This is a genomic window from Vibrio sp. J2-4, from assembly GCF_021728155.1.
In the GTDB taxonomy this organism is placed as follows: domain Bacteria; phylum Pseudomonadota; class Gammaproteobacteria; order Enterobacterales; family Vibrionaceae; genus Vibrio; species Vibrio diabolicus.
Window position 1 is genome coordinate 776,920 of sequence record NZ_JAKKCN010000001.1, and the last position, 57,671, is coordinate 834,590.

Annotated in this window: 52 protein-coding genes (2 of these 52 only partly in view); 30 read left to right on the forward strand and 22 right to left on the reverse strand. The window is 44.5% G+C overall.

Annotation, left to right across the window (positions count from 1 at the left end):
* The 8 genes from L3V32_RS03485 to pheT form a co-directional block, all read left to right on the forward strand.
* Window positions 1–37, forward strand: the 3' portion of a protein-coding gene (locus tag L3V32_RS03485) for a heavy metal-binding domain-containing protein (protein ID WP_237283813.1). It extends 281 nt beyond the left edge of the window; 37 of the gene's 318 nt are visible here — the last part of the coding sequence; its start codon lies beyond the left edge, outside the window; its stop codon occupies window positions 35–37.
* A 354-nt stretch (window positions 38–391) separates the two neighbouring features.
* Window positions 392–1,201, forward strand: coding sequence for a helix-turn-helix domain-containing protein (locus L3V32_RS03490; protein WP_046874836.1), 810 nt, complete (start codon window positions 392–394; stop codon window positions 1,199–1,201).
* A gap of 488 nt (window positions 1,202–1,689) precedes the next feature.
* Window positions 1,690–2,478, forward strand: a complete 789-nt coding sequence (locus tag L3V32_RS03495; RefSeq protein ID WP_005395898.1) for a TetR/AcrR family transcriptional regulator — start codon at window positions 1,690–1,692, stop codon at window positions 2,476–2,478.
* A gap of 246 nt (window positions 2,479–2,724) precedes the next feature.
* Window positions 2,725–5,103: an RND family transporter gene (locus L3V32_RS03500; RefSeq protein WP_237283814.1), complete on the forward strand. Its 2,379-nt coding sequence runs from the start codon at window positions 2,725–2,727 to the stop codon at window positions 5,101–5,103.
* An 18-nt stretch (window positions 5,104–5,121) separates the two neighbouring features.
* Complete coding sequence (locus tag L3V32_RS03505) at window positions 5,122–5,913, forward strand: outer membrane lipoprotein-sorting protein (protein ID WP_005395903.1); 792 nt, start codon at window positions 5,122–5,124, stop codon at window positions 5,911–5,913.
* Between the two features lie 10 nt (window positions 5,914–5,923).
* On the forward strand, window positions 5,924–7,099 hold the full coding sequence (locus L3V32_RS03510; RefSeq protein WP_167426676.1) for a hypothetical protein: 1,176 nt from the start codon (window positions 5,924–5,926) through the stop codon (window positions 7,097–7,099).
* Window positions 7,100–7,291: 192 nt separating this feature from the next.
* Window positions 7,292–8,275, forward strand: a complete 984-nt coding sequence (pheS, locus tag L3V32_RS03515; protein WP_005385470.1) for a phenylalanine--tRNA ligase subunit alpha — start codon at window positions 7,292–7,294, stop codon at window positions 8,273–8,275.
* Window positions 8,276–8,293: 18 nt separating this feature from the next.
* Window positions 8,294–10,699 (forward strand): phenylalanine--tRNA ligase subunit beta, encoded by a 2,406-nt coding sequence (gene pheT, locus L3V32_RS03520; RefSeq protein ID WP_237283815.1) that lies wholly within the window; start codon window positions 8,294–8,296, stop codon window positions 10,697–10,699.
* A gap of 217 nt (window positions 10,700–10,916) precedes the next feature.
* Here pheT and L3V32_RS03525 read toward each other — a convergent pair whose 3' ends face one another.
* Window positions 10,917–11,798 carry an AEC family transporter gene (locus L3V32_RS03525; RefSeq protein WP_005395910.1) on the reverse strand — a complete coding sequence of 294 codons (882 nt, stop codon included), beginning with the start codon at window positions 11,796–11,798 and terminating at the stop codon, window positions 10,917–10,919.
* Between the two features lie 533 nt (window positions 11,799–12,331).
* Between L3V32_RS03525 and ihfA the strand changes: the two genes are divergently transcribed.
* The gene (gene ihfA / locus L3V32_RS03530) at window positions 12,332–12,628 is read left to right on the forward strand and encodes an integration host factor subunit alpha (protein WP_005377899.1); all 297 of its coding nucleotides are present in this window, start codon (window positions 12,332–12,334) and stop codon (window positions 12,626–12,628) included.
* A 123-nt stretch (window positions 12,629–12,751) separates the two neighbouring features.
* Here the strand turns inward: ihfA and L3V32_RS03535 are convergent, their stop codons facing one another.
* Window positions 12,752–13,531 (reverse strand): hypothetical protein, encoded by a 780-nt coding sequence (locus L3V32_RS03535; RefSeq protein WP_005395912.1) that lies wholly within the window; start codon window positions 13,529–13,531, stop codon window positions 12,752–12,754.
* A gap of 316 nt (window positions 13,532–13,847) precedes the next feature.
* Between L3V32_RS03535 and L3V32_RS03540 the strand changes: the two genes are divergently transcribed.
* The gene (locus L3V32_RS03540) at window positions 13,848–14,498 is read left to right on the forward strand and encodes a thiopurine S-methyltransferase (RefSeq protein ID WP_237283816.1); all 651 of its coding nucleotides are present in this window, start codon (window positions 13,848–13,850) and stop codon (window positions 14,496–14,498) included.
* 71 nt (window positions 14,499–14,569) lie between these two features.
* On the opposite strand, the gene purT is transcribed toward L3V32_RS03540, so the two are convergent.
* The 7 genes from purT to L3V32_RS03575 form a co-directional block, all read right to left on the reverse strand.
* The gene (gene purT, locus L3V32_RS03545) at window positions 14,570–15,745 is read right to left on the reverse strand and encodes a formate-dependent phosphoribosylglycinamide formyltransferase (protein WP_006741653.1); all 1,176 of its coding nucleotides are present in this window, start codon (window positions 15,743–15,745) and stop codon (window positions 14,570–14,572) included.
* 146 nt (window positions 15,746–15,891) lie between these two features.
* Window positions 15,892–16,779 carry a cytidine deaminase gene (gene cdd, locus L3V32_RS03550; protein WP_005397788.1) on the reverse strand — a complete coding sequence of 296 codons (888 nt, stop codon included), beginning with the start codon at window positions 16,777–16,779 and terminating at the stop codon, window positions 15,892–15,894.
* A gap of 443 nt (window positions 16,780–17,222) precedes the next feature.
* On the reverse strand, window positions 17,223–17,900 hold the full coding sequence (locus L3V32_RS03555) for an LrgB family protein (protein WP_005377888.1): 678 nt from the start codon (window positions 17,898–17,900) through the stop codon (window positions 17,223–17,225).
* Between the two features lies 1 nt (window position 17,901).
* Window positions 17,902–18,276: a CidA/LrgA family protein gene (locus L3V32_RS03560; RefSeq protein ID WP_005397786.1), complete on the reverse strand. Its 375-nt coding sequence runs from the start codon at window positions 18,274–18,276 to the stop codon at window positions 17,902–17,904.
* A gap of 55 nt (window positions 18,277–18,331) precedes the next feature.
* On the reverse strand, window positions 18,332–19,753 hold the full coding sequence (gene sbcB / locus L3V32_RS03565; RefSeq protein WP_237283817.1) for an exodeoxyribonuclease I: 1,422 nt from the start codon (window positions 19,751–19,753) through the stop codon (window positions 18,332–18,334).
* Between the two features lie 156 nt (window positions 19,754–19,909).
* Window positions 19,910–21,283 (reverse strand): L-cystine transporter, encoded by a 1,374-nt coding sequence (locus tag L3V32_RS03570; protein ID WP_005377885.1) that lies wholly within the window; start codon window positions 21,281–21,283, stop codon window positions 19,910–19,912.
* A 200-nt stretch (window positions 21,284–21,483) separates the two neighbouring features.
* Window positions 21,484–22,173 carry an NAD(P)H-binding protein gene (locus L3V32_RS03575; protein ID WP_005397784.1) on the reverse strand — a complete coding sequence of 230 codons (690 nt, stop codon included), beginning with the start codon at window positions 22,171–22,173 and terminating at the stop codon, window positions 21,484–21,486.
* A gap of 247 nt (window positions 22,174–22,420) precedes the next feature.
* On the opposite strand from L3V32_RS03575, the gene cobT reads away from it, so the two are divergent.
* The 8 genes from cobT (at window position 22,421) to btuD (ending at window position 30,486) form a co-directional block, all read left to right on the forward strand.
* Window positions 22,421–23,464 carry a nicotinate-nucleotide--dimethylbenzimidazole phosphoribosyltransferase gene (gene cobT / locus L3V32_RS03580; protein ID WP_048626282.1) on the forward strand — a complete coding sequence of 348 codons (1,044 nt, stop codon included), beginning with the start codon at window positions 22,421–22,423 and terminating at the stop codon, window positions 23,462–23,464.
* Entirely contained in the window at window positions 23,464–24,270 is an 807-nt protein-coding gene (locus L3V32_RS03585) for an adenosylcobinamide-GDP ribazoletransferase (RefSeq protein ID WP_161443143.1), read from the forward strand. The genes cobT and L3V32_RS03585 overlap by 1 nt, the downstream gene beginning before the upstream one ends.
* On the forward strand, window positions 24,267–24,800 hold the full coding sequence (cobU, locus tag L3V32_RS03590) for a bifunctional adenosylcobinamide kinase/adenosylcobinamide-phosphate guanylyltransferase (protein WP_047008664.1): 534 nt from the start codon (window positions 24,267–24,269) through the stop codon (window positions 24,798–24,800). Before L3V32_RS03585 ends, cobU begins: the two co-directional genes overlap by 4 nt.
* Before the next feature lie 11 nt (window positions 24,801–24,811).
* Window positions 24,812–25,426 carry an alpha-ribazole phosphatase gene (cobC, locus tag L3V32_RS03595; protein ID WP_074191208.1) on the forward strand — a complete coding sequence of 205 codons (615 nt, stop codon included), beginning with the start codon at window positions 24,812–24,814 and terminating at the stop codon, window positions 25,424–25,426.
* A gap of 128 nt (window positions 25,427–25,554) precedes the next feature.
* The gene (locus L3V32_RS03600) at window positions 25,555–27,351 is read left to right on the forward strand and encodes a M3 family oligoendopeptidase (RefSeq protein ID WP_047008666.1); all 1,797 of its coding nucleotides are present in this window, start codon (window positions 25,555–25,557) and stop codon (window positions 27,349–27,351) included.
* A gap of 274 nt (window positions 27,352–27,625) precedes the next feature.
* The gene (locus tag L3V32_RS03605; RefSeq protein ID WP_006741645.1) at window positions 27,626–28,654 is read left to right on the forward strand and encodes a succinylglutamate desuccinylase; all 1,029 of its coding nucleotides are present in this window, start codon (window positions 27,626–27,628) and stop codon (window positions 28,652–28,654) included.
* Between the two features lie 82 nt (window positions 28,655–28,736).
* Window positions 28,737–29,732 carry a vitamin B12 ABC transporter permease BtuC gene (gene btuC / locus L3V32_RS03610; protein WP_053807303.1) on the forward strand — a complete coding sequence of 332 codons (996 nt, stop codon included), beginning with the start codon at window positions 28,737–28,739 and terminating at the stop codon, window positions 29,730–29,732.
* Window positions 29,719–30,486 (forward strand): vitamin B12 ABC transporter ATP-binding protein BtuD, encoded by a 768-nt coding sequence (gene btuD / locus L3V32_RS03615; RefSeq protein ID WP_237283818.1) that lies wholly within the window; start codon window positions 29,719–29,721, stop codon window positions 30,484–30,486. The genes btuC and btuD overlap by 14 nt, the downstream gene beginning before the upstream one ends.
* Before the next feature lie 68 nt (window positions 30,487–30,554).
* Here btuD and L3V32_RS03620 read toward each other — a convergent pair whose 3' ends face one another.
* The 3 genes from L3V32_RS03620 to L3V32_RS03630 all read right to left on the reverse strand — a co-directional run bounded on the left by L3V32_RS03620 (window position 30,555) and on the right by L3V32_RS03630 (window position 33,126).
* Window positions 30,555–31,130 carry a nucleoside triphosphate pyrophosphohydrolase family protein gene (locus tag L3V32_RS03620; protein ID WP_005397767.1) on the reverse strand — a complete coding sequence of 192 codons (576 nt, stop codon included), beginning with the start codon at window positions 31,128–31,130 and terminating at the stop codon, window positions 30,555–30,557.
* 110 nt (window positions 31,131–31,240) lie between these two features.
* Window positions 31,241–31,813: a DUF1415 domain-containing protein gene (locus L3V32_RS03625; RefSeq protein WP_237283819.1), complete on the reverse strand. Its 573-nt coding sequence runs from the start codon at window positions 31,811–31,813 to the stop codon at window positions 31,241–31,243.
* A gap of 89 nt (window positions 31,814–31,902) precedes the next feature.
* Entirely contained in the window at window positions 31,903–33,126 is a 1,224-nt protein-coding gene (locus L3V32_RS03630; RefSeq protein ID WP_237283820.1) for an MFS transporter, read from the reverse strand.
* 106 nt (window positions 33,127–33,232) lie between these two features.
* Between L3V32_RS03630 and L3V32_RS03635 the strand changes: the two genes are divergently transcribed.
* Complete coding sequence (locus tag L3V32_RS03635) at window positions 33,233–34,102, forward strand: LysR family transcriptional regulator (protein ID WP_213868416.1); 870 nt, start codon at window positions 33,233–33,235, stop codon at window positions 34,100–34,102.
* Window positions 34,103–34,129: 27 nt separating this feature from the next.
* Here the strand turns inward: L3V32_RS03635 and L3V32_RS03640 are convergent, their stop codons facing one another.
* Window positions 34,130–34,360 carry a glutaredoxin family protein gene (locus L3V32_RS03640; RefSeq protein ID WP_005377871.1) on the reverse strand — a complete coding sequence of 77 codons (231 nt, stop codon included), beginning with the start codon at window positions 34,358–34,360 and terminating at the stop codon, window positions 34,130–34,132.
* A 138-nt stretch (window positions 34,361–34,498) separates the two neighbouring features.
* On the opposite strand from L3V32_RS03640, the gene L3V32_RS03645 reads away from it, so the two are divergent.
* Together L3V32_RS03645 and rlmF are read left to right on the forward strand one after the other, a co-directional pair.
* Window positions 34,499–35,014 carry a YgjP-like metallopeptidase domain-containing protein gene (locus L3V32_RS03645; RefSeq protein ID WP_226421840.1) on the forward strand — a complete coding sequence of 172 codons (516 nt, stop codon included), beginning with the start codon at window positions 34,499–34,501 and terminating at the stop codon, window positions 35,012–35,014.
* Window positions 35,001–36,128, forward strand: coding sequence for a 23S rRNA (adenine(1618)-N(6))-methyltransferase RlmF (gene rlmF / locus L3V32_RS03650; RefSeq protein WP_237283821.1), 1,128 nt, complete (start codon window positions 35,001–35,003; stop codon window positions 36,126–36,128). Before L3V32_RS03645 ends, rlmF begins: the two co-directional genes overlap by 14 nt.
* Window positions 36,129–36,199: 71 nt before the next feature.
* On the opposite strand, the gene L3V32_RS03655 is transcribed toward rlmF, so the two are convergent.
* The 6 genes from L3V32_RS03655 to L3V32_RS03680 form a co-directional block, all read right to left on the reverse strand.
* Window positions 36,200–36,520 carry a hypothetical protein gene (locus L3V32_RS03655; protein WP_005397755.1) on the reverse strand — a complete coding sequence of 107 codons (321 nt, stop codon included), beginning with the start codon at window positions 36,518–36,520 and terminating at the stop codon, window positions 36,200–36,202.
* Window positions 36,521–36,590: 70 nt separating this feature from the next.
* On the reverse strand, window positions 36,591–38,183 hold the full coding sequence (locus L3V32_RS03660; RefSeq protein WP_134646779.1) for a S41 family peptidase: 1,593 nt from the start codon (window positions 38,181–38,183) through the stop codon (window positions 36,591–36,593).
* Between the two features lie 364 nt (window positions 38,184–38,547).
* Window positions 38,548–39,312 (reverse strand): transcriptional regulator, encoded by a 765-nt coding sequence (locus L3V32_RS03665; RefSeq protein ID WP_139060185.1) that lies wholly within the window; start codon window positions 39,310–39,312, stop codon window positions 38,548–38,550.
* Between the two features lie 30 nt (window positions 39,313–39,342).
* The gene (locus L3V32_RS03670) at window positions 39,343–40,017 is read right to left on the reverse strand and encodes a GntR family transcriptional regulator (protein WP_005377862.1); all 675 of its coding nucleotides are present in this window, start codon (window positions 40,015–40,017) and stop codon (window positions 39,343–39,345) included.
* 152 nt (window positions 40,018–40,169) lie between these two features.
* The gene (locus tag L3V32_RS03675) at window positions 40,170–41,702 is read right to left on the reverse strand and encodes an aldehyde dehydrogenase (NADP(+)) (RefSeq protein ID WP_237283943.1); all 1,533 of its coding nucleotides are present in this window, start codon (window positions 41,700–41,702) and stop codon (window positions 40,170–40,172) included.
* Between the two features lie 21 nt (window positions 41,703–41,723).
* On the reverse strand, window positions 41,724–42,725 hold the full coding sequence (locus L3V32_RS03680; RefSeq protein WP_046874857.1) for a 4-hydroxyproline epimerase: 1,002 nt from the start codon (window positions 42,723–42,725) through the stop codon (window positions 41,724–41,726).
* A gap of 109 nt (window positions 42,726–42,834) precedes the next feature.
* Here L3V32_RS03680 and L3V32_RS03685 point away from each other — a divergent pair, with 109 nt between their 5' ends.
* The 7 genes from L3V32_RS03685 to L3V32_RS03715 all read left to right on the forward strand — a co-directional run bounded on the left by L3V32_RS03685 (window position 42,835) and on the right by L3V32_RS03715 (window position 50,644).
* Window positions 42,835–44,091 carry an FAD-binding oxidoreductase gene (locus L3V32_RS03685; RefSeq protein WP_237283822.1) on the forward strand — a complete coding sequence of 419 codons (1,257 nt, stop codon included), beginning with the start codon at window positions 42,835–42,837 and terminating at the stop codon, window positions 44,089–44,091.
* A gap of 123 nt (window positions 44,092–44,214) precedes the next feature.
* Window positions 44,215–45,288: a polyamine ABC transporter substrate-binding protein gene (locus L3V32_RS03690; protein ID WP_104974200.1), complete on the forward strand. Its 1,074-nt coding sequence runs from the start codon at window positions 44,215–44,217 to the stop codon at window positions 45,286–45,288.
* An 87-nt stretch (window positions 45,289–45,375) separates the two neighbouring features.
* Entirely contained in the window at window positions 45,376–46,350 is a 975-nt protein-coding gene (locus L3V32_RS03695) for an ornithine cyclodeaminase family protein (protein WP_237283944.1), read from the forward strand.
* Between the two features lie 56 nt (window positions 46,351–46,406).
* Window positions 46,407–47,321: a dihydrodipicolinate synthase family protein gene (locus tag L3V32_RS03700; RefSeq protein ID WP_047008681.1), complete on the forward strand. Its 915-nt coding sequence runs from the start codon at window positions 46,407–46,409 to the stop codon at window positions 47,319–47,321.
* Between the two features lie 73 nt (window positions 47,322–47,394).
* Window positions 47,395–48,516: an ABC transporter ATP-binding protein gene (locus tag L3V32_RS03705; RefSeq protein ID WP_005393496.1), complete on the forward strand. Its 1,122-nt coding sequence runs from the start codon at window positions 47,395–47,397 to the stop codon at window positions 48,514–48,516.
* On the forward strand, window positions 48,513–49,793 hold the full coding sequence (locus L3V32_RS03710) for an ABC transporter permease (protein WP_237283823.1): 1,281 nt from the start codon (window positions 48,513–48,515) through the stop codon (window positions 49,791–49,793). The genes L3V32_RS03705 and L3V32_RS03710 overlap by 4 nt, the downstream gene beginning before the upstream one ends.
* 2 nt (window positions 49,794–49,795) lie before the next feature.
* Window positions 49,796–50,644 carry an ABC transporter permease gene (locus tag L3V32_RS03715; RefSeq protein ID WP_005393492.1) on the forward strand — a complete coding sequence of 283 codons (849 nt, stop codon included), beginning with the start codon at window positions 49,796–49,798 and terminating at the stop codon, window positions 50,642–50,644.
* Between the two features lie 120 nt (window positions 50,645–50,764).
* On the opposite strand, the gene L3V32_RS03720 is transcribed toward L3V32_RS03715, so the two are convergent.
* Window positions 50,765–51,199 (reverse strand): hypothetical protein, encoded by a 435-nt coding sequence (locus tag L3V32_RS03720; RefSeq protein WP_237283824.1) that lies wholly within the window; start codon window positions 51,197–51,199, stop codon window positions 50,765–50,767.
* A gap of 445 nt (window positions 51,200–51,644) precedes the next feature.
* Here L3V32_RS03720 and L3V32_RS03725 point away from each other — a divergent pair, with 445 nt between their 5' ends.
* Both L3V32_RS03725 and L3V32_RS03730 read left to right on the forward strand, forming a co-directional pair.
* Entirely contained in the window at window positions 51,645–52,178 is a 534-nt protein-coding gene (locus L3V32_RS03725) for a hypothetical protein (protein WP_012841894.1), read from the forward strand.
* Window positions 52,179–52,528: 350 nt separating this feature from the next.
* Complete coding sequence (locus L3V32_RS03730; RefSeq protein WP_237283825.1) at window positions 52,529–54,973, forward strand: collagenase; 2,445 nt, start codon at window positions 52,529–52,531, stop codon at window positions 54,971–54,973.
* 160 nt (window positions 54,974–55,133) lie between these two features.
* Here the strand turns inward: L3V32_RS03730 and L3V32_RS03735 are convergent, their stop codons facing one another.
* Window positions 55,134–56,930: an aminopeptidase P family protein gene (locus L3V32_RS03735; protein ID WP_237283826.1), complete on the reverse strand. Its 1,797-nt coding sequence runs from the start codon at window positions 56,928–56,930 to the stop codon at window positions 55,134–55,136.
* On the reverse strand, window positions 56,930–57,671 hold the 3' portion of the coding sequence (locus L3V32_RS03740) for an ABC transporter ATP-binding protein (RefSeq protein WP_104974192.1). Its footprint extends 251 nt past the window's final position; the window shows 742 of its 993 coding nt (coding positions 252–993); its start codon lies off the right edge, out of view; it ends in the stop codon at window positions 56,930–56,932. The genes L3V32_RS03735 and L3V32_RS03740 overlap by 1 nt, the downstream gene beginning before the upstream one ends.

Sequence of the window (57,671 nt, forward strand, 5' to 3'; positions counted from 1 at the left end):
TTTGGCATTTGGTACTGCGGTGAAACTTGCGGACTAATATACGAGGAAAAGCGTTGCTAGGGATGGTGAATTTTTATTCATTTGTCGTTTTTTCTTTTTAGGTTAATTATTCTAGATTTTCGCAGAGCGAATAGGCTTATATTCTTAACTTTACGTTACTATTAAAATTAATCCTAATAATTTAGAGTAATTGCTTCACTTTTGTTTTGTGTATCATTTTATATTCATAATGAAATTGAATTCATATTGAATTTTCCATTTATCGTGTGAATTTTGATTTCGATATATTAATTCATGTTTTTCTTATAAAAATATGAACTTATACCTTGCCAAGCGGTTCTAAATTGTTACAAATACTATACAGCTGTAACATTGCCAAAAGGAATTGTAGATGAGAGATCTGACTCCCGAATACTTGCTAGCCGCATTACGCCAAGCGATTAAAACAAAAGGGCTAACATATCGAGAGCTATCTGAGAAAATGGGCATGCCGCTGTCCACTTTTAAGAGACACTTAACAAGCACAAATCTCGCTTTGGATAAACTGCTTGAATATTGTAGAGCTGTTGATTGCACGTTAGATGAACTACAAAAGCTTGCGAATCAATTACAAGGCGAAGACGAGGATTACTTTAGCCGTACGCAAGATGAAGTCTTTTTTCAATTTCCCCATCTTTACGATTTTTATCGTGAATTGAGAATGCTGCGAGGCAAAGATGGATATTCCATTTTAAAGAAAAAGTATGATTTGTCTGAGCAGAGCATGTCTGATTACCTAAAAGCTTTGGAGTTATTGGATCTTGTTTACGTTGATGAAGATAAAAATATAACGTTGCACGGGCCGTTATATTACAGCTATGCAGAAAACTCCAAGCTCAATGATAAATATACGGAAATCATAAAAGAACAGACAACAACCCACGATAAATGCGTTCGTGTGGCTTTGGCACGCATGAAAATTACCGAAGAGCAGCTTTTGCAATTGGAAGATCAAGTCGCAAAAACGGTTATCGATTTTCATTCCCAAAATGTTGTGGCAGAGAACTTCAACGTCTCTGATTTTACTAATATTGTTCTACTTGCAGGGCCACATCAACCAGTCACATTCTCTGATGGAATTATCGAGACAGAAGGGCGATTTATTGACGATATTCGTTATGCCATTGCATCTGCAGGTGATAAACCAAGCCTCTCGATTTAGAAATTCAGTCTTTTACTTAAAGAGAATCGCTTTCTCACTATGTTATTGAGTTTTGCAGCTCTAATATTGAAAGGAAGCAGTAAAAGAAAAGCCCAAGACAGAGCACACTTTGTAAATAGAGCATCTATCAGTTGCTGTTTTGAATCCAAACTTTAAGTGTTTTGGGCTTTTTTGAATAACATCATTTCAATATCACTCGTTGTCCAATTTTTAAGGTTCTGAATTTTGGGGTTATGTCCCCGCACTCCACTCTAGCCTTTCCTTACAATCAAATCATTCTCGCTGAACCAAGCATCTTGATGTTACTTGGTTATATATAATTAAAGCTTATTTTTCGGTTAGCTATAAATTCACACTTGCAATGTTTGTTTTTTGATCTATTATGACGAAGTGTCATTTATGACGGTTCGTCAAATTTAGTGGCGTTCCTGTATTCAAGAATCGTGTTACAATTATTGGGAGTGTGTTGGTATACGGATCAAAGGATTATGTTTAACTTTCGCTGTAAAAAAGATAGCAAGCAAGACGGATGTCGTACGTCTTCAGGGCTAACTAAAAAACAACAGGCGATTGCTGATCGTGAAATAGAGCTTATTCAATTGGCTAAGTCTCTGGTTCAAGAGCAAGGCTTTGCCAACTTAACGATGGACAAGCTCACAGCGGCAAGCCCTTACTCGAAGGGAACGATCTACAATCATTTTTGCAGCAAAGAAGATGTAATTCTTGCGCTTTGTATTCACTCGCTGAGAAGCGAAGCAATATTTTTCGAACGTACCGCTAAGTTCAATGGCAATACCAGAGAAAAAATCATTGCTATGCATGTAGGTTATCGTATTTACGCTCGTATGGAGCCTGTACTATCAACCTGTGCGATTGTTGCAAAGACGCCTTGGGTCCTAGAGAAAGCTTCGCCTAAGCGTGTGAATGAATTGAACAACTTAGAAGAACAAGTAATAGATGGTGCTGATGCGTTGGTGAATAATGCGGTGGAATGTGGGGACCTTAAGTTCTCTCCCGCAATTGGTTCTGATGCCATCGTATTTGCTAACTGGTCTATTGCCTTCGGTTCAAACGCTCTAGCGCAAAATGCATCGAACAGTCGATGTATTCAGCGAATTCAAGATCCATTCTCAGTACTGCATAACGCGAATATGTTACTTGATGGTTTAGGGTGGTCACCTTTATCGACAGAGTGGGATTACCGTAAAACGTGGCGTCGAGTGGAACAGGAATTGTTCAGCGAAGAGCTTGCTTATTTAGAGTCTGTGAATCGCTAATCGTTATAGAGGCCATCTAATATTTTAGTTGGCTTTTTTATTACACCATTGTGACGAATCGTCAAAAAATTAGAAATTGGTACTCAAATTACCGATCTCGAGAAGTATAGGAAGTTACTCAAAAACTAACTTATATAACCAAATAAATTCGATCTGATTTTTATATGTTGAAGTTATCTGGTTATCACAGCATTCGCTGTTTTTTTAGTTTTTAAATTTGACGAAACGTCACAAAAGGAGAGTGTGATGCCACATCACAACGTTCAACAACAAGCCCGAATCGGCTGGGTCAAGCTACCAACGAATTACAGTGTGTTGGTTGTGCTTGCTACCGTTTTATTGATTGTTATAGCAACTATTGGAGGAAAAAATCTTTACTTTAGAGGGGATTACGACATCTTTTTTGATGGAACAAATGAGCAGTTACTTGCGTTTGATGAAATTCAGACTACCTTTGCAAAATCTGACAGTCTTGCTTTGGTCATAGCGCCAAAAAATGGCACTGTTTTTACTCCGAACACCTTATCTCTTATTCAGCAGATCACTGACGAGGCGTGGCAAGTCCCATACTCCACCCGTGTTGATTCCCTTGCTAACTACCAGCATACCGAAGCGTTTGAAGATGATCTTCTTGTCGAAGATTTACTGTATAGCGAATATGAATTGACGCCTCAGCGAATCGAGAAAGTCAAAAGTATTGCGTTGAGTGAGCCGGTTTTGAAAAGTTCACTGATTTCCGAAAAAGGGGATGTCACGGTCGTGAATATTACGGTCCAACTCCCTGAGGTCGATAAAACCGCTGAAGTACAAGAAGTGGTTGCCTACATAAACGGAATGATTGAGCGTTATCAGCAAGTGTACCCGGATACTGATTTCCACAAAGCCGGTATTATTGCAATGAACTACGCGTTTATGACCGCAGCTCAAGATGACAGCGCGACGCTAGTGCCGACCATGCTACTAGTGATATTGGTTTTCCTGACTCTCATGTTGCGCTCATTGCTTAGCGTCATCGCGACACTCATCGTTATTATCGGCTCAGTTATGGTGACAATGGGCTTATCAGGATGGGCTGGTATGTTCTTAAGCACGGCGACAGTTAATGTGCCTACCTTGGTGATGACGCTTGCCGTCGCTGACTGTGTACACATCATAGCGACGATGCGTCAGTCTATGCAAAACGGCTTTAGTAAAGCCCATTCTATTGAACGAAGTATTGCGCTCAATTTCATGCCCATCCTGATTACCTCCATTACCACCGCGATCGGCTTTTTAATGATGAATATGTCGGATTCTCCAATCCTGAGAGATTTCGGCAACCTATCAGCCCTTGGCGTCATGATTGCTTGCTTCCTTTCCATCACATTACTTCCGGCGTTACTTCATATCCTTCCTGTTAGGGTGAAGTCAGACACTGCTGATGAAAGAAAGCACTTTATGGATCACTTAGGGGATTTCGTGGTGTCAAAGCGACATGCGTTATTGCCGTTGTCGGTGCTTGTTATTGTCGCGAGTGCGAGTTTGATTCCGCTGAACAAAGTCAACGATGAATCCGTCGAGTACTTTGGTCATAGCAATGAATTTCGTCGAGCGGCTGATTTTATGGAAGAGCGAATCAGTGGCATGGCGAACATCAGTATCGCGATAAAAACTAACGAATCGCAGGGTATTGCGGATCCTAATTTTCTCAATACCGTGGGTAAATTTACTGACTGGCTAAGGTTGCAGCCAGAAACGGACCATGTTGCGACCTTGAGCGATGTTTATAAGCGTCTAAACAAGAACATGCATGGAGATGATCAGGCTTATTACTCGCTCCCTCAAGACAGAGAATTAGCGGCTCAATATCTGCTGCTTTATGAAATGTCACTACCGTATGGCTTAGATTTGAACAACCAAATCAATGTTGATAAGTCGTCAATCAAGATGGTTCTCACTGTGGAGAACTTGGGCAGCGTCGAGCTTGTTGATTTGGAAAATCGTATTTACCAATGGTTTAACGAAAACGCGCCTCAGTATGATGTTGTTGCTTCTAGTCCATCACTGATGTTTGCGCATATTGGCGAAACGAATATGGCTAGCATGCTGTCAACCTTGCCTATCACTCTGGTCTTAATTTCGGCATTACTGATCTTTGCCTTACGCTCGTTCAAGCTCGGTTTAATCAGCCTGGTCCCGAATATCGCCCCTGCGCTTATTGGTTTTGGTATTTGGGCGCTGGTTTCTGGTGAAATTAATTTGGGGTTGTCTGTTGTTGTGACGTTGACGCTTGGCGTTGTGGTTGATGATGCCGTTCATTTTCTCTCTAAATACCAACACGCTCGTAAAGATGGCCATAGCGCGGAACAAGCGGTTCGTTACGCTTTTCGCACCGTGGGGCGCGCGCTTTGGGTTACGACTGTCGTGCTTGTTGCTGGTTTCTCCGTTTTGGCGATGTCGAGCTTCCGCTTAAATGCCGATATGGGGCAGTTGAGTGCCATTGTTATCTTCATTGCTCTTGTTGTGGATTTCATCTTTCTACCGACTCTACTGATGTTGTTTGACAAAGGCGTCTACGACGAGGTGGACCGCCGAAACAAGCTTAAATCAACTGACTCTCAAACCACGGCTGTTATTCAGTCATAACGAATCAAAGGATTGAACATGAATTTACTAAAAAATGCCTTAAAAGTATCTGCACTTTCTGTCTCGCTTTTTATGAGTCATGCGGTGTTAGCGGATGAAGCGAAAGGATTAGAAATTGCTCAAGAGCGCAAAGCCCGTGATGAAGGGTGGGGGGATTCTGTTGCTACTATGAAAATGATTCTGCGGAACGCACAAGGAGAAAGCAGCACACGTTTAATGCGCCTTCAATCACTCGAAGTTGAGGACGATGGTGACAAAGGACTCACAATATTTGATGAACCAAGAGATGTGAAAGGCACCGCGTTTCTCAACCACTCTCATACAGTGGGTGCCGATGACCAGTGGCTTTACCTTCCAGCACTGAAGCGTGTGAAACGTATTTCCTCGCGTAACAAATCAGGCCCTTTTATGGGCAGTGAATTTGCGTATGAGGATCTCAGTTCTTTTGAGATCGAAAAATATCGTTTCAATTACTTAAAAGATGACACCATAAATGGGCAAGATGTTTTCGTCATAGAGCAAATCCCGACCGACAAAAATTCAGGTTATACCAAGCAAACGGTGTGGTTAGATAAAGCGCATTACCGCCCACTGAAAGTTGAGTTTTACGATCGCAAAGGGTCGTTGTTAAAAACGCTTTCTTTCTCAGATTACAAGCAGTACCTCAACCAATATTGGCGAGCGCACACCATGGCGATGACAAATCATCAAACAGGAAAAAGCACTGAGCTAACAACAAGTGAAATGCGCTTTAACACTGGGCTCGAAGACAATGATTTTCATAAGAATGTGTTAAAGCGAGTGAGGTAGTGGAGGAGAAATGAACCGATCAAATGTTGGGTTGTTGCTTAGCGCAGCAACCTCTTTTTACTCGATGCCTCTTGCCGCCGTTGAGCTTGCTGGACAAGTCAATATTGAGCATCGTCAGTTTTTTGAAACTGGCTCTCAGGGCCAGAGCAAAGCGCAAACGTCATTGGTTTTGCAGCCAGAATTTTACTGGGAGATGCAAAATGGTGATGCGAGCTTTACCCTCACACCTTTCTATCGTTTGGATAGTCTAGACGATGAGCGAAGTCATGGAGACATAAGAGAGGCGCTTTATCTGACGTACTGGGATGATTATGAGCTTCGAGTTGGGATTAGTAAGGTTTTTTGGGGAGTGACGGAATCCGCCCATTTGGTTGATGTAGTAAACCAGACAGACGCCATTGAAGCCGTCGATGGTGAAGATAAGCTCGGTCAGCCGATGTTGCATTTTACCTCATTCAAAGATTGGGGCACCGTCCATGCAATGTTATTACCTTACTTTAGGGAGCGAACGTTTGCGGGTACTGACGGGCGCTTGCGAACCGAACCTGTTGTCTCAGATGATGCTATCTATGAATCAAGCAGAGAAGAAAAGCAGGTAGATGTGGCTTTTCGATATTCGAAAATGCTTGGCGATTGGGACGTAGGCCTGAGCTATTTATATGGAACAAACCGGGATCCTTACTTTCGTTTTGAGTACGGGGAATTAAAGCCTTACTACGCTCTGATGAGTCATGTCGGTCTCGATGTACAAGGAATCGTTGGCGATTGGTTATGGAAACTCGAAAGTGTTTATCGAGATAGTGCTGATAATCATGTTGGCCTTGTGACGGGATTTGAGTACACCTTCGTTGGCGCATTTGACACGGTTTGGGATGTGGGTGTGATTGGTGAATACCTCTATGACAGTCGTGGGAATAATGCACAAACTATCGGTCAAAATGATGTGTTTGCAGGCATTCGTTGGGCGCTCAACGACGAGGACGGAACGGAATTATTGACGGGAATCACAAAGGATTTAGATAACGCCGATGTTTACAATGCCAAGTTAGAAGCCTCGAGCCGAATATCGAATAACTTTAAGTGGCAAATTGATGCTTGGTTGTTCAAAAATGAAACGCCAAACGATTTGCTCTATTTCGCCCGAGATGACGATTTTATCGAGCTATCTATTCAATACTATTTCTAAAACACAAAGGGCACAACTTAACGGCAGATTAATGAAAGATGACATTTTTGACGTTTTTGTGCTCTTTTTATTCAATAACCTCTTCTTTTCGTAATTCAGTTTGGCATTGGTGCCCGGTTTGGCTACTATGTACAGCTATCAAAAAACCAATCACTCCCTTATGGACACTACCAACAGGTAGATGAGGAAACGATGCAACATCTAGAAGAGATCATTGCTAGCGCGAGCACTGCAATTGAAGCTGCCGAATCGCTAGTCGCACTTGATGAAGTGCGTGTTCAGTATCTGGGTAAAAAAGGTGAGCTAACTGCTCAACTTCAAAGCCTAGGCAAACTACCACCAGAAGAACGCCGTGAAGCTGGTCAAGAAATCAACAAAGCGAAAGGCGTCGTTCAGCAAGCTATCGCAGCTCGTAAAGACGCACTACAACGTGCAGAGCTTGAAGCGAAACTAGCCGCTGAAACAATTGACGTGACATTACCAGGTCGTCGTATTGAGAACGGTGGTTTACACCCAGTAACTCGTACTGTAGAGCGTATTGAGAAATTCTTTGGCGAACTTGGTTTTAACACCGAAGCTGGCCCAGAGATCGAAGATGCATTCCACAACTTTGATGCGCTAAATATTGCCGCTGATCACCCAGCGCGTACTGACCACGATACTTTCTTCTTCAATCCAGATTTGATGCTTCGTACTCATACGTCAGGCGTACAGATCCGTACGATGGAAAATGGTAAACCACCATTCCGTTTCATCGCACCGGGCCGTGTATACCGTAACGACTACGACCAAACTCATACCCCAATGTTCCACCAAGTGGAAGGTATGCTGGTTGATGAGAACGTAAACTTTGCACAGTTGAAAGGCATCCTGCACGATTTTCTATGTAACTTCTTCGAAGAAGAAGTAGAAGTACGTTTCCGTCCATCTTACTTCCCATTCACTGAACCTTCAGCTGAAGTAGACGTGAAAGGCAAAAACGGTAAATGGTTAGAGGTACTAGGCTGCGGTATGGTTCACCCGAACGTACTACGTAGCGTAGGCATCGATCCTGAAAAATACTCTGGTTTCGCATTCGGTATGGGTGTTGAGCGTCTAACGATGCTTCGTTACGGCGTGAACGATCTACGTGCGTTCTTCGAAAACGATCTTCGTTTCCTAAAACAGTTCAAGTAATCCAGAGGGTTCATCAACATGAAATTCAGCGAATCATGGCTTCGTGAGTGGGTACACCCAGCGGTTACTACTGACGAACTCACTCATCAAATTACAATGGCCGGCCTAGAGGTAGACGACGTTCTTCCTGTAGCGGGTTCTTTCACTGGCGTTAAAGTGGGTCACGTTGTTGAATGTGGTCAACACCCAGACGCAGACAAACTTCGCGTTACTAAAGTTGACGTGGGTGAAGAAGAGCTTCTAGACATCGTTTGTGGCGCACCTAACTGTCGCCAAGGTCTGAAAGTAGCGGTAGCAACAGTTGGTGCTGTTCTTCCAGGCGATTTCAAAATCAAAAAAGCGAAACTACGTGGCCAGCCATCTCACGGCATGCTTTGTTCGTTCACTGAACTAGGCATTGATGTTGAGTCAGACGGCATCATGGAACTAGCAGAAGACGCAGTAATCGGTACTGATTTCCGTGAATTCCTAGGTCTAGATGACGTAACGGTAGACGTAGATCTAACAGCAAACCGCGCTGACTGTTTCAGCATTCGTGGTTTAGCTCGTGAAGTTGGCGTACTAAACCGTGCTGACGTGACTGAGCCATCAGTAGAAGCAGTTGCGCCTTCAATCGATGATAAAGTGTTTATTGAAGTGAAAGCGCCAGCAGCGTGTCCACGTTACCTAGGTCGTGTAGTTAAGAACGTAAACGTTCAAGCTGAAACACCACTATGGATGCAAGAGAAACTGCGTCGTTGTGGTATTCGCTCTATCGACCCTGTTGTAGACATCACTAACTATGTTCTTCTAGAGCAAGGTCAACCAATGCACGCATTCGATCTAGCGAAGATCGAAGGTGGCATCGTAGTTCGTATGGCTGAGCAAGGTGAGAAGCTAACACTTCTTGACGGCAGCGAAGCAGAACTAAACGCAGATACATTAGTTGTTGCTGACCACAACAAAGCACTTGCAATCGCAGGTATCTTTGGTGGTGAAGAGTCTGGTGTAACAACTGAGACTAAAGACGTTCTACTAGAGTGTGCATTCTTTGCACCTGACCACATCCGTGGTCGCGCTCGTAGCTACGGTCTGCACACTGATTCTTCAATGCGTTTCGAGCGTGGTGTGGATTACGCACTGCAAGTGAGCGCAATGGAGCGTGCAACTCAGCTTCTTGTTGAAATTTGTGGCGGTGAAGTAGCACCTGTTGTTGCAGTAGAGTCTGAAGCAGATCTACCTAAGCCAAACAAAGTTGCTCTACGTCGTACGAAGCTAGACAACCTACTAGGTCACCACATTGCTGATGCTGACGTAGTAGAAATCCTAGAGCGCCTAGGTTTGACTGTTGAAGCTTCAGAAGAAGGTTGGATGGCAGTAGCGCCAACATGGCGTTTCGATATCGCTATCGAGCAAGACCTGATTGAAGAAGTTGGCCGTATCTACGGTTACGACAACATTCCTAACCAACACCCAGCTGCAGCACTTAAGATGCACAACCACGTTGAAGCGGATCTTCCACTGAAACGCGTTCGTGATCTTCTTGTTGACCGTGGTTACCACGAAGCAATCACATACAGCTTCGTTGAGCCTGAGCAACAAAAGCTAGTGGTACCTGGTGTTGAGCCTCTAGTGCTTCCAAACCCAATTTCTGCAGACATGTCAGCAATGCGTCTTGGTCTTATCCAAGGTCTGCTGAACACGGTTGTTCACAACCAGAAGCGTCAACAGCCACGTGTTCGTCTATTCGAATACGGCCTACGTTTCATCCCATGTGAATCTGCAGAAAACGGCATGCGCCAAGAGCCTATGCTTGCAGGTGTTATTGCTGGTACTCGCGGTGAAGAGCACTGGGATATCGAAACTAACACTGTTGATTTCTTCGACCTTAAGGGCGATCTAGAAGCGATTCTAGAGCTATCTGCGAACGAAAAAGCGTACTCTTTCGCAGCACTGTCACCTGAAAGCAAAAAAGCTAACCCAGCACTTCACCCAGGTCAATCTGCGGCAATCATCGTAGACGGCAAAGAAGTAGGCGTGATCGGTACCGTTCACCCTGAGCTTGAGCGTAAGTTTGGTCTAAACGGTCGTACTATCGTATTCGAAATCGAATGGTCTGCAATCAACAGTAAAGTGATCCCAGAAGCGGTTCAGCTTTCTAAATTCCCATCAAACCGTCGTGACATCGCAGTAGTTGTGGACGAAGCGGTAGCATCTGGTGACATCGTTAATGCTTGTTTAGAGCAAGGTGGCGAGTTCCTTAAAGATGCGAAACTGTTCGACGTGTACGTAGGTAAAGGCGTTGAAGACGGTAAGAAGAGCCTAGCAATCGCTTTGACTCTACAATCAGTTGAGCGCACGCTTGAAGATGCAGATATCGCAGGTGCGGTTGACGCTATCGTTGCTCACGTTTCTGAGAAGTTTGGTGCTGCTCTACGTGACTAATCGTTAGACGAACTATCTCTCTTAAGAAACTAAAAACCCTGTCAAATCGGCAGGGTTTTTTTATGTTGAGCATTATCTTATTGTGATTCACGTACTAGGCCGTTTACGTCAACTCCCACAACCTCAAAAATCTGGACCAAACTTGAGGTAACGCTTAATCGAGATTTGGCATATATCGTTTTTCCGCCAACAGACGCTAACGCAAGTTTATTGGCAGCTAGGCGGCGAGTGAGAGGGTATAGCTAAGCAGAAGTGGGAGCGTAAGAATACTGAAAAAGTTGCCAAATAGTACCATTGACGCCACTTTCATGGGCTCTATATTCAGCCTTTCCGCAAATAGGTAATTCATGACGGCTGGTGGCAGCATTGTGAAGAGTACCATCATTTGCAATTGCATCGTTGGAAGGGGAATTAACCAATAAATAAGTGCAAATGCAACCGCCCCAGTTGCCAGCGACTGCACGGTACACAATACACCAACCTTTAAACCGTCCACTCTTAAATGACACATTTGCGCCCCCAGGGATAAAAGCATCACGGGTACCGCCGCTTGGCCCAGTAGAGCAGTCGCTTCGTATAAAGGTGCCCATGCCCCCACATTTGACACGTTGAGAAACAGAGCCAACGACGCAGCTAAAAAGATTGGCATCTTGACTATTTGCTTAAAAGGGTTGCCATGACTAAGTAGCATTACACCTAAACTAATGTGCAAGCATGCTGACACGACAAATAGCAGTACTGCTGAGGATAGCGCAGTTTCTCCAAACGTATAGGTAAACAAAGGAATAGCAAGGTTTCCGCTATTGCGAAACATATGTGGTGGTGCCCAGGTTTTAAACGACAGTGACGTCAATCGACATACAGGGATCATGAGTAGTGCGGGAACCAAAACCGCGACAATTGCTGCAAAAAGGAGTGGTCCCTGATTCGAGTCTAACGGCATGCTAACGAGCGAAGAAAACACCAGCGCAGGTGTGAAAACCTCAATGTTAATGCGGTTGATTGGACGAAAGTCAGGCTTGATGTAACGACCTACCAAATAGCCGACGCCGACAAGAGCAAAAACAGGGAAAAGAATATTTATGATTTGATTAATCATGGTCGCCTAGATGAAGTGTAAGGAGCTAATGTGGAGATACACGAAGAAACACATTATCAACCTTTATATATTGCGTCATCGCTGAACAGTGAGAAGCGTGGGTTTAATCAAGCTTTCTAAGCACAGTTACAAAGCCAGGTGGTCATACCATTTAGTTCAATTGTTACGTATCGAGTTACATACAAATCACTGAATTTACGACAAGTTCTATGTCAAGTGTCTGTTAAATAACCAATCTCTGATATTTTTATTAAATAGTGATTAATGTTGATATTTTAACTACTTTTAGTTTTATCAGCTGGATTTTTTTCCTATTAAAGAGAAAACAAAAACAAAAATATCAAAATGTTGGCGTTTAACAATAATTTACATAGTGCTATTCCTTTTGTTCGCCAAGAAAAAAGTTGGCGAAAATCATAAGCTTGTCATACACTTCCTGATGTAACCCCGATATGTTGTTGAATTGGTAGGGTAAAACTGCTCTGGCGCTACACTAACGTAGCATTGTTTAACATAGCTTTGAGGAAAGTTTTATGGCGCTCACAAAAGCCGAACTGGCAGAAAACCTGTTTGATAAATTAGGATTTAGTAAGCGGGACGCCAAGGAAACGGTGGAAGTGTTCTTTGAAGAGATTCGTAAGGCACTGGAAAGTGGCGAACAGGTAAAACTGTCAGGTTTTGGTAACTTTGATCTTCGTGACAAGAATGAACGACCTGGTCGTAACCCGAAAACTGGTGAAGATATTCCAATTACTGCTCGACGTGTAGTGACTTTTCGCCCGGGTCAGAAGTTAAAAGCTCGTGTAGAAAACCTGAAGAAAGTACAGTAAGCCGAATAAATGGATCACGCTAAGGCGTGGTCTTTTTTTTGCGTAAAACTTGTGTCGCATATAAACGAAAACCACCGCAATGCGGTGGTTTTTCTGTTTTTGAGTATATCTTAATGATATGGATTACGCTGCTTCTAGGTGCGTTGTTAAGTATGGTTGCCATGCTTGTTGGTACAAGTTTTTAGACTGTGCACGCATGTTGCGAATAGAAGCGAGTTCTAGTTCGCTTAGTTCGCGTTTCTCCATCATCGCTTGGCGTTCTAGTTTCTGGATTTTTTCGTATAGGTCGTGTTCAGGACCGCTTTTCACATCTGCGATGGCTTTTAAGTGCAGTTGAACTTCGGCAACTAGATTTGTCTTTGGTAAACGAACGAGTAAGTTCAAGTCTCTATAGCCTGAAGGACCAGGTTTTTTGAAGCGATTTTTTACTTTAACAATTGTTGTTTCACGCTCTAAGGTTTCATAAATGGAGACTAAGCTCGCGACGTCTTCAGCAACAATCGTGGCACGGGCTAGGTCAGTAATGCGTTCGACTTTTCCATCTAACTCCAAAGCTATTTTTTCTTCTGCTCGTTGTTTGGACTTTACGCCTGCGAAGTATGGCTGAGCATCATTAAGAAGTGCGGTACTTTTACAGATAGTTTCAAGCTCAAATTGTGCTTGGTGAGCTTTGCTGTAAAGAATGTCGAAGTCAGTGTATGGCTGAATTGGAGTTGCGTCGATTGACTGAATACCATACAAGCCGCTAAGGCTATGTTTAAAGAGTTTCGAACAAACTTCGTTTTGACTTGTTGAACGATTTTGATCGCCACTCGGCGCTGGGGTAATTGGAAGTGCGGCAAATGCCGGTGCACGGCTAAGTACCAAAAGCATCAATGCTGTAGTACGAAGAAATAAGCTCATTCACTCTCCTTAACTTGCTTGTACTTAGAAAATAGGGAACATAAAGGTCGCTAAGTTCGGCAAATCAGGTACTAACTTATTAATGGGGTCATTACGAAAGATTCCAAGGTTTCAGTTTTGTCTTGAAGTGGAATCGTGCGTTAGATCACCATTTCTCTTTTCTTTATTCTGTTTATCAGATAAAGGCGTGGTTCCTATAAGAACGTTTACATCCTATCACCGCTGTATTAACCAAAGATGAACGGCATAGACAAATTGAAAAAAATCGTTAGTCTTACTTCTCAAAATGAAAATCAGCCGACAAGTAGAAAGTAAAATGAGAGACCAAGAGTTTTGGCATAATAAATGGGCCAGTAATCAAATCGGATTTCACTTGGAAGATGTAAACCCGCTATTACCTGCATATTGGCAACACACAAACCCAAAGCGTGAAGACAAAGTGTTAGTGCCTTTGTGTGGAAAGTCAGAAGACTTGATTTGGTTGGCGATGAAGCATGATTCAGTTGAAGGTGTTGAGCTGAGCCATATCGCTGTTCGTGCCTTTTTTGCTGAACATTTTTATACGCCAACCGTGACGCCTGTTAATGGTATGCACGAGCTTTATCAATTTGATGAGCTCTCTATTTATACTGGGGACTTTTTCACTGTACCAGTATCTCAAGCCGATATCATTTATGATCGCGCCGCGTTGGTTGCTTTACCGCAAGATATGCGAGAGGAGTATGTAGAGCGTCTCAAGCAACTTTTGAATCCAGGCGGTCGTATTTTGCTTGTTACACTCAACTATCCTCAAGAAGAGATGGCAGGGCCTCCATTTAGCGTGCCAGTCGAAGAGATTGAGCAGTTATTTTCAGGTTACAAAGTTACCTGTTTGAACGTAGATGAAGCTGATGAAAACCATCCTAAAATTGCGAAAAAAGGCTTAAGTCGCTTCTCTGAAGAAGTGTACCTAATCGAGAGTGAATAGGTTTTTTTGGTTTGTAAAACGAAATAGCGCAGCAATTTGAGCTGCGCTATTTTTGTATAAGTGGTTCGTATTTAATAAGTGATATTAACTTTTGAAGCACTTTCAACAGCATCTTGAACGGCTTCTTCGGTGGTTTTTCGTCGCGTAAGGACAACACCTAAACGACGGCGACCATCGATTTCTGGCTTGCCGAATAGACGAACTTGCGTTTGAGGTTGAGCTAAGGCTTTGGTTAGGTTGTCAAAGCGAATGTTTGTGGAAGTCCCTTGACCAAGAATAACGGCCGACGCAGATGGACCATATTGTACGATATTATTAATCGGCATTCCGGTAAATGCACGTACGTGGAGAGCAAACTCTGACATTTCCTGAGAAATCATAGTGACCATGCCTGTATCGTGTGGGCGAGGAGAGACCTCATTGAAAATGACCTTATCGCCTTTAACAAATAACTCTACACCAAAGATGCCGTAGCCACCGAGTGCGTTGACTACTTTCTCAGCCGTGTATTCAGCTGCTTTTACTGCGTTTTCTGACATAGCTTGCGGTTGCCATGATTCGCGGTAGTCGCCATCTTCCTGACGATGGCCAATTGGAGCACAGAAATGCACACCGTCAACGGCTCTTACAGTCAATAAAGTGATTTCGTAATCGAAGTCGATAAAACCCTCCACGATCACGCGACCTGCCCCCGTACGTCCGCCTTCCTGTGCGTAATCCCATGCCTTTGCAACGTCGTCTTCGGTCTTGATGACACTTTGCCCTTTACCTGAAGAGCTCATAACTGGCTTTACTACGCACGGGATGCCTACATGCTCAACCGCGGCTTTGAAGTCTTCAAAAGTATCTGCAAAACGATAAGGTGATGTCGTCAGTTCTAGTTCTTCTGCAGCCAAACGTCGGATACCTTCACGATTCATTGTTAGCTTGGTTGCCTTAGCGGTTGGAACAACATTCAGCCCTTTTTCTTCAAGCTCTACCAGTTTGTCGGTTGCGATAGCTTCGATTTCAGGTACGACGTAAGTAGGTTGTTCCTTCGTAATAACTTCTTCTAAGGCGCTTCCATCTAACATATCGATGACGTAACTACGGTGAGCAACTTGCATCGCTGGAGCATTAGCATAGCGATCACAAGCAATCACTTCTAAACCAAGTCTCTGACATTCAATTGCGACTTCTTTACCGAGTTCGCCAGAGCCTAAAAGTAATACACGGGTAGCATTTGCGCTGGTTGCAGTGCCAAACATAGTGTTCCCTTACAAAATAGAGTGGTGAGACAGAAATTGCAGGAGATCATACTGAAGTTTCATGACAAAGCAAACGTTTGCTTTTGGTTTTTAGGCAATAAAAAAAGCTCTACATGCCGTAGAGCTTTTTATACTGAAATTGTCGCTTATACGTTGACAAAACTAAGTGGAATATCTGGATTCAACGCTTCTAACGTTGATTGCGTATCAGCCAAATGACTGATCTTGCCTTCTGAGTTTTCTACCAGAGCAGCGGCTTTGATATTGTCAAAAGTTTCACCCGCAAGTAGTACTTGGATCAGCGCAACTTGTAATGGCGGCAAGCTAGGGTTAAACGCCGCATTTTCCGCATAAGCACCTTGGAATACACGGCCGCTAGCCATTTCTAATGCTAAGCCACTCAAGTTGTTGGTATATGGTGAGTGGCTCATGTTCATCGCTTCAACAGCGCTTTGAATTAGAGTGTCTTCATCATCGCATGAGAACTGATGCTTTACTTCTGCCATTAAGCCGGATTCGATACCGAGATCGTTTGGTCCAAAGGCTTCAGGTAGGTATTCATGCAGCGACTTTTCTTCGCGTTCTGGGAGCTGAATTTTAAGCTCGTTTGCGGTAGATAACTCGTTCATGAACTGACGGCAGTGACCACATGGGCTGAAGTTAATAGTGATATCTTTAATACCACGTTCACCTTTCATCCAAGCGTGGCTAATTGCAGACTGCTCAGCGTGAACTGTTTGACCTAACTGAACACCAAAGAATTCCATGTTGGCACCGAAGTAAAGGCGACCTGAGAGACCACGAACGATAGCACCGACATAAAATTCAGAAAGAGGAGCATAGGAATATGCTGCGGCAAAAGGAAGTAGAGCAACACGAAGCTCTTTATCTGATAGACCGGTAGCTGAAAGCAACTGCTCAAACTGTTGAACTGAAAGCGTAGCATCAAAATCATCAGCTTGGATGATAGGAGCAAGTTGTTTGGAAAGTGCTTCTGGAGCGCCTGCTAGCGCCTGTTCAATGCGACTTTTCATGTTGAATCCTTGTTATTGCATGGACAGTTATTCTATGTGAAGGATAGAAATGTTCCGTGCGTTAGATCACGATAAATAATGCAATTGATAATTCTGTTGCATAATTAGAGTGAGCTCACACATGTATTCGATTGCACTGACGTGAAGCGTTATCTCCGTCTCACAATTAACCATATCAGTATATATTCATATGACCAAGACGCTGGGATATGTTAATTACGATGCCTACATGTCCACACAACGTTATTCCTAGATATCTAAGCAACGTTGAGTCAGTAATATTGCACTGAATGTTGAAGTTATTAGTGTGTATCTCGTCAGAGTACCTTAACGATCTTACTAGAACGGGTTGTTAGATGAGGTAATACAGAATTTTGGAAGGGATAAGGAAGAAACGGGAAGGCCACGGCCTGCCGGAAGGAGGGCAGACCGAGAGCGCTTAACTATTGATATAGCCAGACAGCCAAAGCAAAAAAGCTTGGAGCCAAAATAGAAGTGATGATGCCGCATAAAACCAATGCGAGTGATGAGAACGCGGCATCAATGGGCTGTTTCTCTGCACATGTCGCGGTGCCTAAGGCATGAGACACGGTACCCATTGTTAGGCCACGTGCAATCGGGTGTTTAATTCCAATTAAGTTGTAAATTGGGTATGCCAAAATCGCGCCCAATAAACCAACAATCAGAACCAAGATCGCCGCAACGGCAGCTTCACCACCGAGGTGACTCGAAATTTCCATTGCTATTGGCGTAGTGACGGATTTACCCACTAGACTTGCGATTAAACTGATATCCGCTTTGAAAGCGACTGCGATCAAGGTGGTTGTCATCATCGACATCACACTGCCTACTGTGCAAGCAAAAGTGATGATTCGCCAGTTTGCTTTAATCTGTGGTAGTTGTTCATATAACGGGTAAGCCAGAGCAACTACGGCTGGTTGAAGTAAAAAACTGATCCCTTCGTTATCCGCATAATACGTTTCAAACGGTACATTTAAGTAAGTAAGCAAAGGAATGAGCACTGCAATACTGATTAGCAAAGGATTTGCTAGAGGATTATTCACTTTGATTGCGATTTGGCGCGCGACAAGAAAAACCGCAATGGTAACAACTAACCACATATCAGTGCTTCTCCTTTAGCAAGTAGTCCAGCAGCCAAGCGAGGCTGACCAGTACAATGAGTGAGCCTCCAACTGCGCTAGCAATGATAGGGAGGGCATTAGCGAGTAGCATATCGAAATGTTGCATTAATCCCACGCTAATAGGAACGAACAACAAAATCATGTAGCGGATAAATAGCGTGGCGCCCGGTTTGACCCAATCGACCTTTACAAGCCCAAGAGTCATGGAGAAAAACAGTACGAGCATACCGATGACACTTCCTGGGACGGAAACGCCAGTGAACTTTTGAATGGTAATTCCGATGCCAAGTGCCCCCATGATGAGGAAGATTGAAATGAGCAGTTGGATCAGTTGTAAGAATCGTTCTTTAATCATTTTGACAGTATATAAACAACAAGCACACCATAAGGTGCGCTTGTATTAGGAGGAGTTAAGAAGCTAAGCTCTCTACATAACGGTACACGGATTTTAATATCGCAATCTTCTTTTCGTCACTTTCATGTTCGTGAACTAAGTTTTCTAAATTCAGCATGTACTCTTCAATTTGGCTTTCAAACACTTCTCGACAGTGTAATGCCCAGCGTCTCTGTTCTTGTTCGTCTAATGTGCCTGGGAAGTTACGCGCACGATAGCGGAACAATAGAGGTTTAATGCGCTTGTCATCAAATTCAATGTCCAATGCGGCAAGATTGTTCGGGTCGGTTTCTCGAATGATATCCATGGCTGCGCGATCGGCCGGAGAGAAGAATCCGTCGTAAAGTTGTGTATCGACGTCATCACTTTTATCGAATTTACGCTCGACTGAAAAGAGGCTAATCAGCTTTTCTCTAATTTCAGGATGTTGGCGCAACAAAGCGAGATTAGCGAGACATTGCTGGCGATCAATGCCAATAGACTCTGCATTTTCAGCCGTTAACGTTTTTGCAGGGGCGAGAATAGGGCATTTGTTCAAATGAACTAGTTTAACTGGCACTGGTAGCAATTCACCAAGATCTTCTCGCTTAGTGTAGAGTCTTTCGTGTAGCTCTTCTGCGGATAGCTCAAGAATAGGTTGAGGGTCTTTCGCTAAATCGATAGTGATAACAGCGTTGTTATTGGTTGGATGCCAAGCAATAGGCACAATCCAGCTAGTGTACTGGCATTCGCGCCCTAGCATGCCTGAAACGTGCATCAACGGCGTCATGTTGACGATGTCGACTAATTCATTGAGCTTGCGCTTTTGGCGCATAGAAAAGAAGTAGTCAAACAATTTTGGTTGCGCTGCTTTGACTTTTTTCGCCATTTCGATAGTCGCAATCACGTCTGCCATCGCATCGTGCGCGTTACTATGTTCTATGCCGTTAGCAACAGACAAGTGCTCTAATTTAAAACTAGTGAAGCCATCTTCGTTTTCTGGCCATTCTACGCCTTCTGGGCGAAGGGCGTGGCATGCGCGTAGCACATCGAGTAAATCCCAGCGCGAGTTACCGTTTTGCCAACTCCATGCGTATGGGTCGATAAAGTTACGATAACAAGTATAACGGGTCACTTCGTCATCAAAGCGAATGCTGTTGTAGCCTAAACTGGTTGTATTTGGTTTCGCGAGTTCAGCGTGAATCTTAGCGATAAACTCAGGCTCAGAAAGGCCTTCTTGAACCGTTTTTTGCGGAGTAATACCAGTAATAAGCGCAGCTTCAGGAGACGGAAGATAATCAGCAGGTGGCTGGCAGTACATGACTAAAGGTTCGCCGATGATATTGAAGTTTTCATCTGTGCGGACACCAGCGAACTGGCTTGGGCGATCTTTCGCGGGGTTTGTTCCCCATGTCTCATAATCAAAGAAGAAAAAAGTGGGCTGATTATCTTGGTGCATTCTGCTTACCGTTTACAAAACCGATGACAGTATTAGACCATTCAACGCCTTGACTAGCAACGAAAGATGCAAGTTGAATTTTTGAAAATGAAAAAGCCGATGGCGAACCATCGGCTTGATACTTTACGTTTTATCGCTTTGGAAAGAATTTGAGTTCTATGCTCGTGTTTCTTCCAATGTTGCTTCACTTTCTGGTGACTTCAGCACTCGGCTAGCAATTGTACCCGCAGTCATTGATCCTGAAACGTTCAGTGCGGTACGTGCCATATCGATCAATGGTTCAATAGAGATAAGCAGCGCCGCGATGGTGACAGGCAAGCCCATTGCAGGAAGAACAATCAATGCTGCAAACGTCGCGCCGCCACCCACACCAGCGATACCAAATGAACTGATGGTGATAATCGCAATCAATGACAGGATAAAGTGTAGATCCAGTGGGTTGATGCCCATTGTCGGAGCTACCATCACTGCCAGCATTGCAGGATAGATACCTGCACATCCGTTTTGGCCGATAGTGGCACCAAACGATGCTGATAGGTTTGCAATTGCTGGTGGAACGTTAAGCTTGGTGATTTGCGCTTCTACGTTTAGTGGGATCGTTGCTGCTGAGCTACGAGATGTAAACGCGAAGGTCAGTACAGGCCAGATTTTCTTAAAGTATTCCGCAGGGCTAACGCCGACAAACGAGACTAATACGCCGTGAACAACAAACATCAGAGCGATAGCAACATAAGACGCCACAATAAAGCCAAGTAGGTTTAGGATGTCGCCTGCGCTTGATGTCGCTACCACTTTTGCCATCAGTGCTGCGATGCCGTATGGCGTTAACGCCATGATCATCTTCACTAATCGCATAACGATTGATTGAGCTGCTTCTACGAAAGTACGAATCGGTGATTCTAACTCTGCTTTTTCCATCATCACCTTACGAGCGGCGATACCGGTTAATACACCGAAGATAACGACAGCGATAATTGAGGTCGAGCGAGCACCTGTTAGATCAGCAAATGGGTTGGTTGGAATGAAGCTAACTAGCATTTGAGGAATAGTCAGGTCACTTACTGTACCAGCACGGCTTTCTAAAACGGCGATACGAGCGGTTTCACGAGCACCTTCAGTTAACCCTTCTGCTGACAGGCCAAATGTTGTTGTCACCAAGATACCGATAAGTGCAGCAATTGCAGTCGTTACTAGAAGAACAGAGATGGTCAGGCCAGAAATTTTACCTAATGATCCACCTTTCTCCAATTTAACAACTGCAGAGATCATCGATACCAATACTAGTGGCATGATGACCATTTTCAGTAGACCAACGTAGCCACTGCCTACAATGCCTACCCATTCAAGTGTTTGAGCAATTGCGCTGTTGCCTTCACCGTGAATGAGTTGCAAAGCAAGACCAAAAAGAGAACCAGTAACAAGACCGATTAAAACGAGACGAGAAAGTGTGTGTTTCTTTTGTTGTTGGTTAAAAAGAAAGAACAATATGCCAACAAAGACGGCTAGAGAGGCTATCACTGCAAAATTCATAATCTGACCTTATCAACCTGCCGAAATGGCGGTTGTTTTTTATACGGGGTTTTATACGGATTTGTTTATGGGGCGTAAGATAACGCTCGCGATATAACTTTAAAAATGACAAACGGGTATTAGCTAGATCTAAAATGAATATAAAAACGAGATCTAAGTCGCGTGAGAGTGTGAATTAGAACGTTAAATGTACAAAATGGTTATTCGTAGTGATGCAGTAAGTCACGCATTTCTTGCCTTTGTAAGTAAACCACCGAGTCTTCTTGATAACTGAAAAGTTGATAAATCATCGCTTTGGCGACATCTTCCGCTCGAATAGGTAAAAAGTTGGACAGTTTGCCAAGCATGAATGGGCGAATTACCTTAAACAGAGTTTGCACTAACTTCTCGTCCGTTCTTGGGCTTTGACGTTGACCAACAAGCGGGCCTGGGCGAACAAACACGATTTCCTCAAAACCCATAGCTTCGATTCTTTGTTCCATTTGTCCTTTACAGGCTAAGTAATGGGATGGTGATTTACTATTTGCACCAAGGCTAGAAACAACCGCAAGGCGTTTGACTCCGATCGTTTTCATCTGTTGGGCGACTTTACACACCAGATCAACATCTACTCTACGTAAATTATCCTTACTGCCTGCTTGCTTAAGAGTTGTGCCTAAACAAATAAAGCCGATGGTCGGTGTTGGCTGGTTATCATCCCATTGGTGGATAGAGAGGTCGGCATCAATGAGAGGAACAAGCTTATTGTCCGCATCTAGGACGCCATCGAGTGGGCGGCGAGAAAGATAATATAAGGTACCAACACCTGATTGATTTATGAGGTTTGTAATGACTTTTGAACCGACTAAGCCAGTCGCCCCAGCGATGATGGCGCAGGTGTTGTTATCCATATCCTTTCTCCTATATGGGAATATAGCCTAAGCTATTGTAGCGGATTTCAAGGAGTTACTTATAATCGAATGCTCGAAAGGTGAGACGCTCTGCGAACTCAGTAGACTTTCCTAACAGAAATCTGATTAGCGCTGCCCCAAGCGGATGCAAGGGTATACAATAGTGGACGCTCAAAACTGGGGCTGAGCAAGATTTCTTAATCAATGGAACACCTCTCACCCAGACAACATCAAAGGAACGTAAAAAATGGATGACTCTTTTGCAGCGGAGATACAAGCGCGCATAGATAACAAAACCAAACCCGTCGGTTCTTTAGGCTTATTGGAAAAGGTGGCACTACAGCTAGCTCTTATTCAAAGTCAGGATAAACCTCAGCCAGTTGATTCCATCGCTATCTGTAAACCGAGCATGCTGGTGTTTGCTGGAGATCACGGCGTTGCAGAGGAAGGCGTAAGCATTGCGCCAAGCGAAGTCACTCAGCAAATGGTGGCTAACTTTCTCGCCGGCGGCGCAGCCATCAACTGCTTTTGCGACATCAATGGCATCCAACTCAAAGTAATAGATTGCGGCATGTTGGCACCTATTGATGTGCTGGTTCCAGAATTTAAGTTTCATCCAAACTTGGTTGAACAACGGTTGGGTAACGGTACGGCTAATTTTTCTAAACAATCAGCGATGTCCCCAGAACAAGTGGCGCTAGGTTTAGAGTATGGTGCGAAGATTGCTGAGCAAACCATTTTGTCTGGCTCAAATCTATTGATGTTCGGTGAGATGGGCATTGGTAACACCAGTTCGGCTTCCGCACTGTTATCGGCGCTGAGTTCATTAGATATTGATTATTGTGTTGGTGTCGGTACAGGAATCAATCAACAGCAGTTGAGCCGTAAATATAAACTAGTGGCACAGGGCGTGAACCGATGTCGAGGTCTTGATACTAAAGCGATTCTCGCACAGGTTGGAGGCTTTGAAATCGTACAAATGGTGGGCGCATTTTTAGAAGCCAAGCGGCTTAAAACCCCAGTTTTAGTGGATGGATTTATCGTATCGGTTGCTGCGTATATTGCAACGTTGCTAGACGAAGAAGCACGCGAATACATGTTGTTTGCCCACCGCTCCGAAGAAAATGGACATAAGTTTGTATTAGAGTACCTAAAAGCAGAACCTCTACTCGATCTTGGTTTACGATTAGGGGAGGGAACCGGAGCCGCTCTTGCCTTACCCTTGTTAAAAGCTGCTGCCCAGTTTTACAACAAGATGGCGAGCTTTGAGAGTGCAGGAGTTACAGTATAGTGTCAGTCCCTGATAATTCTGAGAACGTCACGCCATCATCGTTAAGATACCAGTGGGAGTTGTTTCTATTAGCTATCAGTTTTTTTAGTCGCTTACCCGTACCCCAAGCGTTGCCATACAGTGAAGAACGCATGAATCAGGCCGGACGTTATTTCGCGTTAGTTGGTCTCGTAATTGGAGCGCTTTGTGCTCTGGTATTTTCGCTCACCTCAATTCTTTTCCCAGAATCGGTTGCCATAGTATTAACAATGGTGTTTAGCTTATTGTTAACAGGGGCATTTCACGAAGACGGCTTGACTGATATGGCGGATGGCATTGGCGGTGGCATGACTGTCGAGCGACGCCTCTCTATTATGAAGGACAGCCGCATTGGCACTTATGGTGCAGCCACTCTCATTATGGCGTTATTGGCTAAGTATGTTTTTTGGAGTGAACTGGCTAACTTGCCGCAGTTTTGGTTGGTCATTGTCGTCGCTTATACCGCAAGCCGAGCACTAGCCGCGACGCTTATTTATGACATGCCCTATGTCAGTGACAGTGATACGTCGAAAAGTAAACCGCTGGCAAATAGCCAGTCTTCTTTAGAAGTCTCCATTTTGTTGTTTACTGGTGGCATAACATTGCTTGTGCTTGGTATCACGCAGGCGATCTTTATATCGCTTGTTCTCGTGGTATTTCGTTTGATGTTCAAACGTTGGTTAACCAAGCGAATTGGCGGCTTTACGGGGGATTGTCTTGGCGCAGCGCAGCAGCTATCGGAACTGCTTGTTTATCTCACTATGATTGGGTTTTATCACATCTCATGAAGCAATTGATACTCGGTGGCGCGCGCTCTGGGAAGTCGCATTTGGCGGAAAAAACAGCCAAGCAATTATCGACCACTTCTCAACACTCATTACATTATGTTGCAACCGCGCAGCCATTTGACCAAGAAATGCGAGAGCGAATAGCGCATCATCAAAAGCAACGAGGGGGCGAGTGGCAAGAGCATGAATGCCCCCTTCATTTATCTGAGTTACTGACAAATTTCGCTAACACCGATGTTGTACTGGTCGATTGTTTAACCTTGTGGCTCAATAATTGGATATTTGAGTTAGGTGATGAATGTTCCAATGAGAAGCTAGAAGCAGAAATTGAAAAGCTTATACAGGTGGTACGTGGCTCAGATGCGACGTTAATATTCGTCTCTAACGAGGTTGGAATGGGTATTGTGCCTTTGGGGGCGGTTAGTCGTTACTTTGTGGATAATGCAGGACGGATGAATCAAAAACTAGCCAGTGTTTGCCATCGTGTTACCTTTGTTGCTGCTGGTTTGCCGTTGGTTCTTAAAGAGTAGGATGGAACAAAATGAAAACACTCAATATCTATCTTGTGCGTCATGGAAAAGTAGATGCTCCACCAGGACTCCATGGCCAAACAGATGTAAAAGTTACGCCTGCTGACCAAGAAAGCATTGCTCGGGCTTGGATCGAGAGTGGACGAGGTGTGGGTGGAGTGATTTGTTCTCCGCTTTCACGTTGTCAAGAACTGGCAAATATAATTGCTGAACAGCAATTATTACCAGTAATGACGGATGAATCTTTACAAGAGATGGCATTTGGTGATTTTGATGGTATGCCTTTTGATATGCTCACTGAGCAGTGGAAAAAGCTAGATGCTTTTTGGCAATCGCCAGCACAACATACGTTGCCGAACGCTGAGAGCTTAAGCACATTTTCTGAGCGCATATGTCGCGTTTGGTCTCAAATCATCAACGATATCAATGACAATCTACTTATCGTCACGCATGGTGGCGTCATTCGTATGATTCTTGCTCATGTATTGGAGTTAGATTGGCGTAACCCCAAGTGGTATTCGACGTTGTCGATAGGAAACGCTTCTGTCACGCATATAACAATTACCATAGATGAGCAAATTTACGCCTCGGTGCGTTCGATTGGCGTACCTCTTTTAACTCGTTAATTTATAAATATTAAAATGCCCAAAGCGATACTGCTTATGGGCATAGTCACGGAAGATGTCAGTGGAAGCCCATCTGCTAGGTGCAGGAAGCGAAAATTGACTCAGTTACATAAAAAGGAAATATAGAAATGACAACGCCGAGTTGGGATTTGTCCATCGTTTATAACGACCTTTCTGACCCACGAATTCAAGACGATATTGCTCTTGTTGAACAATGTATTGATCTTTTGAATAAACAATCAGCAGATTGCGGCAACGTAGAGATCATGCAAAATGCGATTTTGACCAATGAAGCCGCGAGTCGTTTAGCGGGCACAGTTGCAAATTTTGCGAGTTGTTATGCTTCTGTTGATGCAACAAACGCCGAAGCGAAATCGTTACTTGGTAAAATGACCCGCATCTTTTCGGAGCTTTCTCAAGCGTTCAGTCCCTTTGATTTGACACTAACGCATGCCGACGAAGAGTTTATCTTGCGCGTGTTAGATCATGAGAATCCTGATATCAGTGGGCAAGCATTTTCTATCTTGAACTCCAGAAAGCTGGCGGATACTCGTCTTAGTAACGCCGAAGAACAGTTACTTGCTGCGATGAGTGTGGATGGTAAATCGGCTTGGGGTAACCTATACGATAACCTGACTGGCTCATTGAAAGTGAAGCTTGAGTATGCAGATGGTAAGAGTGAAGTGCTTGGGTTTTCTCAAGCGGCAAGCATTCTTTATGGTTCTGAATTCGAGCGTCAAGAAGCCGCTTGGCGAGGCGTACAAGATGCAATGCAAACGCACCAAGAATCATTCGCTGCAATTTTGAATGCGTTAGCAGGATGGCGTTTAACTGAAAACAAAAAGCGTTCGACGAAGCGTGAAGTTCACTTCCTAGAGCCGAGTTTGCATGGTAGCCGAATCCAAGCTGAAACTTTAAATGCGATGATGACCGTAGCCAAAGACAGTCGAGCTATTGGTCAGAAAGCGGGTTTATTGATGGCGAAAGTACATGGTCTGGATGAGATGAAACCTTGGAATCATCTGGCGGCTATGCCTGCTTTGAGCGGTGAAGCGAAGGTCTACGACTTTGATGAAGCGATTGATGTTATTTGTGAAGCATTTGAAACAGTAAACCCTGAGATGTCGGAGTTTGTCCGTTTGATGGTACAAAACGGATGGATTGATGCCGCGCCAAATGCCAGCAAGCGCCTTGGTGCATACTGCACCAAACTGCCAGCAACGCGAACACCACTTGTGTTTATGACTTGGAGTGGCAGTCGCTCAGACCTGATGACTCTCGCGCATGAACTTGGCCATGCGTTCCATAACTGGGTTATTCGTGATTTGCCACTTTGCCAAACTTACTACCCAATGACGTTAGCAGAAACCGCCTCTATTTTTGCAGAAAACATCGTTCGTGATCATTTGATTTCGAAAGCGGAGAGCGTCGATGAAAAGCTAGAGATGTTGTGGGAAGAGTTGTCATCTGCGCTAGCTTTAATGATCAACATTCCGGTCCGCTATGAGTTTGAGAAATCGTTCTATGAACGCCGCCAGGATGGAGAGTTAACCGCAGATGAATTCTGTGAGTTGATGTCTGAAACTTGGAAAGAATGGTATGGCGACGTAATGAGCGAGCCGGATCCGTACTTCTGGGCAAGCAAGCTGCACTTTTCTATCGATAGTGTGAGTTTTTATAACTACCCATACCTGTTTGGTTTCTTATTCAGCAAGGGTATTTATGCACAGCGAGAAACCAAAGGCGAAGCGTTTTACACCGATTACATCAATTTGCTGCGCGATACTGGCTGCATGATGGCGGAAGATGTTGTCGAAAAGCATCTATCGATGGATTTAACTCAACCAACGTTTTGGCAGCAGAGCGTTGAGCTAGTGCGTGAAAAAGTCGATGAGTTTGAGCGTTTGCTCGCACAGCGCGGCTAAGTTTTTCGCAGTGTTGATGCATAATCTGCTTTATAGCTACAAAAATTTGATCAAATCATAATGATCTTAATCAGGGCTGTGGTAAAGTTCACAGCCCTAACACTTTGTAATTGTTTAAAAATTAAACGCCTCAATGCTTGATTTGAGTGCCTGGCGCGAAAAGGTATCGGATTTTCGAGGGAAATAGTGATTTCTACTCATAAGTGAGATCGCAGCAACAAAAATCCTTTGTACAATTTATTAACATACCCGCCGTGCTATTAAGGAGTAACGCATGACGAAGTCTCTCTTTCGCCAATCGTTTTTAACTGACACGTTAGATGTTCATATCGATGTTGCACCAGCGGAGCAGGTGCTTTCTAACGGTGTAAAACTTAAACTCTATCAGCGTGGTGTACTAGAAGTGATCCCTGAGAACTATACTCAGGATACGAAGAACGTCATCATCTCTTGTGGGGTTCACGGAGATGAAACGGCACCGATGGAGCTGGTGGATTCCATTATTCAAGACATAGAATCTGGGTTCCAGACGGTCGATACCCGTTGTCTATTCATTATCGCTCATCCAGAATCCACTCTTGCGCACACGCGATTCCTTGAAGAAAACCTCAACCGTCTGTTTGACGAAAAAGAACACAAACAGACAAAAGAGCTTGTCATCGCTGATACGCTTAAGCTGCTTGTTCGAGATTTTTATCAGGATACCGACCCGACAACACGCTGGCACCTTGATTTACACTGCGCGATTAGAGGTTCGAAGCACTATACGTTTGCAGTAAGTCCTAAGACTCGTCATCCTGTGCGAAGCAAGGCATTAATCGATTTCTTGGACAGTGCACACATTGAAGCTGTGCTCTTGTCAAACTCACCATCTAGTACGTTTAGCTGGTACAGTGCCGAGAACTTTGGTGCGCAAGCTCTCACAATGGAGCTTGGTCGTGTGGCTCGTATTGGTGAAAATGACCTCGATAAATTGACTGCGTTTGATTTGTCTTTACGTAATTTGATTGCGGAAACGAAGCCAGAACACCTACCAAAACCATGCATTAAATATCGCGTAAGTCGCACAATCGTTCGCCTGAACGAAGACTTTGACTTTATGTTCGACGACAATGTTGAAAACTTCACTTCATTTGTTCACGGCGAAGTGTTTGGTCATGATGGCGACAAACCATTAATGGCGAAGAACGAAAATGAAGCGATTGTCTTCCCGAACCGCCATGTCGCAATAGGTCAACGTGCAGCTCTGATGGTTTGTGAAGTGAAAACCCGTTTTGAAGAGGGCGAGTTGGTTTACGATTAATCCAACATTGCTTTGAGAAGTTAATTGCAATTTACCGAGGCTTAACTGTAAGGTTAAGCCTCGTTTGTTTTTATCGGCCGCTATGGATTTTCAACAACTTATCCTGAACAAGGAACGACGCTGGCAACGTAACCTGATGGTTATGTCGATCGTGCTCGCTGTACTCTCTGCCATCCACTTGATGGTCGGAGAAATTTTCCTTTCTCCTTTTCAATCTTTATCTGCATTTGAACATAAGCTACTGGTGGACTTGCGTTTACCGAGGTTGGTGTCTGCGGCAATTATTGGTGCTGCGTTAGCGGTATCTGGCGCGACGTTACAAGTGTTGCTTGGGAACGTTTTGGCTGAACCCGGCGTGCTTGGTATATCTGGTGGTGCAAGCTTAGCAATGGTCTTAATCATGTTCGCGTCACCTGTTCTTCCCACCCCGATTGTTTTTATGTTGGCAGCGATTGCAGGCTCGATGGTATTCACGTTTGTTTTGGTGGCGATAGCAAGGGCAATGCACCTGACGACGGCTCGATTGCTTTTGGTTGGGGTCGCATTGGGTATTTTATCGAGCGCGATTGTGACGTGGGCTTTTTACTTTAGTGATGATCTTAGCTTACGCCAACTGATGTATTGGTTAATGGGCAGCATTGGTGGTGCAAGTTGGTATCAACATACCGTTACCTTGGTGATGCTGCCGGTGCTTATCTGGTTGTGTTGTAAAGGCAAGTCGCTTGATAAATTGATGCTGGGTGAGATTCATGCGACCCAATTGGGTGTCGATGTACATCAAATGCGTTGGAAACTGATCCTAGCCATTTCTGTTTTGGTAGGTAGTTCAGTCGCTTTGGGTGGCATCATCAGCTTTGTTGGCTTGGTGGTACCGCACTTGTTGCGTTTGGCTTTTGGTACAGAAAACCGTTATTTATTGCCACTTTCTGCAATATCTGGCGCAGCGTTACTTGTATTTGCTGATATCGGCGCAAGACTTTTATTGGACTCCGCTGAGTTACCTTTAGGTGTCATGACAACATCGATTGGCGCACCCATTTTCATCTGGATGCTGGTGAAGAGTCATGATGCACGTTAAACATATATCGGTTGGTAGTCGATTATTGCCTCTTTCTTTTGAATGCAAAGCAGGCGAAATCGTACATGTCGTTGGGCCTAATGGTTCCGGTAAGAGCACTTTATTGGCTGCGATTTCTGGCACGTTAAGCCACCGAGAGGGTATGAGTGGTGAAGTGTACGTTGGCAACAAAAACTTGCTTACTTTACCGTTGTCAGAGCAAGCACATGTTCGAGGTTATTTGTGTCAGCAATCACGTCCAGCATTTAATGTCGATGTTTTTCAGTATCTCGCCCTATCTCTGCCGAGTGGCGCTGAGATTGCGGATATCAAAGTGCGTGATGCCGTCAATATGGTGGTGGAGCTGGTACAACTGCAAGATAAGCTTCATCGCAGTATTCAAACATTATCCGGTGGTGAGTGGCAGCGTGTCCGATTAGCAGGTGTATGTTTGCAGGTGTGGCGTACCATTAATCCTTTTTCGCAGTTTTTAATTTTGGATGAGCCAGCAGCACCGTTAGATATTGCGCAAGAGTGTCTGCTCTATCAATTGATTAACGCTATGGCGGCGCAGGGAATTGGAGTATTGGTTGCTAATCACGATCTCAACCGCACATTAAAGCACGCAGATAAAGTATTGTTGCTTAACAATGGTGTGCTGCACTCATCAGGAAATGCCGATACTGTGCTAACGGAAGAAGCCCTCGGGGAAGTATTCAATACTCAAGTCAAAAAGGTCATCGTAGATGAGCAACCTTATTTAATCTTTGATTAGTATTTAAGGGACAATAAAAAACGACCTACTTGAGGTCGTTTTTTAATCGAGATAGCCAAACTCAACGCTTACTGAGTTAGCGGTTTTAGATCTGCTGGGCGGTAGTAAACTGATTTGAGTACTTTGCCTTTACGAATGGTTTTACCTTCCGATACGAAATCTTCGGCGCATTTCGCGATGATGTATTCACCTTTCTGCACCGCCATCAACTTGATGCCTTGTTCCGCGTAAAATGCTTCTGTCTCTGAGTACTCTTGCTCGTTACGGCATACTTTGCTCATGTTGCTTGAATGTACTTCATCCCAGCAAGGAATAAATTCGATACCACGGTTTACCGCAACGTTTAATAGAAGATCAATTAAGTAGCTGATCGCTAGGTTGTCTTCTACTTTGCTGTGGCCAAGATGAACGAGACGGCCCATTAATACATACACGCTGTCTACGATGGCATCTGCTTGCTCAGTTTTACAATCTGCTTCTGCTAGCTCTGTTAGCTCTTCGATCGCCAAAGAGGTGTGTAGTGTATCTGCTTGTGCATCAAGGCTTGCAGCGTCTGCGACTGGTAAGTCGAACGTACTACGGAACTCGGTGATATCACGGTATAAGTGATCAAAAATCTCTTGGGTTAGCTTTGACAGTTGCATTCTAATTTCCATTGAATCGATTGAAGCGGCAATGATACCAAACCGCACTTTGAACCCCAAGGGCATTGCATCCAACTGGTGATAAATCTGCCTTTGGGTAATGGTGGTGCTTAACGAAATAGGTAAGGAAACAGCTTTTTACGTTCTTCCTCTGAAAGGGCGGAAACACGAGCGATGTTCGTATCGGGAATGGATTCAGGATCAGGATAGTGTTTTAGTACCTTTTCCATACTCTCTTCGCGAATCAAATGGAAGATTGGGTAAGGAGAACGATTGGTCAGGTTTTCGTCGTCTTCAGGCCTTGCGCCGCCAAAACAGTAATCAGGATGGAAAGTCGCCACTTGGAAAATACCTTCCCAGTTTTGCTGCTTAATTAGTCCTTCAACCCAATCTATGCAAAAGTTGTAGTCCCAGAAATCTTGTAGCATGTTGGGAACCACAACCAACGTGGTCTCAAGCTGTTCGGGTTCTGTGTTACTCAGCTCAATCAGCTGCAATAAAATATCTTCAAGAAGCGCTGCTTCTTGAGTCGCTTCACTAACAAAGATTTTGATTTGTTTATTACGTTGCGGTTTGGCAGCAAACGGACAAAGGTTGAGTCCGATTACCACATCGTTGAGCCATTGATCGACCTGTTGAGTGATCGCTTCGATATCTGTGTTTTGTGTTGAACGCGTTGACATACGACTTTCTGGTTTTTATTAAAGTAGCCCAAGCATAGCAGAGTTGGTTATCCAAGTAACCAGAGAGGTATTACGCAAATGAGCGTACCTTAGCTACTCTTTAAACTCGCAGCGTCAGGTGTTTGGTCAGTATGCTTTCTTTCGGCAATGTGTTTCAAATACGCAATTGCAGCAAACATTGCTAGGTAGACGGCGCTTCCCCCCAGAAGAACACTCGACCAACCACCATGTTGCCAACAATAAAGAAGTAAGAATCCTCCCAAACTACCGCCTACATAGTAGTGTACTAAGTAGAGCGCTGTCGCGGTGGCTTTGGCGCGAGTGGCATTCTGACCGACCCAACCGTAGGCGAGGGTATGAGTAAAGAAGGCACCAAAACTTATCAGCAACAACCCAGCTAGCATTGCGGTCAGACTCTCAACCGCAGCAATCCACATTCCCGTCATGCTCACTATCGCGCCTAAGAACATACCGAGGATTGATGAATAACGTTTACTCCAGTGGCCTGCGCAACGAGAGGAGAAAGTCCCTCCCAAGTAACAAATAAAGATCAGTGAGGCCAACCCGACGGGCACATTGTGAGGTTCACTCACCAGACGGAAACCCATGACGGAGTAAAGGTTGACGAACAAAGCAAAGTTTAGTCCTCCTATCAGCATCGCGAACCACACGCGTTGGTTTTTAAAATGACCAATAAGCGCACGATTTTGATGGCGCAAGCTGCTTGATGACGGGGTGAAGTTGCGCTGTGTTGGCAATAAATAGTGAACGCCAATGACACCAAGAAGAGTGAACACCATCATAACTTCAATGGCAACATCAACACTGAAATTGTCCGCCAATAAGCCGCCGCTAATACGCCCTGCAATACCGCCTAATGAGTTAGCCGCAATGTACGTTCCAATTGCCATCGAGAAAGCGTGCTTGTCGAGCTCTTCTGCCATGTAAGCCACGGCGACCGCAGCAAAAGCTGCGAGCGCGACACCGATCAGTGCTCGACATACCACCAAAAACAGAAATGAGTCACCAAACAGCATCAAAGCGGAAAGGGTAGGAATCGAAAACAGACCAACCATCATGACTGGCTTTCTTCCCACTGATTCTGACAACACAGCCATTGGAACGAGGCTAAAAGAGAGAGCGAGTGTTGAGGCCGCAAATAACCAGTTCACTTGCGTTTCTGAGATCGTGAAAATTTGAGCAAAAGTGGGCAGCATTGGCTGTAGTAGGTATAAATTTGAAAAAACCAAGAAGGAACCAAGCGCTAGCGAGAGCGTAATGCGTTTGTATTCCGGTGTGCCAAAACTGACCATGAATCCTGCCTAATGTGAGCAAATGGAGAGACTGTGATCAATCTATCAGTTCGTTATAAATTAAAAAAATATATTAAAAATATGGACACCATATATTTTTGATCTAATGGAATCGAAACAACTTAAACATTTTCTGGCGGTCGCTGAACATGGAAATATTACCCATGCGGCGAAAGCCCTGCATATTGCCCAGCCCGCATTAAGCATTTCTATCAAAAAGTTTGAGCAGTCTTTGGGCGTGACCCTATTTCGCCGTGATGATAAAAAAATCAGCTTAACGAAAGAGGGCGAAACGCTACTTATACATGCTAAGCGGGTGATTCAACAGTTGCACGACGCGCAGCTCGCGATTGATGAGTTGAAAGGTTTAGCGAAAGGCGAAGTAAGGCTCGGGACGCCATCAATGATGGGCAGTTATTTCTTTCCACGAATCGTGATGGCGTTTAAAAGCCAGTTCCCGGAGTTAAAATTGACCTTGGTCGAAGCTGGGACTCAATCGATTCGTCGTATGCTGCTTAATGGTCAACTCGATATCGGTGTGATCAGTTGTGATAACGTGCCTGATGACCTAGAAACTGACCATTTATTTACTAGCCAAATGGTCGCAGTTGTTTCTCCTGAGCATGAGTTAGCCCAGCGAGACTCTCTTACTTTTGATGAGTTCTTTGAACACGATTTGGTTATGTTTCAGCATGGCTATTTTCACCGCGAATTTTTGGATCAGGTGAGTGAGGAGCATGGGTTTACCATGAAGTCATCATTCGAGACCAACTTACTGCCTTTGATTTTGAGTATTGTGAAACAAGAGTTTGCGATTACCGCGTTACTGGAATTGGTGACCCAACATGAGTCGGGCGTTGTTGGCTTACCGTTTGAACCACCAGTTACGCTGGATCTGGCACTTGCTTGGCGCAAGCAGGGGTACTTATCAATAGCAGATCGAACGTTTATCGACTTTATCAAGCGCTACGTTTAAACGCAGCGCAGATTCATCGTCCGAGCACTAGTCGCCTTTGTACATCTTCTCGAAGTTCTTTGGGTTCCAGCCAATCATTACCCGATCACCAATTTTTAAAACTGGCACTGAACGAGCACCAAGCGCATCAAGTTCTTTGCGACCGCGTTGCATCTTAGCATTGCACAAACGATAGTTAATATTTTTCGAATCCAGATAACGTTGAGCATCTTTGCAGTGAGGGCATTTGTCTTTGACATAAAGAACGACACGTTTCATTGAATTTCTCTCCATTATCATTGGGAGGCGAAGTTTAACGGCCTTTCGTCATAAATGAAAGGCGAAAGCTAAGGTGAAACTGTCCTTTATCTCAGGTATATTGAGCGCCTTTATTTTGTCATAACAGACGTTAATTCTATGCATCCGTCACTTCGATACATTCAAGGCTACCCACAAAACATCGTAGAGCAGGTGAGCTCATTGATAGCGAGTGGCAAGTTTGTTCCTTGGTTCGAAAAGCGTTATCCCGATAGGCACCAAATCAAAAGCGAAAGGGCGCTCTATGAGTACGCCATGGCAATCAAAAACCGCTACATGAAGAAAGCCGCGCCAATCAGTAAAGTTGTCTACGATAAGAAAATTCACGCGGTAAACAATGCGCTTGGTTTGCACAGTGTTATCAGTAGAAACCATGGCGGTAAGCTGAAGTCGAAAAACGAGATTCGCATTGCCAATGTATTTAAGGATGCGCCCGAGCCACTATTAAGAATGCTGGTGGTACATGAGTTGGCGCATACTCGTGAGAAAAGCCACGACAAGGCGTTCTATCAGCTATGTTGCTACATGGAGCCTGAGTATCACCAACTCGAATTTGATGCTCGTTTGTTTATGATTTACCTCGATTTAAAAGCGAATTTGAATGAAGAACAATAATCACAACGCGAAGCAAGCAAAGCCAAAGACTTCAAAGGCGGCTCAGAATAAAGACGCGAATAAAGCCAAGCCGAAGCGTGTTAAAGACAAAGTTGCGAGCAAATCCCCGCAGCCTGCAGGAAAGAGCGAAGTCGAGTTCATAAAAATAGCGAAGAATGGTTTGCATGAGCGTAATGTTCATCGAGGTCGTTACGATTTTAAAAAACTCGTGGAAAGTGAACCACAGTTAAAGCCATTCGTTATCAAAAATCCGAAAGGGGAATATTCCATAAACTTCTCTGATCCTAACGCTGTCAAAATGCTCAATAAAGCATTGCTTGCTGCGTATTATGGTATCGAGTTCTGGGACATTCCCGACACCTATCTTTGCCCACCGATTCCGGGCCGAGCTGATTACATTCACCGAGTGGCAGAACTACTTGATGGTGAAGTAAAAGGTCAGTACGCGCACCAAAAAGTGAAAGCGTTGGACATTGGCGTGGGAGCAAACTGTATTTATCCGATTGTTGGTGTAACAAAATACGGTTGGCACTATACGGGCAGCGATGTCGATCCAAAATCCATCCAATCGGCTCAAACGATCGTAGAGCACAATCGTGTTTTGACGGGAAAAATTGCACTGGTACAGCAACACAATGATGCCAATATTTATCGAGGTATCATTCAACAGAATGATCGTTATGATGTGACGACATGTAATCCGCCATTCCACCGTTCGGCGGAAGATGCCGCTATGGGCAGCCAGCGTAAAATCGATAATCTAAAAGCAAACCAGCGTAAGAAAGGGCTAAAACCTCAAACCGCACAAGTAAAGACAAGTAAACCTGCGTTGAATTTTGGCGGTCAAAACGCTGAATTGTGGTGTGAAGGCGGAGAAGCGGCGTTTATCCGAAAAATGGCGAATGAAAGCCAAGCTTTTGCCGCGCAGGTCTTGTGGTTTACAACACTCATATCCAAAAAAGACAACGTTCGCCCGATGCGCAAGCAGCTTGAAAAATTGGGTGTGAAAGCCATTCGTGTTGTTGAAATGAGTCAAGGACAGAAAGTGAGCCGCTTTGTAGCTTGGTCATACATGGATAAACAACAGCGCAAAGCATGGATTGAATTAAAGTAACATTGACCGTTTCACACTGAACAATAAAGTAGGAAGCCCGCTGATATCAGCGGGCTTCTATTTTGGGAGATCTAAAACTTAATGATGGGCTCACAATCTAGTGAACTGAGAGAGACAAAAGTATCTGTTTTGGCATAGTACAAGCCACAGGTTTCACCTCTTATCTGCAACGTATATTGGTCTGGAAGATCCGTATAGCTGCCATCCAACAGTTGATTGTTGTTCCCTTTTACTCGTCCTTTTTCAATCAACAAATGCGGTGAGGATTCAAATACGTTATTTGCGATTCTAGGTGCTGGTGTCCCTTGGATTTCTGCGATCGCGTTTTGAATCTCTATGACTGTTTCCGGAGAGTTCTTTTTACTCAATGCTTCAACGGGTTCTTGTGACATAGCTTGGCATCCTATCAAAGAAATCGAAGTGCCTAAGAAAAGCGCAACCCGAATCAGCATTCGTAAAAAGTTAGTTGATCTCAACATGAATTGCCTCTGTTCGTAGCGGAGAGCGAAGATCGCTTAACTCCGGAGATGAAATGTTACGCGGCATGGCGTTGAAACTTGAAGAGGAGACTGGCGGACAGGTTCCAGTTTCCATGTAGTTTAGTGCCGCAGAAAGCATACCTTCAGACGGATCGCCTAATGGTTTTGTTAGGTCGTCATTGACCCAGCAACCTTCCACTCTATTGTTTAAGCCTAGCTCGGTATTGATTTGGCTCTTTGGAGTAGGAATAAAACCATCAGAGAAGTCGCCAAATTTTTTCTCGTTCGCTGACTTGAACTGAATAGTGTAGTACATAGTGCCGCAGTTTTGTTCCGCTGAGAACCCATACGGTTTACCTGTGGTTGTTGAGCCTATTTGGATAACCTCAACATCAATGCCGCGCAAAGCGTTGATCAACAGTTCACTTGAGGAAGCCGTGCCTCCTGAAGTCAGCACATATACGCGCTTTTTGTTCAGTGTCGGCAGCACTTGGTCCGAATACTTTTGTGCTGCCCAGTCTATTGCTAGATTCGTAAAGCGATAGATGTTATCCCCATCTTTAATGGTACGCATCACTTTGTCGTTGTGAATCAACTCACTGAAGACTCGGTTCTGACCAGCACCGCTTAGCATGTAGCCTACTTGCGAGGACTGAAGGACTAAGCCACCGCCGTTGTAACGTAAATCAACGACGATCTCGTCAACATTCTCTGCCGAGAGCGTACTGAACGCCTCAATAAGTGGGGCTTGAGCGCTTGGTTCAAATGAGTTGTATTGTAGATAGCCGATCTGCATACCATTGTGTGCGATCACTTTGGCATTTTTAACTGGAGAAGTCATGACATCAGAGGCGGTAAGCGTCACGGTTTTCTCCAGGCCGTCAACACTCTCAAATGTGAAGGTGTAATCTTGATTGATGTCAGGGTTAAATAGAGTTTTATTAATAAAATCAATGTCGGACTGACTACCGGTGTTAACAACATCAATATTATTGATTTTAAGAAGCTTATCACCGCGAGCAATGCCGTTTCTATCAGCTGGAGAAGCTTCTTCAGTATAGGAGATACGAACGTCTCTAGGTTGTACGCCGCGTAGGAATGCCCAGTTAAAACCAAACCCAGCGACTAAACCAGATTGCGATGACTTCATATCATCTTCATAAGGGACGGTAAAGTGGAAGCGATCTTTCGGTTTACCAGTCGTGGTAGTAGCAGAGGTGACCAATGTGTTGAAGTAATCCGTCACGGTTTTGTAGTTTGCTGGATTATTATCAGGAACTTCGTCATACCAAAGGTAAGTTTCGTTAGTAAAAGCTCTTAAAAAGAGTTTTTCGTGTAAAGCAGAACCTAATTCATCTGGATAGGCGGCATAATTGTTATATGGGTCTCGACCCACTCGTGGGGTTTCACATTGGTTGACAAACGAGCTTGATGGTTGGCTAAAATCACCGGCTTTCCATGTTGGTCCGGTTGCGCTGCTAGTTGACGGAGTAGATGAACCATCACCGCCGCCACCGCCACAACCTTGTAATAATGCGAGAGTGACTGCCGTTGCTAAAGAATACTTAAATTTCACTTTTCTATGTCCTTATAAATAATAGAATTATAATTATCTGTTTTGCTTTTGTTTTTATTAGCTAAGTGAATGTATTAATTTAATTCGTTCGTCTGCAAATTTATATTTAAAGAGTGTGAGGTAAATAACGTAAAAATGTTTATCTTTTATTCTTATAAATCCATTAGTTATTCCTTAAGTTCCTTAGTAGTTTCAGCGTAATAATAAGGAAAAAAACAAAGATGAAATGGAGGGTTCTCTTAGTCGACTAATTGTTGTTTGCTAAATAGAAAGTAAGTTTCGGGACGGGAAACTCTACTTATTAGAGATTTGGTAGGAATAAATGATGCGTTCTAGGTTTGGGGTAAATTTTTAATCTGATGTTTTAATTTATTTTAGTCAATTGGGCGACGTGCTTTAACAGGCTTCCATCAATATCCGGCAAGTCATCTGCGAAAAATATCTGAGCGCCAGGAGTGCAGCGCATTAATATATTTGTTAGTTCACCTTCGTTGTTGGAAGTGTTAACTGCGTTAAGTTTCGCTAATTTATTACAAAGCTCGTCCTCTATTTGCACTTTTTGCTCTTCGGTGAGCCTAATGCGACCCACACACACACCTGGGTTGATGTTATGAGAAAGCGACTCTTGTTGAAATCGCTCTTTGAATAAGGTGTCCAATGCGGTACCTTCTTCCATAATAAATCGACGACCAGAACGGTAAAACAAGCCGTCTCCGAAGTTTTCGACATATCCTAGAATTTCCGCGATACGCAAATAGAATCGTAAGCTTGTATCAGAAAGTCCGTAAGTATGGGCTATCTCTTGCGGTTTAATATCACGAGAAGTCAGCATATAAATAAAATCAAGTAAATAAGGATGCTCAACGAAAAGGGCACTCTCTTCATCTGTTAGCATTTGCTCGTTTTGGTGCTGAAGCTCGTTGGCTAAGGTTGCGAGTTCGATGAGATCGGTATTCAGGTAGTTCAGATAAACAAGTACTTTATCCAAACCTAAAGCAGGATTATGTAGGTGGCGTTTAATACTAGATAAAGGGATGCCACTTTTCTCTGACAAGGAATTATAGCAAAGCCCTTCTTCTTTAATTTTTTGTCGTAGCGCTGCGAGTAAAAACTTTGGTCCAACATTCATCCTTGAATATCACCTTATTCGTTATTCCGTTTACTGGCTGATATTTTGCCTTTCAAGCAGCAGGTTTCGAATCGCTGTGCCTGCTTCTAGAATGTGTTTTTTCAGCAGGTACTTGGCGCCTTCTATATCGCGATTTTGGCACATTTCAAACAAGCTTAAGTGCTCTTCTTCTGCCTTTTTAATGCCTGTTGTGAACAATAGCTGCATACGTATGTATCGGTCACACTTTGTGTTCAAGTTGTAAATGACGTCCATAGTTTCAGGCATGTTGGCTGGCGCATATAGGGCTTTGTGGAACTCGTAGTTGTAGTTGCTCCATTCTTCTACTTCGTCGCCACTGTTCACTACTGACTCGAAACGTTCGCGAACTTCGCGCGCCCGTTCAAGGTCAGCGTCTGTCATATTTTGAATCGCACGCTCTAAAATGTGGCATTCCACGACAGCGCGCAGTTCAAATAGCTCATTGATTTTCTCTGGAGATAGCTCAGTGACCGTCGCACCTTTGTGAGGTTCAAAGCTAACGAGTCCTTGTGCTTCCAATTGAACTAACGCTTCACGCACAGGAATTCGGCTAACATTAAACTCTTTTGCTAACGCATCTTGACGTAAAGGTTGACCAGTTTTTAACTCGCCCTTCAAGATCTGAGTTCGAATTGCTTCCTCAACGAGCTGAGTGCGCGTTTTAAAAACAGGTTTCTGTGACATTGAAGTCTCCCGTGAAATTAATATTGTATCCAATCCATTTTACTTTAGTAGTTTATTGTTTTTCTGGCACAAACCAACTAGGAAAGAAGGTTTTGAGAAGTAGAGTGAAATAAAAGGCATCAGTTGATGCCTTTTTGAGCCATTTGGTGATCTTATTGGGACACACTGCCATCTATGGCGCGTTGAATACCCAGTGGGTTCGACGCTTTTAATGAATCCGGCAATAAAGATTCTGGTAAAGCTTGATAAGCGACGGGACGCAACCAACGATGAATAGCCTCTGCCCCGACAGATGTTGAGGCAGAATTGGTTGAAGCCGGATATGGTCCACCATGAACCATAGCGTAACCAACCTCGACGCCAGTTGGCCAACCGTTGAATACAAGGCGTCCGGCGATTTCTTCCAAACTTGGAAGCAGTTGCTTGGCTTGTTCTTCGTCTTCAGCGGTAGCGTGAAGGGTTGCGGTGAGCGAGCCAGTCAGTGAATCACTCAGTTTCAACATGTCATCGAAATCTTCACAGATTACGATTAACGATTGAGGACCAAATATTTCTTCCTCCCATTGTGGGTTTTTACGCCAGTTTTTACTGTCCGTCACGAACAGTACTGGTGCGACATTGGTCACTTCTGCTTGTTCAGAGCGAGTGACGTTAATGCCTGTTTCGGAAGTTCGCTTATCCACTTCGGATTCATATGTTTCTCGGATTCCTTGCGTTAGCAAAGTGGCCGTTGATTGTTGTCGAATTAACCCTTGAGCGGTTTCGATAAAGGCTTGCGTTTCTGGGCAATTCAAGACAAATACAACGCCTGGTTTTGTACAAAATTGTCCACAGCCCAAAGTCATAGAAGCCACAAATTCTTCAGCCAATGATGCGTTTGCCCGTATGGCTGAAGGGAGAATAAATGTTGGATTAATCGCCCCTAGTTCGCCATAGAAGGGGATTGGCTCTGGTCTTTGCTGGGCTAGATTGAACAGCGCACGGCCACCACCGACTGAACCTGTAAACCCAACCCCTTTAATTTTTGGATGGGTAACGAGTGCTTGGCCAAGTGCACGTTTGTTACCTTGCAATAGCGTGAAGATGGCTTGCGGTAAGCACTCTTTCTCAAGTGCAGCCTCAATACACTCAGCAACAAGTTGACTGGTGCCAGGGTGGGCGGTATGGCCTTTTACAATCACAGGGCAGCCAGCAGCCAGTGCCGAAGCCGTATCACCACCTGCAGTAGAAAATGCGAGCGGAAAATTAGACGCACCAAACACGGCGACAGGGCCAATTGCTATTTGCTGACGACGAATATCTGGTTTCGGCAGTGGTTGACGGTCTGGGTTTGGCGTATCGAAAATTGCTTGATGGTGATTACCCGAGCTCACAACCTCGGCAAATAGTCGTAATTGGTTGGCGGTACGTCCTATTTCACCGCTTAAACGTGCTTCGGGAAGGGCAGTTTCTAAATGAGCACGAGCAACGATTTCTTCACTCTTCACTTCCAATTCAGAGGCGATAGAGCAAAGTAAGCTCGCTCGCTTTGCATTGCTTAGTTGGCGAAACTCACGCGCAACGTTTTGGGCGGCTGAGGCGGCTTGATTAACTTCTTGCTCTCCATGTACCGGAAACGCTGTGGGTAGAGGCTCACCAGTAAAGGTGTTGACTGCGTAAAAAGTGGTTGGTTCTTGTGGGTTCATCATTCTTCCTTACTATCCTTATTACTTCACTTCAAATCCGTACGCATATGGGTCTTCATCGTCTACCCATATCGTGTTGTGACCGTATACTTGTGCCCATCCTTCAATACTTGGCAAAATAGCTGCTTTGCCATTCACTTCGGTAATGCCTTCTATACGTCCTTGAAATAGGCTGCCGATGATACTTTCGTGAACAAAGTCTTCTCCTTGATTGAGTTTGCCTCTTGCATGCCATTGCGCCATGCGTGCACTAGTGCCCGTACCACATGGCGAGCGATCCAACGCTTTGTCGCCGTAAAACACAGCATTTCGAGCGGTGGCGTTTTCTTGAGTGGGCTCTCCGGTCCATAGCACGTGAGAAACACCGCATACTGTTGGATCTTCTGGATGTACGCACTCAACCGCTCGAGATACCGCTTCGCGAACTTTTGGAGAAAGCATCAAAATTTCATCTGGAGAGTAGTGTTCAAGTCCGGCGTAGTTTTCTTGAGGGTCGACGATTACGTAATAGTTTCCGCCATAAGCAACATCGACAGTGAGCTCACCTAAGCCCTCTATGTCCACGGTTACGTCTTGGTGGGCAAGGTAAGCCGGTACGTTAAATATCTTTACCGACGTGACCTTGTCACCTTTTGTTTGGTAGTGCACTTCGATTTGTCCTGCTGGGACATCAAGTATCAAACGGCCTTCTTTTTTGGGAGTGATAAGGCGATTCTCGATAGCGGTAGTGACGGTTCCAATGGTGCCGTGGCCACACATTGGTAAGCAGCCACTGGTTTCAATAAACAGAATAGAAGCGTCTGCGTTATCGCTGCAAGGAGGCAAGACAACGGACCCCGACATCATTGAGTGTCCGCGAGGCTCAAACATGAGTGCCTCGCGAATCCAATCATAATGCTCAAGAAAGTATTGGCGCTTTTCGCTCATGGTATTGCCTTCGAGTGGAGGCACACCGCCTGCGACCAGCCTAACTGGGTTGCCGCAGGTGTGGGCATCAATACAGAAAAAAGTTCCTTGTCTCATTTTTCGCTCCTTGCTGAAAAAATGGTTGAATTAAACAATAGTGATGTTAACGTAATGTAAAATATATTGTATACAATCCACGTTTTCAAGTGTGACTCGGAGCATATTTATGTTGGTCAAGGATGAAACCAAAAAGGAAAGGATCGCCGTGATAGGTGCGGGGATTATCGGCTTATCAATTGGATTGAAGTTGCAGCAGCAAGGTTATCAAGTCACGATTTTTGATCCCAATGGCGTGGGGAATGGATGCTCTAAGGGAAATGCAGGTCATATCGCGACTGAGCAAATCTTCCCTCTTGCAACGCCAGCGCTGTTTCCACAATTACCTAAAATGCTGCTAGATCCCAAAAGTCCGGTTTCGATCCGTTGGCAAGATATTCCAAACACAATCGGGTGGATGATTCGTTTTCTATTACAAACAAAGCCATCAGCCGCGGAGCAGGCAAAAAACGCGATTAAAACTCTTAACGAGCGGTCAGTGGCAAGTTGGCGTGGCGTGCTTGATTCAATCGGAAAAGCGCATCTAATAAAAATGAATGGTTCATTGCTCACTTTTGAAAACGAGAAACTGTTTAAAGACTACCAAAGTACGCTTAACTCACTGGCTAAAAACGGTGTGGCGTATCAAGTTTGGACGCAAGAGGCGATTCGAAAGCGGATACCTGATCTCAGCCATAAGGTTCGTGTCGGAGTCTTTTTTCCCGATACAGGACATACGCTAGACCCTTATCAGATCTGTGTTGAGCTAAGTGAAGCTTTTGAAGCTCTTGGCGGTAAGATTTTACAAAAAGGTGTATCTGCGTTGGAGAAAAATGGTGATGTGTTGGTTGAGTCTCAAACACATTCATTTGACCGAATCATTGTTGCCGCTGGTGTACATTCTAAGCTTTTGATACGGCAACTAACCGGAGTCAAAGTGCCTATTCAAGCCGAGCGTGGTTATCACCTAATGGTGGATGACAAGCGTGATGTATTGCCATTTCCTATTAGCTCTGCCGATAGAAAATTCATCATGACTCCGATGTCAGGTGGGCTACGATTGGCAGGCACTGTTGAGTATGCCGATGTAGAGTCACCGCCCAATATGAAACGTTCAGAAATGCTTTTTCAGTTAGGTGATGAGATGTTTGAATCGGGGTTACATCCACTCAAGCAAGGAGAAAAGTGGATGGGTAATCGGCCTTCAACAGTCGACTCGTTACCGGTTATTGATAGCATTTGGGATGGAAATGTATTACTGGCATTTGGCCACCAACACCTTGGATTAACTCAAGCGGCGATTACGGCAGATCTCCTTTTAGAGCTTATCGAAGGAAAGCCGACATCGATTGATCTTTCACCTTTTTCATTACAACGATTTGCCTGAAAAATTTAATATTAAATATTGTATAAAATATATTAAATGCTAATGTTAACTTAATTTTAACAAAACTGGTATCCAACAGCCGTACTCGGATGCCTCCAGAAAAACAACCAAAAGGAGTAAAACATGTCACGAATGACCAAAGCACCATTGGCGCTGTTGATTTCAGGAATGCTGTTGGGGACCTCTGCTTATGCTGAAGACAAATTGACGGTCGTATCTTGGGGTGGTGCATTCACCAAGAGCCAAGTGGAGGCATATCACAAGCCTTTCATTAAAAAAACAGGTGTCGAGATCGTATCCGAGGATTTCAGCGGCGGATTAGCCGAAATTAAAGCGCAGGTGGAAGCGAACAACGTGCGCTGGGATTTGGTTTCTCTCGACAAGCCGGACATTGTTCGTGGTTGTGCAGAAGGGCTATTAGAACCAGTGAACCCAAGTATTTTGCCTCCGGGCGCAGATGGAACACCAGCACAAGAGGATTTCATTGATGGTGCGATTCACGAGTGTGCAATCAATACCATCGTTGTGTCCACAGTATTAGCGGTGAACGAAGACGCGTTTAAAGGTAAGGTTTTGCCTAGCAAGTTGACCGATCTTTTTGACCTAAAAACCTTTCCAGGTCGACGTGCATTGCAAAAACAACCTCAGGGCAATCTTGAGTGGGCACTATTGGCTGATGGTGTAAAGCCAGAAGAGGTCTACAGCCTGCTCGAAACCGAAGCGGGGCGTGAGCGTGCTTTTGCTAAGTTGGATACGATCAAATCAGAAGTGCTGTGGTGGACAACCGGTGCCCAGCCACCTCAAATGCTTGCAGACAAAGAAGTGGTGATCGCCTCGGCGTTTAACGGCCGAATTCACAATGCCCGTAAAGATGAAGGTCAACCATTTCGGATTATATGGGACCGTCAAATGGGTTACATGAATGGATGGGCGATACCTAAAGGGAGTGAGAACACAAAGCTTGCATTGGACTTCATCGCTTTTTCTTCAGGAACAAAACCATTAGCTGATCAAGCTAAGTACGTTGCCTATGGGCCTACGCGTAAATCGTCTTCGGCGGAGGTGAACCCAGACATTTTAGCGAACCTTCCTACCGCACCTCAAAACTTCCAAACCGCCTTCCTGATAAACGATGAATGGTGGTCAGACTACGCGGATGAACTAAATGAAGAGTTTAATACTTGGCTGCTTAACTAGGTGTTAATTTGTGTATGGGGCCGAGTTTTCATCCATAAGCTAGGTTCCGTACTTTTCCTCAACTGTATTTATGTTTTCGGAGAAATGATGAAAGTCATCGAAGCACAGCAAGTCGCGCAATGTTTAACAATGAAGTCTCTTATTGAAACGATGCGTGAAATGTACTCGCGGCCAGCGACAATACCTCAACGCCGAGTCATACCCTTAGAAGAGGGAGAATACGAGGCGTTTGCGCTACTTCCAGCTTGGAACCAGGAGTTGATTGCGGTGAAAGCCTTTACGTATTTCCCGCATAACCCTGAGCAAGGCAAAGATACGCTTGCATCTAAGCTACTTGTTTTCAGACGAAATGATGGTGAGCCGATTGCACTCGTAGACGGTAAAGTTTTAACGTTTTGGCGCACCGCCGCAGCTTCTGCACTGGCAGCGGACTATTTAGCGCGCCCCGATGCTGATCGTTTGTTGATCTGCGGAACGGGCAATCTTGCGCCTTATTTTGCGTGGGCATACGCTGCGGTTCGCCCACTTAAGCAGGTTTACATTTGGGGGCGCAACTCAGACAAAGCCGAGGCGACGGTAGATGCCATTGTGTCATCTTCAGAGTATCAGTCGCTTCCTGATGAGCGTCGGTTTCGCGTTTCAGTTGTAGAAAATGTGGACCACGTTATCAAACACGTTGACATCATCAGCTGTATTACCGCATCAGCAGAGCCTTTGTTTAATGGCGCAGACGTGCAGCCGGGCACCCATATTGATTTGGTCGGTAATCATGACTTGGACAAGCGTGAATGCGACTCTAAAGCAGTGCAACGAGCGCAGGTGTATGTCGATAGCCGCATTAATGTATTAGCCGAAGCGGGCGATCTTCTCATTCCAATTCAAGAGGGCGTGTTCACGTCAGACGATATCAAAGGGGAATTACCGCAGCTTTGCGCTCGACAAATCTCAGGACGTCAAAACGATGAGGTCATTACTTTATACAAATCAGTTGGCAGTGCTTTGGCTGACTTGGCCGCTGTAAAGGCGGTGTTGTTAGAAAATGGCATAGATAGCCATGTCTGAGCATTTTCGCTCGTTCATTTAAATTGCATACAATATACATATAAGGAAAGTAGTTCATGAAAATTGATTGGAAAGGTGTTTATCCGGCGGTCAGTACGCAATTTCGTCAAGATCAGTCAATCGACTTAGACGCAACGCAAACCGTTATAGACAACCAGATTAAAGATGGTGTGAATGGCATTATCTGCTTGGGTACCGTCGGTGAGAACTGCGCGTTGTACCCGGAGGAGAAACGCCAGGTCTTGCAAGCGGCAAAAGAAGTCGTAAATGGCCGTGTGCCTTTGATTGCTGGTACAGCAGAGTCTATTACTACAGCAGCTGTTGATTACATGCAGGATGCGTACAAAATTGGTATCGATGGTTGTATGGTGATGCCTGCCATGGTTTACCGCACGTCTGAGAGCGAAACGTTCGAATATTACCGCACGCTAGCAGAAGCAACGCCAGAAATGCCAATCATGATTTACAACAACCCGGTTGCTTATGGTGTCGATGTAAACCTCGATATCATGGCGCAACTGGCTGAGTTTGAAAGCATTGTAGCTATCAAAGAGTCGACCACTGATACTCGTCGTATCACCGAGCTTTACAATAAATTTGATGACCGCTTTACCGTGTTCAGTGGTGTTGATGACATCGCTCTTGAATCATTGATGCTAGGTGCGACTGGCTGGATTTCTGGTTTAACCAACGCATTCCCAGAAGAGTCCGTCGCGATTTATAAACTGGCAAGCCAAGGTCGTTATGCTGAAGCGTTAGAAATCTACCGTTGGTTCTTACCGCTACTGCGTTTAGACACCATTCCTACGCTGGTTCAGTGCATTAAATTGGCCGAGCAAGTCTGCGGACGTGGATCTGAACAAGTTCGTGCGCCACGCCAACTTTTACAAGGTGAAGAGCGTCAACAAGTCATTCAAATGGTTGAACATGCGTTAGAAACCCGCTTAGACCTATCCAAATACAATCTGTAATTGTGCTGTTTAGTAGAGCGTTAACTGACGCTCTACTCATTCGTAATATTCAAAAAATGAGAAGAGGGAAGTCATGAGCACGGAAAACAAGGACTATGTCAGCTTTCAACACGTTAAGAAAACCTACGATGGCACGAATTTGGTGGTGAAAGACTTCAACTTAGATATTGCTCCTGGAGAGTTTGTTACTATGTTGGGGCCGTCAGGATCGGGCAAGACCACTTGCTTGATGATGCTAGCAGGCTTTGAAACTGCGACCGGTGGAGACATTTATATTGATGGCGTTCCTGTTAATCATCTCGCGCCGCACAAGCGCGATATCGGTATGGTGTTTCAAAACTATGCGTTGTTTCCACATATGACCATTGCTGAGAATCTTGCGTTTCCTTTAAAGGTGCGAAAACTCGACAGTGACACGATTCAAAGCAAAGTTCAGAGTGTATTAGAAATGGTCGAGCTTGAGCATGTTGCGACTCGATACCCAAAGCAGTTATCAGGTGGTCAACAACAACGTGTTGCGCTAGCGCGAGCATTAGTGTTTGAGCCTAAACTTGTGTTGATGGATGAACCGCTCGGCGCATTAGATAAGCAGTTGCGTGAGCAAATGCAGATGGAAATTAAACATTTGCATGAAAAGCTTGGCATCACCATTTTGTATGTGACGCACGATCAAGACGAAGCTCTCACTATGTCCGACCGTATTGCGGTTTTTAATCACGGCGAAGTGCAACAACTCGCGACACCAACCGAGCTTTATGAATCTCCGAGTAATACGTTTGTGGCGCAGTTTATCGGAGAAAACAACCAACTCTCAGGTTTAGTCAAAGAGTGGAACGGAAAGTATTGCCAAGTGCTCGTTGGGAAAGAGTTATTTACTGCGAAACCTGTCAGAGTATCTGAGCAAGGACAGAGAACAACACTTTCCATTCGGCCAGAAAAGATTGTTATTCAACCAGAGAAAGCGTCTTGTGAGAACCAAGTCTCGGGCGTTCTACGAGAATTGATTTATCACGGTGATCATTATCGTCTGGTCGTCGAAGTAGAGAGCGTTGGTCACTTCATCGTTAAAGTACCTAACGATAATCGTAAACACTTGCAGTTAACGCCTGGCTCAATTTGTCGTATTGGTTGGCAAAGTGAGGATTGCCATGCTCTTGATGGGACACAAACTCAAAGTAGCGAGGTAGCAGCATGAGTCGAGAGCTAACCGCATTAGATTCTGTATTGGAAATCGAACGTCAAGTTCATCAACAAGAAACCAATCTGAAAGCGCAGTTGCAAAAGGCAGAGCGCCGAAAAAAGCTTCGCTCCATTATGCTCACAACGCCATTGGTGTGTTTTATTCTGCTTACGTTTGCTTTTCCTATCCTCGACATGCTTTATCGAAGCGTGGATAACCGAGAAATATCCCAGTCACTACCACAAACTATTCAAGCCTTAGAAAGTTGGGATTATCAAGGTCAGCCTCATCAAGAAGTCATTGAGGCATTCTCTGTTGAAGTACTTGCGCTTTATCAAAGCAAAGAGCTACCGAAAATAGCCAGCCGAATGAATATTGAAGTGTCTGGTATGCGCAGCTTATTGATGAAAACAGGTAGAAAGTTGTCTCGTTTGGCGTCGCTGCCGAGCTCGGTGACACAGCTAGCTAAGCTGGATAAGCGTTGGGCTAATCCTAAATATTGGGCGGCGTTTAAGAATCTTAGTGGCGCATTAACATTCAGTCATTATCTTGCAGCGCTAGACTTGCAAGTGAATGAGTTTGGAGACATTGAGCCCCAACCAGAAAAACGCCAAATATACGTCGACCTTTTCTTTAAAACTTTTTGGATGTCTATTTCAATCACCTTAATTTGTTTGGTGATGGCGTACCCCGTTGCTTACCTGCTTGCCAATTTACCTGATAAGCGCGCGAACTTACTTTTAATTATTGTGCTGCTGCCATTTTGGACATCATTGTTAGTCAGAACCACGTCTTGGATTGTTCTGCTGCAAAACCAAGGGGTCATTAATGATCTCCTTATTTGGTCGGGTTTTACTTCCGAGCGAATTCAGATGATTCACAATACCTTCGGAACGGTGGTGTCTATGGTTCACATTCTGTTGCCGTTTATGATCCTGCCTCTGTATAGCGTAATGAAAGGAATTAGCCCAACTTATTTCCGTGCAGCTCGTTCTCTAGGCGCGACGCCTTTCATTGCGTTCATGAAAGTTTATATGCCGCTTACGTTACCAGGGATAGGTGCGGGGGCCTTGCTCACTTTCATTCTTTCTATTGGTTTCTACATTACGCCCGCTTTGGTTGGTGGAAGAAGCGGACAGATGATATCCAATATGATTGCCTATCATATGCAGACATCACTGAACTGGGGGATGGCTGGCGCATTGGGTGGACTGCTTTTGTTCGTTGTACTGGTTCTGTTTTATATGTTCAACCGTGTGGTTGGCATTAACAACCTTAAGGTAGGGGGATAACCATGGCATTACCAAACTATGCATCAAAAGTAGAGCGAGTCGCTTACGCAGGTTACTTAGTTTTTTGTGGGTTGGTGCTGTTCTTTTTAATCGCTCCAATTCTGACCATCATCCCGTTATCGTTTAATGCAACGCCTTACTTTACTTTTACCGAGGGGATGCTAAACCTTGATTCGGCAGCGTATTCTACTCGCTGGTATCAAGAAATGTTTACTAGTGATCAGTGGCTGTTGGCGCTGAAAAACAGCACGTTCATTGCTTTTATGGCGACACTCGTTGCAACAGGGCTAGGAACTCTGGCGGCGTTGGGTTTAGCCAGTAGTAATTTGCCTTTTCGCAATACGATTATGGCGCTGTTGATCTCACCTATGATCGTACCAGTCATTATCTCTGCTGCTGCGATGTACTTTTTCTACACACGCCTTGGCTTATCACAAACTTATCTAGGCGTCATTTTGGCACACGCCGCGTTAGGTACGCCTTTTGTTGTCATTACAGTTACTGCGACCTTAAGCGGCTTTGATCATAGCCTGGTAAAAGCGGCGGCTAGCTTAGGAGCAAACCCTGTTTATACTTTCAGACACATTACCTTTCCGCTGATTCGTCCGGGGATGATTTCTGGCGGCTTGTTTGCTTTTGGCACATCGTTCGACGAGGTTGTGGTGGCGTTATTCCTGACTGGGGCAGAACAAAAAACCGTTCCGAGGCAGATGTGGTCAGGAATTCGAGAGCAAATTAGTCCGACCATATTGGCGGTCGCTACGTTGCTGATTTTTATGTCGGTGTGTTTGCTCGTGACTTTAGAAGTTCTACGTAGGCGTAATGTACGCATTCGAGGCATTCAAGAATAACCAAACTTTTTCTTTGTTGCTCGCTATGCACTTTTGTTTAGGGGCTCCTCAATTTTTGACCAAATGCGCCTCATTGTAGGCGCTTGTCTTTTGTGTTTATCGTCAGCGATGACTGACATGTCACTCTTGTAGCTTAATGCCAGCCTGCTCGAAACGTGCCAAAGGCGACTTGTTCGATTGCTGATACCAACTAGCTGGCATGTTTGGTTTAAGTCGGGCTTTTTCTTCCTTGCTAATCACAACATAGTGTAAAAACGCATCAAGTGTGGTTCCCATCACGTCAAACGTCATTTCCCCATCTTTGCTGACGGTTTTCAATAATCCAACGACGGCTTCCTCAGGGACTAACGGTTCAACCACCGCGTTTTTTCGCTCTTTTATTGATGTTGAAGCGGGCAGTCTTGCACGTGCCGTCTCCCAGCAAACTTTGTTGGTTTTACTGACAAGGTTGTGCTTGTAGCAGTAGTAACTGAATAAAAAGCGTGGCAGGTTTTGCCAGCGTTCGGCTTGGACTTCTAACCAAAGGTGTTGTAGCTCGATATCAGCGTCGGTCATAAATATTATGCTAGGTTACCAGAGTAGTGGCATTCTAACGTTTCATCAGTAACCCCGTCTATGATCAGCATAGTCCGATGTAGTATGTTGAAATTTTGGTTCTCAATGAAATAGTGGCTTTTCATTACTGTAAATAGTGAGTGTTTTGTCCAATCTCTGACATTGATATTTGACTTTGGTAGTAGAGTGTGAGCGTTTTTGTTTTTATAGTGTCAATTTTATACCGTTACATACTTGGGATTGCCTTTTCTAAAATAAATACTTTTATCAAAGTAACTGTGTGATTTTCATTCAAATAGTTGGTGGTTCTAAGTGATGAAAATTCTGTTTATTACGTTACAATCGAGATTAGGTAGTAATGTGTAGCGTGCTGACGAAAACCTCGCGTCTTCTATCTTGCTTTTTGTGTGCTACTTTTTAGTAAGTATCTTTTGGGTGGATTTTTATGTTTGGAGTTAAAAGAAATGCTGCTATATCTGGCTTGTATCAAGCAAGTGAGTTAAAAGCAAAGCTGTTCTCCAAGGAGTTGGAAATCTTAAGACTTAGGGCTGAGTCTGAGTTTAATAAAGTGCTCGATGAGTTACTAAGAATTAAAGATAACAATACCAGACTACGTGAAAGTGGACTTATTGATAAGCTCGAGCAAGAAAAGTCTAAGTGGAACAGCGGTCAGCTTAAAGATATCGAACAGCGCATAAGTAACGTTGAGCTCTTTATCAAGGATTGTGTTTTATATATCAGCAACATTGAAACCCAATTCGCTAAAGATAGCGACTCAGGGTATGGTGAATTGAGTTGCCGTGCTCTTGAAGATGAATTGGAAACACTGTCTTTTAGTAAGATCCTTAACGCATCAGCGCATGAGTACTTTTATAATTCTAAAGAGTATGAAATGTACCTTGAAAACACACCAAATACCGAATTTTTGCACGCGTTAAAAGAACAAATTACCGCACTCTTCGACCACAAAGCAGCCTAGAACCTACAGAGTATTAGCCCATTGTCCGATTCCTTCTTTAGGGGCTTTGATTCGCGAATTTTTACCGACCCGCTTTGGAGTATACCTAGCCATTTAACGTGCTGGGTATACCCGTTTAACTACACGTTTCTTCTCTAGCTCATCTCTATTTTTTAACAAATACGAATTTTTAAAGCTCACTCCGTGTTCCTTCTGGTACCAAAAACTGATACCGCCACACCCAGTTGTTAACAAAATGTTTCTTCTTGTCTTGCGAGTAGATTATATGGAGATGCTCTTGCAGTAATAAGGGCAGTGGCGATGCAAAAGACGTAATGCATCAAAGGAAAACTCAATATAGAAGAAATTAGATGGAACTGAAGATTTTGAGTGTCGCGATTGCGACAACATTAACCAGCACTGGCGTATTTGCGTTAAGCGAGCCAGTTTCTCAAGTTACAGAGCAACATGCACATTCGGCTCATACACACGGTGTTGAATCCAATCGAGTTGAATACCAACCAACCGCAACTCTCCCAATTCAGCCCTCTAAGGCAACTCGAGTACAGTCACTTGAAAGCCTTGATGAGTCGAGCACTGCTTGTGATTTGGAGGCATTGATTACCGAAAGTAGTAACCAATTGATCAGCGAAATTTTAAGTCAGGGCGCGACGTGTGTGAACCAGTTATTCTCTGCTGAAAGTCGGATTCAAGAGTCGGTATTTAGCTCCGATCATATGTACAACATCGCTAAGCACACTACGACATTGGCGAAGGGGTATACAGGTGGCGGGAGCGATGAACTAGAAACGTTGTTCTTATACTTACGCGCGGGTTATTACGCCGAGTTTTACAATGACAACATCTCATTTATTGAATGGGTCACCCCAGCGGTGAAAGAATCAGTGGATGCGTTTGTTAACAACGCAAACTTCTACGAGAACAGCGACCGTCACGGCAAAGTGCTTAGTGAGGTCATCATCACTATGGATAGTGCGGGCTTGCAGCACGTGTACTTACCACAAGTGACCCAGTGGCTTACTCGTTGGAATGATCAATACGCCCAGCACTGGTATATGCGCAATGCGGTTAATGGTGTTTTCACTATTTTGTTTGGTGGGCAGTGGAACGAGCAATTTGTGCAAATAATTGGCAACCAAACGGACCTTGCCAAAGCTTTAGGCGATTTTGCTCTAAGGGCGTCATCAATCGGTGCTGAAGATGAGTTTATGGCCGCGAATGCGGGGCGAGAGCTCGGGCGTCTGACCAAGTATACGGGTAACGCGAGTTCTGTTGTGAAGAGTCAGCTGAGTCGAATCTTTGAACAGTATGAAATGTATGGTCGGGGTGACGCGGTTTGGCTTGCGGCGGCGGACACCGCCTCATATTACGCAGATTGTAGTGAGTTCGGAATTTGTAATTTCGAAACTGCGCTAAAAGGCTTGGTGCTATCGCAAACTTATACTTGTAGCCCGACAATCCGAATTTTGTCTCAGAATATGACGCAAGAGCAACACGCGGCCGCATGTTCTAAAATGGGCTACGAAGAGGGTTACTTTCATCAGTCATTAGAAACTGGTGAACAGCCAGTAAAAGATGACTACAACACTCAGCTCCAAGTCAATATCTTCGATTCAAGCACTGATTATGGTAAGTACGCAGGGCCAATTTTCGATATTAGTACTGACAATGGCGGTATGTACTTGGAGGGCGACCCTTCCCAGCCGGGGAATATTCCCAACTTTATTGCTTATGAAGCCTCTTATGCGAACGCGGATCACTTTGTCTGGAACCTAGAGCACGAATACGTGCATTACTTAGATGGTCGATTTGATCTCTATGGAGGGTTTAGTCATCCAACTGAAAAAATAGTGTGGTGGAGTGAAGGCATTGCAGAGTATGTCGCTCAAGAAAATGACAACCAAGCAGCACTTGAGACGATTTTAGACGGCTCGAAGTATACCTTAAGCGAGATTTTCGAGACTACTTATGATGGGTTTGATGTTGATCGAATTTATCGTTGGGGGTACTTAGCTGTACGTTTTATGTTTGAAAATCATAAAGATGACGTAAACCAAATGCTGGTGGAAACACGCCAAGGGAATTGGAGCAATTACAAAGCAACGATCACCCAATGGGCGAATTTATATCAAAGTGAGTTTGAGCAGTGGCAGCAAGCCCTTGTCTCAAATGGTGCACCTAATGCAGTCATAACCGCAAACAACAAGGGGAAAGTCGGTGAAAGCATTACATTTAGCAGTGAAAACAGTACAGACCCAAACGGGAAGATCGTCAGCGTCTTATGGGACTTCGGTGATGGCTCGACAAGTACACAAACCAAGCCGACGCACCAATATGGGAGTGAAGGGGAGTATTCGGTCAGCCTAAGTGTGACAGACAGTGAAGGCTTGACGGCAACCGCCACTCATACTGTTGTTATCTCAGCGTTGGGCGGTAATGACACATTGCCACAAGACTGCGCGGTGCAAAGTAAAGTAAGCGGTGGACGCCTAACAGCAGGAGAGCCTGTTTGCTTGGCAAATCAACAAACCATTTGGCTGAGCGTGCCAGCGGTGAATGAGAGCTCAAATCTGGCGATAACGACGGGGAATGGTACGGGCAACCTAAAGCTTGAATACAGTAACTCTGGTTGGCCGGATGATACTAATCTTCACGGGTGGTCAGATAATATTGGTAATGGAGAGTGTATTACGTTGTCAAATCAGAGTAACTACTGGGGCTACGTTAAAGTCTCTGGTGACTTTGAGAATGCCGCCATCGTCTTTGATTTTGATGCTCAGAAGTGTCGTCAGTAGGGCAATTTAACTACGTCATTTAAACTAAGTGGAGCGCCTCGCTAACATCGCGGGGCGTTTTTGTTTTTACGCCGTTATCTCTATAAAAAAAACCAGCCCGAAGGCTGGCAAACAAGGAGTTTGAGATGAAAATGAAAACGTTATAAAACTTGCTGATATCCTATTTCTCAATAAGTTGGGTTGTGCTTTGCAGCCAGTTTTTATCTTGCGCATCAAGAAAAGGGCTAAGCGCCTGATAGACACGTGAATGGTAATGATTAAGCCAGTCTAGCTCTGCTTGATCTAGCATTGATAAATCAAGGGCGTTGGTCGCAATGGGAGCAAGAGTGATGGTCTCAAAACCGTAGAACGTGCCGAACTCATTTTGTTCTACTTCTACAACTTTAAGAATGTTCTCTATTCTTACCCCGTACTCACCTTCGCGATAAACGCCTGGTTCATTAGTAATGACCATACCTGGTTTTAGCTCAACCTCGTGGTGGCTTTGCGAGAAATTTTGTGGGCCTTCGTGAACATTCAAGCAAATGCCTACGCCGTGTCCAGTGCCGCACTTGTAATCAATACCATGTTGCCATAAGACGCCACGCGCCATGATATCAAGATTGGCACCCGTAGAGCCTTTCATGAATCGAGTCTGAGTCAGTCGGATGACCGCTTTGAGCACCAAGGTATAATCTTTGCGCTGCTTAACGGTCGGTGACCCGAAGTGGAAAGTACGGGTGATGTCTGTTGTCCCGCCAAGGTACTGACCACCAGAATCGATGAGAAAGAAGTTGCTTTCATTGACTGCCGCATTGCTTTCTTCATCGGCGGCATAATGCATTTTTGCCCCGTGAGCAGCGAAGCCTGCGATAGTGCGGAAACTGTCACTCACATAATGTCGGGTTTGACGGCGATAGTGATTCAGTTGTGCCTCAGCAGACAATTCTGTAACGAGTCCGCTTGGAACTTGCTCTTCTAGCCAGTTCATAAACCTTACGATTGCCACACCATCATCTGTTAATGCCTGTTCTAGGCTAGTTAGCTCGGTCGCATTTTTTATGGCCTTCATTGCCGTTACAGGGCAAGCCATTGGCTTTAGATTCACATTCCCTTCAATCGAACTCACCAATAAGCTGTCTGTGTGGGTCGGGTTAAAAGCGAGCGATAATCCCTCACATTGCTGATTCAAATACTGACTTACGTAGTTGTAATGGCGAATGTGTACACTCTGCTCGGTCAGCGCTCTTTCAACGTCTTGAGGCAGTTTGGCTTTATCAATAAACAGTGTCGCAAGTGATTGCTCTACGACTAGATAGGCTTCAGAAACTGGGCAGTAATTCGTATCACCACCTCGAATATTCATTGTCCACATGACATCATCTAGCGTTGACACTAATAAGCTATCTACTTGGTTCTCGGTTAACCAAGAACGGATTCTCGCTAACTTATTTTCTGTGTCAACGCCAGCAAAAGCGGTGGGGTGCTCGAATACGGGGGCACTTGGGCGAGGTGGTCTTTCAAGCCAAATCGGTGTGAGCAAATCTAGGTCGAGAATGATCTTAATGTTTTTCGCTTCAAAGGCTTGTTTGAGGCCTTGATAAAAAGCGAAACTGATGGCGCGCCCGTCAACCGCGACAATACTGTTTTCTGGGAGCGTGGTAGCCAGCCATTTGGTAATTGTCGGCGTTTCTGGTTGTTTGGCTTTAAACAGTTCCAGCCCTGTGCCGTGTAACTGTTCTTCAGCTTGAATATAGTAACGACCATCAGTCCACAGGCCACCACCTTGTTGGGTAATGACGACATCGCCTGCTGAGCCGGTAAAACCTGAAATCCAGCTTCGCGCTAACCAATGATCCGCTGAGTATTCGCTGTTATGCGGGTCATTGTTGGTCACGATATATGCAGACACGTTGTGAAAGGACATTGCCTCACGCAATAACGTAAGGCGTTGGTTTACTGAGTTAGTATCGTTCATTAAATGGTTCCTAAAGTCATATTTGAGCAATAGATATGATGCTGCTCCGAGCCTGTTTTTATTGGGTTCTGTTGCCCGCATACTTCTGTGGCTTCTGGACATCGAGTACGAAAAACGCAACCGCTCGGTGGGTTAAGTGGAGAAGGGAGGTCGCCGGGCAGTAGTTGTATTTCACGGTCACGTGCTAATTGCGGATTAGCTATCGGGACGGCGGATAACAGTGCTTTGGTGTAGGGGTGTTGAGCATCATCAAATACTTGATCGTAACGTCCTACTTCCATAGGTTTACCAAGATACATCACCATAACGCGGTCGCTGATGTGGCGCACCACGCTTAAGTCGTGCGCAATCATCACCAGTGTTAACCCCATTTCTTGTTTAAGATCGTCTAGAAGATTGATGACCTGAGCTTGTATGGAGACATCTAGCGCACTAACAGGTTCATCACACACGACCAAATCTGGATTGAGAATTAACGCTCTGGCAATGCCCACACGCTGGCATTGACCTCCGGAAAATTCATGTGGATAGCGGTTTCGCTGGCTCGCCAAGAGACCCACTTTATCCATCATAGCGATGACACGCTTTTCTACCTCTGCCCGTTTAAGTTGTGGCTCGTGGGTGAGCAGTGGTTCGGCGATGCATTCTGAGATGGTTAATCTCGGATTCAAACAAGCGGATGGGTCTTGAAACACCATCTGAAATTCTCTGCGTCGAGAGGAAAGCTCTTTTTTACTAAAC

Bases quoted from the DNA above. Each gene is read 5' to 3' on its own strand.
- L3V32_RS03645 (WP_226421840.1), top strand. From the start codon at position 34,499: ATGCATCCGTCACTTCGATACATTCAAGGCTACCCACAAAACATCGTA.
- L3V32_RS03655 (WP_005397755.1), bottom strand. From the start codon at position 36,520: ATGTCACAAGAACCCGTTGAAGCATTGAGTAAAAAGAACTCTCCGGAA.
- cdd (WP_005397788.1), bottom strand. From the start codon at position 16,779: ATGAAAAGTCGCATTGAACAGGCGCTAGCAGGCGCTCCAGAAGCACTT.
- L3V32_RS03725 (WP_012841894.1), top strand. From the start codon at position 51,645: ATGTTTGGAGTTAAAAGAAATGCTGCTATATCTGGCTTGTATCAAGCA.
- sbcB (WP_237283817.1), bottom strand. From the start codon at position 19,753: ATGCACCAAGATAATCAGCCCACTTTTTTCTTCTTTGATTATGAGACA.
- L3V32_RS03675 (WP_237283943.1), bottom strand. From the start codon at position 41,702: ATGAACCCACAAGAACCAACCACTTTTTACGCAGTCAACACCTTTACT.
- L3V32_RS03575 (WP_005397784.1), bottom strand. From the start codon at position 22,173: ATGGATAACAACACCTGCGCCATCATCGCTGGGGCGACTGGCTTAGTC.
- L3V32_RS03505 (WP_005395903.1), top strand. From the start codon at position 5,122: ATGAATTTACTAAAAAATGCCTTAAAAGTATCTGCACTTTCTGTCTCG.
- L3V32_RS03695 (WP_237283944.1), top strand. From the start codon at position 45,376: ATGAAAGTCATCGAAGCACAGCAAGTCGCGCAATGTTTAACAATGAAG.
- L3V32_RS03630 (WP_237283820.1), bottom strand. From the start codon at position 33,126: ATGGTCAGTTTTGGCACACCGGAATACAAACGCATTACGCTCTCGCTA.
- L3V32_RS03635 (WP_213868416.1), top strand. From the start codon at position 33,233: ATGGAATCGAAACAACTTAAACATTTTCTGGCGGTCGCTGAACATGGA.
- L3V32_RS03625 (WP_237283819.1), bottom strand. From the start codon at position 31,813: ATGTCAACGCGTTCAACACAAAACACAGATATCGAAGCGATCACTCAA.
- L3V32_RS03735 (WP_237283826.1), bottom strand. From the start codon at position 56,930: ATGAACGATACTAACTCAGTAAACCAACGCCTTACGTTATTGCGTGAG.
- L3V32_RS03680 (WP_046874857.1), bottom strand. From the start codon at position 42,725: ATGAGACAAGGAACTTTTTTCTGTATTGATGCCCACACCTGCGGCAAC.
- L3V32_RS03705 (WP_005393496.1), top strand. From the start codon at position 47,395: ATGAGCACGGAAAACAAGGACTATGTCAGCTTTCAACACGTTAAGAAA.
- L3V32_RS03715 (WP_005393492.1), top strand. From the start codon at position 49,796: ATGGCATTACCAAACTATGCATCAAAAGTAGAGCGAGTCGCTTACGCA.
- L3V32_RS03540 (WP_237283816.1), top strand. From the start codon at position 13,848: ATGAGAGACCAAGAGTTTTGGCATAATAAATGGGCCAGTAATCAAATC.
- L3V32_RS03605 (WP_006741645.1), top strand. From the start codon at position 27,626: ATGACGAAGTCTCTCTTTCGCCAATCGTTTTTAACTGACACGTTAGAT.
- purT (WP_006741653.1), bottom strand. From the start codon at position 15,745: ATGTTTGGCACTGCAACCAGCGCAAATGCTACCCGTGTATTACTTTTA.
- L3V32_RS03670 (WP_005377862.1), bottom strand. From the start codon at position 40,017: ATGTCACAGAAACCTGTTTTTAAAACGCGCACTCAGCTCGTTGAGGAA.
- L3V32_RS03720 (WP_237283824.1), bottom strand. From the start codon at position 51,199: ATGACCGACGCTGATATCGAGCTACAACACCTTTGGTTAGAAGTCCAA.
- L3V32_RS03500 (WP_237283814.1), top strand. From the start codon at position 2,725: ATGCCACATCACAACGTTCAACAACAAGCCCGAATCGGCTGGGTCAAG.
- cobT (WP_048626282.1), top strand. From the start codon at position 22,421: ATGGATGACTCTTTTGCAGCGGAGATACAAGCGCGCATAGATAACAAA.
- L3V32_RS03555 (WP_005377888.1), bottom strand. From the start codon at position 17,900: ATGTGGTTAGTTGTTACCATTGCGGTTTTTCTTGTCGCGCGCCAAATC.
- L3V32_RS03730 (WP_237283825.1), top strand. From the start codon at position 52,529: ATGGAACTGAAGATTTTGAGTGTCGCGATTGCGACAACATTAACCAGC.
- L3V32_RS03665 (WP_139060185.1), bottom strand. From the start codon at position 39,312: ATGAATGTTGGACCAAAGTTTTTACTCGCAGCGCTACGACAAAAAATT.
- L3V32_RS03640 (WP_005377871.1), bottom strand. From the start codon at position 34,360: ATGAAACGTGTCGTTCTTTATGTCAAAGACAAATGCCCTCACTGCAAA.
- L3V32_RS03620 (WP_005397767.1), bottom strand. From the start codon at position 31,130: ATGCAACTGTCAAAGCTAACCCAAGAGATTTTTGATCACTTATACCGT.
- L3V32_RS03570 (WP_005377885.1), bottom strand. From the start codon at position 21,283: ATGAATTTTGCAGTGATAGCCTCTCTAGCCGTCTTTGTTGGCATATTG.
- pheS (WP_005385470.1), top strand. From the start codon at position 7,292: ATGCAACATCTAGAAGAGATCATTGCTAGCGCGAGCACTGCAATTGAA.
- L3V32_RS03560 (WP_005397786.1), bottom strand. From the start codon at position 18,276: ATGATTAAAGAACGATTCTTACAACTGATCCAACTGCTCATTTCAATC.
- pheT (WP_237283815.1), top strand. From the start codon at position 8,294: ATGAAATTCAGCGAATCATGGCTTCGTGAGTGGGTACACCCAGCGGTT.
- L3V32_RS03600 (WP_047008666.1), top strand. From the start codon at position 25,555: ATGACAACGCCGAGTTGGGATTTGTCCATCGTTTATAACGACCTTTCT.
- cobC (WP_074191208.1), top strand. From the start codon at position 24,812: ATGAAAACACTCAATATCTATCTTGTGCGTCATGGAAAAGTAGATGCT.
- ihfA (WP_005377899.1), top strand. From the start codon at position 12,332: ATGGCGCTCACAAAAGCCGAACTGGCAGAAAACCTGTTTGATAAATTA.
- rlmF (WP_237283821.1), top strand. From the start codon at position 35,001: ATGAAGAACAATAATCACAACGCGAAGCAAGCAAAGCCAAAGACTTCA.
- L3V32_RS03490 (WP_046874836.1), top strand. From the start codon at position 392: ATGAGAGATCTGACTCCCGAATACTTGCTAGCCGCATTACGCCAAGCG.
- L3V32_RS03690 (WP_104974200.1), top strand. From the start codon at position 44,215: ATGTCACGAATGACCAAAGCACCATTGGCGCTGTTGATTTCAGGAATG.
- btuD (WP_237283818.1), top strand. From the start codon at position 29,719: ATGATGCACGTTAAACATATATCGGTTGGTAGTCGATTATTGCCTCTT.
- btuC (WP_053807303.1), top strand. From the start codon at position 28,737: ATGGATTTTCAACAACTTATCCTGAACAAGGAACGACGCTGGCAACGT.
- L3V32_RS03495 (WP_005395898.1), top strand. From the start codon at position 1,690: ATGTTTAACTTTCGCTGTAAAAAAGATAGCAAGCAAGACGGATGTCGT.
- L3V32_RS03710 (WP_237283823.1), top strand. From the start codon at position 48,513: ATGAGTCGAGAGCTAACCGCATTAGATTCTGTATTGGAAATCGAACGT.
- cobU (WP_047008664.1), top strand. From the start codon at position 24,267: ATGAAGCAATTGATACTCGGTGGCGCGCGCTCTGGGAAGTCGCATTTG.
- L3V32_RS03535 (WP_005395912.1), bottom strand. From the start codon at position 13,531: ATGAGCTTATTTCTTCGTACTACAGCATTGATGCTTTTGGTACTTAGC.
- L3V32_RS03510 (WP_167426676.1), top strand. From the start codon at position 5,924: ATGAACCGATCAAATGTTGGGTTGTTGCTTAGCGCAGCAACCTCTTTT.
- L3V32_RS03685 (WP_237283822.1), top strand. From the start codon at position 42,835: ATGTTGGTCAAGGATGAAACCAAAAAGGAAAGGATCGCCGTGATAGGT.
- L3V32_RS03525 (WP_005395910.1), bottom strand. From the start codon at position 11,798: ATGATTAATCAAATCATAAATATTCTTTTCCCTGTTTTTGCTCTTGTC.
- L3V32_RS03700 (WP_047008681.1), top strand. From the start codon at position 46,407: ATGAAAATTGATTGGAAAGGTGTTTATCCGGCGGTCAGTACGCAATTT.